The sequence below is a fragment of the Spirosoma gilvum genome (genome assembly GCF_054776815.1).
The window spans coordinates 173,014-230,684 of the sequence record NZ_BAAHBH010000010.1 but is presented as its reverse complement, the minus strand read 5'-3'; the positions used below and the strand labels follow the sequence as shown (position 1 = coordinate 230,684).

Sequence of the window (57,671 nt, the reverse complement as noted above, 5' to 3'; positions counted from 1 at the left end):
TTTCAGGCTAGTCAGCACCTCCGAAACGCCGTTGATAATCGTCCGTTGATAGGCATAATACGCTTCGCGGCTCTGGGCAGTTACCAAAGCCAGGTTGCCCTGTAACTGCCGACGATTCAAAACGGGTACAGCCAGTCCACCGAATATTCCCAGCGCCAATGATTGCGGATTCAACAGTACACCCGGCCGAAACGCATTGAATCCCAGATAAGGCGTCAGATTAAGCGATGGCAAAAACTCGGCCTGTGCTACGGCCACATCGACATTGGCCGCTTCGAGTTCGCGTTCGGCCTGTCGAATATCGGGACGACGACGGACCAACTGAGAAGGAATACCAGCGGAGATAGCTGTAGGGACCGACTGTTTCTCAATGGAAGCTCCTCGGGCTATCGGTTGAGGATACCGGCCTAGCAGTCTGTTCACTTGATTTTCAGTCTCGACAATATCTTGTAACACCCGACCTTCCAGTGCCCGCGTATTAAGCAATTGTGCTTTAAACTGTTGAACAGCCAACTCCGTCACCCGACCCGCGGCCTTCTGGACTTCGACTAATTCGACGGCTTTCTGCTGAAGTTCGACGTTATCGCCGATGATTTCCAGCTCAGCATCTAACGCTAAGAGGGTATAATACAGTCGGGCAACATCGGCAATCAGGCTGGTTACGATCAAGTTTCGCCCTTCCTGCGAGGCCAGTATGCGCGTATAGGCTGCCCGTCGTCGGTTACGAAGCTTCCCCCACAGATCAACCTCCCAAGAGCTCCGCAGCCCCAGAAAATAATCCGGCGTTGGGTTCGGAATCAGGCTTGTGCCCGACACATTGCCCGACAGGTTCGTATCGTAATTGCCAACCCCATTGAGCGTATAACGCCCATACCGATCGACGGAAGCTGTAGCTACGGCATCGACCCGTGGCATTAACGCTCCCTGACTGATCCGGTAGGTAGCCTGAACAGCTTCGATACGTTGACGAGCGATTTTCAGATCCAGGTTTCGGGACAGAGCCGTATCAATCAGGGCAACTAAGTTCGGATCGGTAAACAGTTCCTGAGGAGACCGCCCGGCAATATTGGTCGAATCGCTTCGATCGGCACCGGAGCGGTTGGTATAGGTTTGCGGCACCGTTACGCTTGGTATAGGCGCCGGGTTATGAACAATTTTACAACCACTCAGGTAACTGGCCAAAACAACACTTATAATAAAACAGGGGATATTACGACTCTTGAAGTAGGGCACCATTCGAATTCGTTTTAGTGGATTTGGCGGTAGGTTTGGGCTTATCGCTGGTCGATTTCGTAGCTCCAAATTTTTGAGCAAGTTTGGCAAACAACACGTATAGGCCCGGCACTAAGACCAGTCCAAACACCGTTCCGATTGCCATACCGCCAGCGGCTGCGGTACCAATAGAACGATTTCCTAATGCCCCAGCACCCGATGCGATACAAAGGGGAATAAGACCGGCAATAAATGCCAGAGAGGTCATCAGAATCGGGCGCAGACGAGTGACAGCCCCTTCGATGGCCGCTTTCAAAATGGGTAATCCTTCCTGCTGGCGTTGATTGGCAAATTCAACAATTAGAATGGCGTTTTTACCCATCAACCCAATCAGCATGACCAGCGACACCTGCGCGTAGATATTATTTTGCAAACCAGCCAGTTGCAGGCACAAAAACGACCCAAAAATCCCAGCCGGAAGTGATAGCAATACCGATAACGGCAGAAATAAGCTTTCGTACTGCGCGACCAGCAAGAGATACACAAAGACCAGACAGATCAGGAAGATAAAAATGGCCTGGTCGCCCGACAGTACCTCTTCGCGCGACATCCCCGACCAGGCGAATGAGTAACCGCGTGGCAGTTCCTTATCGGCCACTTCCTGCACCGCCCGCAAGGCATCACCACTACTGTACCCCGGTGCCGCATCACCATTGAGCAGCGCTGACATATACATGTTGTAGCGGGTAATCTGTTCGGGGCCATACACCCGTTCCAGCCGAACGAAATTGGAATAGGGCACCATTTCACCTACGTTGTTCTTTACCCGTAGGTTCAGCACATCTTCTGGTTTGGCGCGGTATTCGGGCGACGCCTGGACCATCACTTTGTACATCTGCCCAAACCGGATGAAATTGGATGCGTAGTAGCTTCCCAGCAGCGTTTGAAGCGTACTCATGGCATTATCGATCGACACTCCTTTTTGGGCCGCTTTGTCCTGATCGACCTGCAACAGGTATTGCGGGAAACTGGGATCAAAACTCGTGAAGGCGTTACCGATTTCGGGTCGCTTTTTTAAAGACTGCACAAATGCATCGGCAACTTTCTTAGTCTTCTGCAGATCACCCGTCCCCGTCCGATCCAGCATCCGAAGTTCAAAACCGCTCGAATTCCCAAAACCAGGCACGGTCGGTGGCGGGAAAAACTGAATGCTGGCATCCTGTACCCGTTTCGTTTTCTCTTCCAGCTCGGCAATCACCTCTTCCAGCGTTTGTGTTCGATTCCCCCAATCTTTGAGACTGATCATGCCCATACCATACGAAGCGCCTACGCCATCGGTCATCAGGCTATAGCCCGCCAGCGTCGATACATTGTCGACAGCCTGCATTTTCGACGCCACCTTCTGAATTCTATCCAGTACCTCTTCCGTACGCTTCAGGGTAGCCCCAACCGGTGTGGTTACGTTGATGTAGATCATTCCCTGGTCTTCGGTCGGGATAAAGCCTGCGGGTAGTATTGAGCTCACTCCCCAGGTACCACCGGCAAACAGGGCCAGCATCCCCAACGTAATAACCCCTCGGCTGGCTACTCGTTTCAATACCCGCTGGTAGCGTCCGGTAAGCGCTTCGAAACCCCGATTGAACCAGGCAAAAAAACGACCCAACACACCCGTAGGTGTATGATCGTGCGAGGACCGAAGCAACAACGCACACAAAGCAGGTGTTAACGTAACGGCATTGATCCCGGAAATCACGATGGCGATGGCCAGCGTCAACGAAAACTGACGGTAGAAAATGCCCACCGGACCCGACATAAACGCGACAGGAATAAAAACCGCCGACATAACCAGTGTAATCGCCACCAGCGCCCCACTGATTTCGTTCATGGCTGCAAACGTGGCTTCGCGAGGCTCCATATGGTCTTCGCTCATTTTGGCATGCACGGCTTCTACAACCACAATGGCATTATCGACCACAATCCCGATGGCCAATACTAAGGCAAAGAGCGTGAGCAGGTTAATGGAAAATCCGATGCTGCTCATGAACGCAAACGACCCGACCAACGCTACGGGTACCGCCAACGCACAGATCAGGGTTGACCGCCAGTCCTGCAAAAACAGAAAAACAACCAGAAACACCAGCACGAAAGCCTCTATCAAGGTCCGAATTACCTCATGAATGGAAGCATCCAGAAACCGCGATACATCGTAGGCAAAATTGTAGGTCATACCCGGCGAAAAGCTGGTTTCCTTCAACTCGGCCATGCGCGTTTTGATGTTGTTGATTACCTCCCGCGCATTCGAGCCCGGCCGCTGCTTGATCATGATCGAAGCCGATGGGCGTCCGTCTGTTTTAGACAACATATCATAATCGAGCGAACCAAATTCGATGTCGGCCACATCTTTCAGGCGCAGGATCTGCCCGTCATGTTCGGCCCGCAAAACGAGATTTTCGTATTGTTTCGGGTCAAAGAATTTACCGCTATATCGTAGGACATATTGCAGCATTTGCGGTGTACGGTCGGCACTCTCACCGGCTTTACCGGGAGCCGCTTCTACGTTTTGCTGCCGAATGGCCGTAATCACTTCATCGGGAGAAATGCTGTAGGCCGTCATCCGATCGGGTCGGAGCCATACGCGCATAGAGTACTCCCGAGAGCCCATAATATCGACGAACCCCACGCCATCAATCCGCTTTAGCTCGGCCAGTACATTGATGTCGGCAAAATTGTAGATGAATTTTTCATCCACTGTTGGGTCTTCGCTGAAGATATTGAGGTACAGCAGCATACTGTTCACCTCTTTTTCGGTCGACACCCCCGCTTTAATTACCTCTTCGGGGAGTTCGTCCAGTACCGTCGTAACCCGATTCTGAACGCCCATAGCCGCCAGATCGGGATCGGTGCCTACTTTAAAGAATACCTGAATGATGGTGCTCCCGTCGTTTCCCGATACGGAGTTCATGTACACCATACCCGGAACCCCATTGATGGCCCGCTCGAGGGGCATAGCTACGGCTTTGGTGGCTACTTCGGCATTGGCCCCGGTATATTTGGCGGTTACGGTAACGGATGGAGGCACAATATCAGGAAACTGCGTAACGGGCAGTTCCAGTAAGGCCAATACACCCAGCAGCGTAATCAATACCGATATAACGGCCGACAGCAGGGGGCGTTTTATAAATAAATCAAACATGAGAGATTCTGTTTCACTGTTGAGCAAGCGTATTCGGGGCAGATGAGCTATCGGCTTCTACGGCCTCCGGGATGATCTGATCGCCATCGCGAATATTCTGAATACCCTCATACACAACCCGTTCGCCGGGGGCAAGACCCGACCGGACAATGTAGTTGAGGCCAACGCGTGCCTGGGGAACGAAACTCCGCGATTTCACTTTGTTCGCTTTATCAACTACGTACACGAAGTTTTTATCCTGTACTTCAAATACGGCCTTTTGCGGTACCAGCAGCGCATCTCCAACGGTGCTCGGCAACCGAATTTTACCCGATGAGCCATGCTTCAGCAGCTTTTGCGGATTCGGGAATCGCGCCCGGAAGGCAATGGTCCCCGATTCTTCTTCAAAAACGCTTTCCATGGTTTCAATTCGCCCTTTGTGTGGGTAAGGCGATTCATCGGCCAGCATCATTTCGACTACCTGACCATTTTTCCCGATCAGTTCACGGTGCTTTTTCAGGAAACCCAAGTATTCTTTTTCTGATACATCGAAGTAGGCAAAGACCTCCCGAATGTCAGACACTTCGGTTAACAAGGCACCCTCTTCGATCAGGCTACCAATTTTGAACGGGATCCGGTTGATCACCCCGTCGAACGGGGCCCGTATATGGGCATGGGCCAGCCGCAAAGAAGCCGTCGACAAAGCCGACTGAGCTTCTTCAATTTGTGCCTTTGCAACATCGAGCTTTGCTTTTGCCAGATCTAATTCGGAAGGAGAAACGATTTTTTTCTCTACCAGTAGTTTAACCCGGGTAACTTCTACTTCAGCCGTTTTGGCAGTGGCTTCAGCACTTTTCAGTGTGGCCTTTGCCTTATCCAGCCCGACTTTGTATTCGGCCGCATTCAGGCTAAATAATAATTGTCCTTGCTGAACCGACTGCCCTTCATCCACATAGATTTTCTCCAGAAAGCCGGACACACGGGCACGAATTTCAACGTTACGAACGGCTTCGAGGGTAGTTACGTAATCGCGTTGGAGCGTGGTCGACTGCCGAGTCAGTTGCACGACAGGAAGGGTAAGCTTTTCGGGCTGTTCGGTTTGGGTTCCCTTTCCGGTACAACCAACCAGCCAGACGCACATCAGTACGGTGGGAAATTGGAGTCTGTTTTTCATGACTTCATAGAGCTATATAGTAATCACAACCAACGGCATACGCTGGTAGCCGGGATAACGAGTCCCTTGAAAATTGAGTTAAGAAACGGATATAAAGGCCCCAACCGACGAAAGATCAGTTAGGCTTCTTGTTGAATAAACCAGTCACGAACTGGATTATAGTTTAGGCTACAGGCTGTGGGGGCGGAGCCTGAATTTCCAGCACACAAGTGGAAACAAACTCAGACTGAAACGGTATATTGCCCGACATCAGACACTGAACGGGTAACAGTTTAGGAGCAAAAACAAAGAATGGTGTAAAGTCGTAGTCTGATTCGGGCTCGGTCAGTTCCGAATCGTCATCAGGATCGTCATGCTCAGGAATGGCATCCTGCAATCCCAGACACTCTTCCAGTATGAACTCACCGATACTCTCGATTTGATTAACCGACATGTCTTTATGGTCGACAGTTGTTTGCCCCGATTGTACAATCGTATCCTGAACGTCGATGCTTAAATTAAGTACATTCAACGCAATCAGGAGGCAAAGCAGCCGATATACCAAAAAGTTATAATATCGTTTCTTCATATCGTTTAGAAACCAAATGTAATTCGGCAGACTTAGAAACTCAACTAATTTCGTATCAGATACTTATAAAACTTGGATAAAGATAACTGATTCCAAGATAGATTAAATTTCGATTAAAAATCCATTTAACATTTATGAATTTTTTACGAATTACGGCCGACCATCCTTACTTAGTTCCTATTCAAACCTGGTATGAGGAGACCTTCCCCATCGATGAACGACGAACTTTTCCAGAATTGCTACGCCTTCTCTCCTACCCAGAGATGCATCTGTGCGCACTGGTCAACGACGACGATCTGGTAGGTTTTATAATTTACTGGCATTGGAATAAGGTTGTGTTTGTAGAGCACTTCGCCATTGACCCTGAGCAGCGAGGAAAACAGTTTGGCCAACAGGCGCTGGCACAGTTACTCCAATTATCTCCCGACTATTTTCTGCTGGAGGTAGAACGGCCCATCGACGAGACGGGTCATCGGCGCATCCGATTTTACGAACGACAAGGGTTCATTCTGAATCCGTTCGACTACATCCAGCCTCCTTATCAACCTGACAAAGCACCCGTTCCCATGCGACTGATGTCGATTCCAGCCATTCCGGATTTGCCCGTTTATGAGCGGCTTAGTAAGCTGATTAAAGAACAAGTTTACGAGCGATTCTATCTTTAATTTTTCATGAATCCTATAGTCGAACCATTGATCGCTTCAGTAGACATACAAAAAAGCGATCTGCTTTTAGTGCTATATACTCGTGCCTAAATAGCTATATTAGGCTGATAATCTTGCCAATACTAAATTTCACTCCCTACTCCATGCGCCTACTTTATTTCTTTTTAACCATTAGTTTGCTTGTTTCCTGCCAATCGAATAAGGAATCTACTTCCATTTCCGTTGCCGACTATTTTACATATGGTGATACGCCTGAATCAGGAGGGGTAAAACTCATTCCGATTAAAACACCCGTGGGTGAATTTAAGGTCTGGACAAAACGATTTGGCAACAATCCGAAAATAAAAGTCCTGTTGCTGCACGGTGGTCCAGCCATGACGCATGAGTACATGGAATGCTTTGAGACGTTTTTTGGTCGGGAAGGCTTTGAATTTTACGAATACGATCAATTAGGTTCCTACTACAGCGACCAGCCCAAAGACGATAAACTTTGGACCACCGAACGATTTGTAGAAGAAGTCGAGCAGGTGCGCCAGGCAATCGGTGCCGACAATACCAATTTCTACGTACTGGGCAATTCGTGGGGTGGTATTCTGGGCATGGAGTATGCACTGAAGTATCAAAAGAATCTAAAAGCATTGCTAGTAGCTAACATGGTAGCCAGTGCTCCTGAGTATGGTAAATACGCGGAGGAAGTACTCGCCAAACAAATGAAACCTGATGTATTGGCCGAGGTAAGAGCTATTGAAGCCAAAAAGGACTTTTCGAATCCGCGCTACATGGAGCTGCTCATTCCTAATTTTTACCATGAGCATATCTGCCGTCTAACTGACTGGCCGGATGCCCTCAACCGTTCCATCAAACACGCTAACAACGATGTTTACACATTGATGCAGGGACCTAGCGAGTTTGGTATTAGTGGTCGGCTGGCCAGGTGGGACATTAAAAGTCGATTGCACGAAATCACGATCCCAACCTTGATGATCGGTGCTAAACACGATACGATGGACCCTAAGGCCATGGAAGCGCAAAGCAAACTGGTCAAAAAAGGGCGTTATCTGTATTGCCCTAATGGTAGCCACTTATCCATGTGGGACGACCAGAAGGTCTTTATGGATGGCGTAATCCAGTTTATCCACGATGTTGATTCAGGACGATTTTAACTGGGTTTACGAGACTGCTCGCTGAACTGTGGCACGGCTGATACAAGCGCCTAATTATCAACTATAGAATCAGCCGTGTCACAGTTTACAATGCACTATCGGTTTTACATGGAGAAATCATACCGATACCTAACGGATAAAATCCTTTCAAACCCAAAGTACTGACCGATCAATTTGGGCAATAGAATCTCTCCCGGTCAAAATCATGGCCAGTTCAAGCTCTTCTTTAAGAATCGTCATCACTTTTGCCACCCCATCAGCTCCTCCACAGGCTAGCCCGTAGCAAACGGGTTTTCCTACCAGTACCGCACTGGCACCTAGTGCAATCGCTTTCAAGACATCGGTGCCTCTACGAATTCCTCCATCCAGTAAAATAGGAACCCGTCCGGCAACCCGCTCGGCAATGGAAGGCAGCACTTCAATAGTAGCGGGTACGGTATCCAGGTTTCGACCACCGTGATTCGACACCACAATCCCTGAAACACCAGCCTGAATGGCCCGTTCGGCATCTTCAGAATTTAAGATTCCCTTCACCAATACCGGAATGGTAACCACTGATGTCAACCAGGTAATATCATTCCAGGTCAGAGGTTTTTTTTGCGGGCCAGGAGCGAGCATATACGGTGCGTGAATACCGTCGGGCAATCCGAAATTAATCCGCTGTTCGCGGTTCCGAACCCCTCCTACCGGCGTATCGACCGTCACGCAGAGTGCCCGACAACCCAACGCTTCAGCTTTCTGAACAAGGCCTTTCGTAAATTCCCGATCGTCACGAACATAGAGTTGAAACCATAAAGGTCCGGTAGCAGTCTCAGCAATTTCTTCGAGTGGTGTTGTGGTGAACGAACTAACGACGTAGGTAGCCGAAGCCATACCTGCGCCACGCGCTGTTGCCAGTTCACCTTCAGGGTGCATGATCCGGTGGTAAGCTGTAGGGGCAATAAGAATCGGATACGGTATTTCGTCCCCAAACAACGTGACTCGGGTATCAGGCAGGGTCATATCGGCCAACACCGTCGGATTGAGTTTAATGGCATCAAAGGCCTGCCGATTCCAGCGCAGGGTTAGTTCGTCGGCCGCTCCACTGGCTACATATTCGTAGGCCAATCGGGTCATTTTATGCTCAGCTTCCCGCTCAAAGTCAAATACATTGACCACACCTGACAAATCAATGTTCTCACTGATTGGAAAATCGGCGGAAGTATTGGCTAATTGGTTTTGATAAGCTGAAGGCTGATTGAGGTCATTGGCCAAGGCACTCATTGCTTTACTATCGGTTATCGCTAATGGCGAAAATTAGGGTATATACTTCTCTATTAGCCAAAGTCTATACAGTTCTAATTCTAAGCTAAATTTACCAATTCTGCACATTGTAATGTAAGTTTTCTGTCATTCCGACGAAGGACCGGGCCGCCGAAGCGGGAATCTTCGGGTGAGGAAGAAATACGACACTTATCCGAAGGTTCCCGCTCCGGCGGCCCGGTCCTTCGTCGGAATGACAGAAAACAATCAAAGACTTAAATAACAGTGCATTCAGTTTTCAACGCATAAAAAACCGGCCAGCTACCTTTCGGAAGCTGGCCGGTTAGAAACCCGTGTTTTATTTACGCGTTCTGTTTCATCCGAATGATGTTCAGAGCAGCACCTGCCTTGAACCATTCGATCTGCCCTTCGTTATAGGTATGATTGACCAGGAACTCGTCGGTTGTACCATCCGAATGGTGCAATACGATTTCGAGGGGACGACCCGGTGCAAATTCGGTTAGACCTTCAATGTCAATCACATCATCCTCCTGAATCTTATCGTAGTCGGCTGGATTAGCGAAGGTCAACGCTAACATACCCTGCTTTTTCAGATTCGTTTCGTGGATACGAGCGAACGAACGAACCAGAATAGCTCGAACACCCAGGAAGCGAGGCTCCATGGCGGCATGCTCACGCGACGAACCTTCACCGTAGTTTTCATCACCCACCACAATCGACCCGATACCAGCGGCTTTGTAAGCGCGTTGTACCGCCGGTACTTCGCCATACTCACCTGTCAACTGATTCTTAACGGTGTTGGTCTTCTCATTGAAGTAGTTTACCGCCCCGATCAGCATGTTGTTCGAGATATTGTCGAGGTGACCACGGTATTTCAACCATGGACCAGCCATCGAAATGTGGTCAGTGGTACACTTACCTTTTGCCTTGATCAGCAGTTTCAGCCCGTTGATGTCGGTACCTTCCCAGGCTGGGAATGGAGCAAGCAGTTGCAGACGGTCGGAGGTTGGGCTAACGATAACCTGTACGCTCGATCCATCCTGGGCCGGAGCCTGATAGCCCGCGTCGTCTACAGCATAGCCTTTTACGGGTTGCTCGATACCGGCGGGCTCATCCAGTTTCACCTGTTCGCCAGCCTCGTTGGTCAGCGTGTCGGTCATCGGGTTGAACGTCAGGTCACCGGCAATAGCGAAAGCTGTAACGATTTCAGGCGATGCCACAAACGCGTGGGTACCCGCGTTACCGTCATTCCGCTTCGCGAAGTTCCGGTTAAACGAGGTGATGATCGAGTTTTTACGGGTGGGATCGTCCATATGCCGTGCCCACTGACCAATACAGGGACCACAGGCATTCGCCATGACAACACCCCCAATTTCTTCAAAGGTATTTAGCAGGCCATCGCGTTCGGCCGTAAAACGTACCAGTTCCGAACCGGGCGTAACCGTAAACTCAGCCTTGGTTTTCAGATTCTTAGCCGTTGCCTGTGCGGCTACCGAAGCCGACCGGGTCATATCTTCGTAGCTGGAGTTGGTGCACGAACCAATCAGACCGACTTCCAGTTTGGTAGGCCAGTTGTTTTCTTTCACCGCTTTGGCGAAGTTCGACAGCGGCCACGCCAGATCGGGTGTAAATGGACCGTTGATGTGCGGCTCCAGTTCCGACAGGTTGATTTCGATCAGTTGATCGTAGTATGATGCCGGATCAGCATAGACTTCATCATCCGAACGGAGGTGTTCTTTAACAGCATCCGCAGCTTCAGCGATTTCGGCCCGAGTCGTTGCTTTCAGGTAGTTCGCCATCTTCTCATCGTAGGCGAAGATCGACGTGGTAGCGCCAATTTCAGCACCCATGTTACAGATGGTCCCTTTACCCGTAGCCGACAGACTTTCAGCACCTTCACCAAAGTATTCAACGATGCATCCGGTACCACCTTTTACGGTCAGGATACCCGCTACACGCAGGATAACGTCTTTGGCTGATGCCCAACCGCTCAGTTTACCGGTCAGTTTAACTCCGATCAGCTTCGGCATTTTCAATTCCCATGCCAGGCCAGCCATTACGTCGCAGGCATCAGCCCCACCGACACCAATGGCGATCATACCCAGACCACCCGCATTTGGAGTGTGCGAGTCGGTACCGATCATCATTCCACCGGGGAACGCGTAATTCTCAATCACGACCTGGTGAATGATCCCCGCACCCGGCTTCCAGAAACCGATGCCATATTTGTTGGAGATGGACGACAGGAAGTCGTATACTTCTTTATTTTTACTTTTGGCAATATCCAGGTCCTTTTCAGCTCCTACTTCAGCCTGAATCAGGTGATCGCAGTGAACCGTTGAGGGTACTGCTACCTTCGGCCGACCTGCCTGCATAAACTGCAACAAGGCCATTTGGGCCGTTGCGTCCTGCATGGCTACGCGGTCGGGCGCAAAATCCACGTAGGCTTTACCCCGCTCATACGCCTGAGTTGGCGTACCGGCAAAGAGGTGACTGTATAAAATCTTTTCCGACAGAGTCAGCGGTTTGCCCACTGCCTGCCGGGCTGCTTCGACGCGTTCACCAAGGTTGGCATACACACGCTGAATCATGTCTAAATCAAAAGCCATAGCAAATGAGGATAACAGGTTACTGATAAAAGCTGTTCTATAAAGACAACCAATGAATTCACAAAATGGATTCCGGTTAGCGGGCCAAAATTAGAAGATTCTGTCACGTTTTGGAAATATTACTTTGTATTACCGCTTACAAGATGATTAGGAAGCAAGAAAAATCCGTCAATTGTAGCCTTTACCTCGTTTTTTCAACTGACTGGCACCGCCGAATAATCGTTTCCCCATATATTGGCGACAAATCCTTTATTGAGTTTATCTGGAATGACGCTTAAATCAATTACCCTTGCCACAGCAATCCTTTTGGGAGCAGGCTTTACTTTTTTTGCCTGTGATAACGAGAACCCAACGCTGCCCACAACCTTCACTGCGGTTTTGAATGGAGCTAACGAAAAACCCAGCTCAACAACATCAACCGCTACAGGGTCCTTTAAAGGGATACTAGATGAAACCTCGCGTGTATTGAGTTACACCGTTTCGTACGAAGGTCTGACACCTACTATGGGTCACCTCCACCGGATCGACACAACCCGAACGGATGGCACGGGATCAGTTGATATTCCATTTCCAAGTCTCACCTCACCTATTGTAGCCAGTACGTCGGCCTTAACGCCACTCCAGATTTATCGGTTAAAACACGGGCAGTATTATGCGAATCTCCACACAAGCAAGTATCCAGCCGGAGAAATCCGTGGAGAGATTCGAACCAAATAAGTATTTATCCCTACAAATGCAGTAGGGAAAACCATTAGCTCTAATTACGCAAATTTTGCTATGACGTATAGAGAATCCGCCTATATTGCGGATTGAAAGTGCATTCACTCACCAATCGTAAACTAAACGACAGACCATTTTTCTGTTGACGATTAGACACTGACTCCTATGAAACTTGTAAACCTCACCCTCGTATTCGCATCCGTTCTTGCCTTTGGTCTCATTGCCTGTGGTAACGACGAAAACCCGACGATTACATCGACCAAAACAACGTTGACCGCTACGTTGAACGGAGCCGGAGAGAAACCAAACTCAACCAGCTCAGCCGCCACTGGTACGTTTACCGGGGTTGTCGATGAAACCACTCGCGTCCTGAGTTATACCGTGACCTATACGGGCCCATTCACGTCATCCTTAACGGCTGGACACCTGCACCGTATCACAAACACCACGGCATTGACCGGAGGGGTCGAAATTCCGTTCACAAGCCTGGTTTCGCCCATTACAGGAACCTTCCAACTGGCGAATCAAAACCGGGTTGACAGCCTGAAAAATGGGTTTTATTACGCAAACCTGCACACTTCCCAATATCCGGGTGGTGAGATTCGGGGAGACATCAAGAAGAAATAATCTATTAACTTATCTTTATGGGCGTTACAAAAAAGGCCAGTCTGCGTTTGCAGAACTGGCCTTTTCAATTACACGATCATCGCTCAGTATTACGCTACTGAGATCGTTTGTGCAGGTTGATTGGTTTCGGGGTTCTTGGGCAGAACCACCTTCAGAACGCCATCCGTATACGTGGCAGAAATGCTCTCTGTAAGCACTTTGTTGTTCAGTTGGAACGACCGCTCAAATGAACGATTACCGAATTCCTGATAGGTATACTTGCTTTGGGCATCTGCTGATTCCGATGGCTCTGTACCTTGATACGAAATCGTCAGTAAATCGTTTTTAACCGCCAGCTTGATATTCTCCTTCACGAGTGCAGGCGCAAACAGCGAAATGGTATAGTCGGTATCGGTTTCTTCAATGTTGACAGGCACTTGCTGGAACCAGCCTCCTTGACGCCCTCCCCAGAAACCACCGGCTTTACCGCGTCCCCAGGGGCCACCAAATCGTCCGCGTCCAAATCCGCCCCAATGACCGCAATTCCCTTTATGACCTGCTTCGAATCCTTGTTTGTTATACATGGTTGTGTGTGTTTATTTGTGTTTACTGATTTTATGATTGTTTTTATGGCTATGACTTAGCCAATTGGAATAACCCGGCTATACGTAGGGTAGGCTACGTTCGACCGATAAGCCGGATCGTCGATGGAAATAATGTGTGCTGACTGCCAGTTTCCCCGACCCAGCGGCCCATACTGCCGACCTATTAGACGAGGACCGACGAAGCGAGCCAGTAAAAAGAAACCAGCCCCTACCAGCAGGACTTTCAAAATGAGGGTCAGCAGAAACAGCGCCAACCCGACAGCCAGTGCTACACCGGCTATTCTCCAGATAATGTTCATGTTGTTTATGATTTAAATTTCAAAAGTCCGGGTTAGAAGAAGATCAGGAAATTACCAATCTTGACGCGTCGTTTCAGTGATCTGCTTCCAATTCAGGTGCTTTGAATAGGTTGACGGACATCCTCTGCTTTTACTTTAAGGAATGGAAAAAATTTTCCAAAAAAAGGTCAGACTATAACCAGTCTGACCACAAAAAAGCGCATATTCCACTGTCTTATAGACTCTTATGCAATATGTAACTCAGTGAAAATGCATTAGATTATTTTTTGTCATGCTGACGAAGGAAGCATCTTCGGAGACAGGATAGAAGCTCATCTCCGAAGATGCTTCCTTCGTCAACATGACAAAAATGCCTTTAAGAATAATATGACCTATTTATTCTTAGGTGCTTATAAAAAAGAAGACGTTTTTTTATTGAACCTGTTTAAACTTTTTAACTTTCGGTATAACTAGATCGATTTTTTGTCATTCCGACCGGGACGCGTAGTCGCAGGAGGAATCTCAAAGTCGCCCATTAATCAATCTTAAGATTCCTCCTGCGACTACGCGTCCCGGTCGGAATGACAAAAAAGAGTCTTACATTTTCCACAAAAAGGAAAGTTTAAACAGGTTCATTATCAACCCGGAAGCTCAATAAATTATTTCGATTGTACGCTCTCCAATACAAGAAACATATATCATGGGTTATTGAGCAATATCGATGCACTGGTATTTAGATATTGCAGTTGCCCGGTTGGCTCAAAGCTTATGCTCCGGGCGGTTGCGCTATTGGCCGTAACGGTTACGGTATGCCCATCTTTAATCACTACAGCATCACATACCGTAGGCACTCGGCCACAGGTCCAGGTACTGGCGGTATGCCAGCTCCCCGACGCGGCACTCTGACACCCACCCCGGCGGATAATAATATCATCGATTCGCAGTTGGTCGCGGGCACCTGAGCTGCCTACTCCCGTATAATAGTATTGCCATAGTAGCTGGATGTAAGGCTTATTAAGCAGAGTAGCCGGTAGTGAAACAGGACCTATTACCTGGCTATGGCCCGCTGTTGTGTTCCGAACATATTCCACTGGATTATTGGATGCATCCAAAAGATCTGTAAACGGCCCCGAGCTTCCGATTCGATACCGAAGTCGTATGTTGTATTGGCGAGGATTGGGCGTAACCGTTCCGCCGGTCCATTGTACAGACGCTTCTGTCAGGTCAGTTGTACGAAGTGCTAGCACAACCCCGCCCAAAGCCGTAGAGATATAACCAGCCGGAGAACTACCCGTATTGATAAAAGCCAGCCCATCCGTACCCAACCCATTGATTCGAGTAGCACTAGTCAGATTGTAGGCTCCTTTCACCGTATCGGCCACAGCATACGTGGCCGATAGTGGAGGATCAGCCTGATTCATGCTTACGAAGTACATATTCGGTGGGTAGGTTCCTGCAGGCGTTGTCGACAGTAAACTGTCAAACCGATATTCACAACTACTGAGGGTAAATGCTGCGGGCTTTCCATTTACCGTATTGTCGATGTCGAATAGGGCAGTCAGTGTCCGATTGACAGTAGGATTGAATGCGTAAGCGGTATCAGTTGAAATGGTTGCCCCATTTTCCTGCCAGGCAATGAAACGATACCCGAAAAGTGGTTTGGCAACCACCCGAACCGAATTCCCCTGAAAATAAACACCTGTCCAGGGATAAGGATTAGTGGATACGCCGGGAGTAGTCGAAAGAATGTCGATTGAATTTATTTTTATATATCCCTGGCTAGCATCCGATACGGCAAGTGTAACGTTCCGATTTGCACTCAATCCAAATCGACCACGTATATGATCACGTACAGAGGCCGGGCGCTGTTGCAGGAAGGTACGAACTGTGTTCAGATTGGTGAGCCATTTCGTAACGGAATTACCCGTCTTCCAGCGATTGAAATGCTCAGCCATGTAAGGTTGATAAGCCTGCTGAAAGGTATCGAGCAGGGCAACAGCACGGGATGGGCTAAACGTGGTATTAAGCAAATCGGCAAACCGATTGATAAAGTACGATTTGTAGCTACTAACTTCCAGTAATCGACGTAAAAAACGTGTATACTCCGTCACCGACGCATCATAACCCGCCGTTGACGTAGCCCGATCCAATGAGTTTGACGTATAGGAATTTCCGGCACCCAGCGTCCAGTCCATATCGTTCATCATCCAGCGGAAACGGCCATCATGACCTTTGGCGGCATTAGCGATATATTGACTAGTACGTTTACGCCAAAGCTGTTGATTGTTGTAGGGCCAGTCGAAATTTCCTGAATAAATTTCAGTGATCTGGTAATCCGAAAAACTCTCTACATCCATCATGGTAGCTACCTGGGCATAGTCGATGGTTGGCGTTCCCACGAAATAATCTTTCATGGCATAAAACTTCACCAGATCTCCATCGTCGGCCACGTAAGCTCCATAATCGAATTTGATGACATCGACACTATCGGGGTCAACATTATAATTCCGGTTCACATAGTATCTGTCATACCGCTCCATCAGGTTATGAACACCCCAGTATTCACCATTCATCAATACTATACTCGGACGATTCGACTGGGTCTCAAATGGCAGATGCTGCACCATCGTTTGCATCAGACCATCAATAAGCGTGGTAAAGTCCCAGTCGTTTCCACCGTTTCGGAGCAATAGCCGGTTATAATACTGGTTGATTGGACGATTAGGGAAAAACGCGTAGTTGAAATCATCATCGCCATACAATCGTACAGCTTTTCGAGGTACCGATCGTGAACAGCCACCGTTAATTGATATATCTACTCGTTGATTTAGAATCGAACTCCCATTAACGAAGAACTGAGCATTGGCCGATCGTTCCCAGGCATCTCCTTTTAACGTAAAATTTCCAGGCGAGCAGAAGATCGTTTCAGCAGTAGGATTTCCTGTTCGCCACCCATCGAATGTTGCACCGGCCGTATAGATCCCGGAATTGTAATCGAATAGCGATTTCTCATTTGTCGCGATTGACACAACGGGCAAGTTTCCAAACCGGGTAGTAGGGGCAATTATATAGGTTTCTGTGACAATATCACTCATCAACGCATTGGGCTTATAAGCCACTGCCCGTACTACTGTCCCCTTGAAGATCGGCGAGGTGGGTGCATAATAGGGTGATGAATTGAAAGTAGATGATTTGAGTGATACTTTGTTAGAATCAGCACTTCGATCAACTATTGATAAGGGAGCGGAATAGGAGAATGACTGATAACGCCCGGTTAGCATGAGCCCAAAACCTTGTCCGATTAGCTCGGGGTAATTATTCTTGTATTGAAAGGTAGTTGGACCGGGGCTTGTAGGGTCAGGCTCTGAACCATCCAATGTATAATAAATAGTGGCTGTGGTATCCGGTGCCGTAATTGTCAGACTAAATCCACTTGTGTAGAACCCGCCCACCTGTGAGAAAACCGGAGGATTTATGATAGTAGCATAACCCGTTTTGGCATTGTTGCTAGCCCCAGGGCTCGTATTGTTGACCGAGTTGGTTCGCTGAAAATAGAGCCAGTTTGCCGAACCATTGGGTTGGCGCCCCCAGGAAACATCCGTGCGTTGCGGGCCAAATGTTACCTGGTCAATTAGCGTAATTCCATCAGGCTGTACCAGGCTAAGCATCTCTCCGTCGGCCGAAAGCTTAAAGCCGACGTGTAATATACCCCGGATTGGCATATTACTGGCCCATAACACGATAAACCCATTGGCGGGAATTATGGTCTGTGATGAACCCGTTGGCAAGCGGTATTTTGTCAGCGTGGTATTATCAGATACGTAATACCCGGCAATATCAACGGGTGTAGCATTCGGATTGTAGATTTCAAACCAGTCTTCGTAAGCGCCCGAACCATCGGCAATTGTCCGGCCGTTCGAAGCCATCAGTTCATTAATATATAGTTGCTGTGCCTGGCTAGTCAGACATAGTAAAATTCCGATAGTTAATAATAGAGCATTTAATGTTATAATTTTCATGGCGTGTCATATTTGCATTATTTTATGAATGTTTAGAACAATTCAGCAAATCAATATTACAAAAACGACGCCAATTTAGTGACTTAATTTAGTAAGCAGTAACTCTTATAAATAATTAAGAAAATAAAGTCACTTTTAAGTATATAAATAAAAATTATATTTATATTAAATAACTATTTTTAAAATAGTCGTATATAACACCTCACTCCCCAATGCCAAATCTTCATAGGATGCATACTCAAGGGGGTTATGACTGATTCCATCTTTACAACGGACAAAAATCATTCCATAGTCACAAGCCTCCGACATCACCAGTGCATCGTGAAACGGACCACTCACTAGTTCCGGCGCATCCAGCCCCAATTCTTCGCAACTGGCCCGAATGGTATCCTTGATCCAATCGGCACAATAACTTGATTTAATATCGGTATCGACCGTTAGTTCGTAAGTAAGTCCATGCTGTTGAGTAATGTCTTTAATAGCTGCTTTTAATTGCTTTTCGCAGGTATTCCGGCGCTCCATATCAATGTCGCGGAATTCCATAGTCATGCTCACAGCTTCGGGAATAATATTGCGGGACGATGGAAAAACGTTTAACGTACCAACTGTACCGACTGTAGGCGCGGGTGTAAACTGAGCGGCTATTTCGTTAACAGCTACCGTTACTTTGGCAGCTCCTAATAAGGCATCTTTCCGCAACGGCATCGGAACCGAACCGGCATGACCCGCCATGCCTTTCAACGTCAGGCTCAGTAACAGCGGCCCGGCTATTCCACTCACAATACCAATGGGTTTATTGGTTTTGTCTAAAACGGGGCCTTGCTCAATGTGTAGCTCAATAAAACACCGGATGCTGCCCGGTGCATACTCGTCGTCCTTAAACTTTGTAATGTCGCACCCGAAATCAATCAGCGCCTGTTCGCGGGTAACACCGTCTTTATCTTTACGCTGCAACTCGCCTTCTTCCAGCTTACCCAGAATCCCTCTTGATCCGAAAAGTCCTTTATTGAACCGCCAGCTCTCTTCATCGGCAAAGGCAATCACGTCGATGCTTGCTTCAGGAACGATGCCTTGTTCAGCAATCGTACAAACGGCTTCGATGGCGCACAAGACTCCTGCAATACCGTCGAAGCGCCCTCCATAGGGCTGCGTGTCGAGGTGAGAACCGGTCATTAAAATCGGCGCATCAGGATCTTTTCCCTGCAAGCGACCTATCAGGTTACCAAAGCTATCGATGCGTACCGTTAGGCCAGCCGATTCCATCCAGCCTTTAGCGTGCTCGAACATCTTTTTTTCCAAGGCAGAATGGGCTGGCCGACACATACCCGTTTCCCCTATTTTTCCAATCTCACTCGATACCTCAAAAAAATGCTGTAGCCGTGCAGGGTTGATATTCATAACTCAAGTCATTTATAGTCATTTAGTAGTCATTTGCGTCGCGTCATTGATGGTCATTAATAGTCATTCCCGTTAAATACCGTCAATAAATGACCATTGATGACGCGACGCAAATGACTACTAAATGACGCGAAATTATGACCCTCGGTAGGTCGAATAACCGAAAGGATTTAGTAGCAAGGGAACGTGATAATGCTCACCTGTTGTGATGGTGAAGGAAATGTCAACGAAGGGATAAAAGGAGGCAACGCTAAGGCTTTCAAAATAGGCTCCCGTTTCAAACCGTAGTTTATAAACACCAGAGGGCAACACGGTCTCTTTCGTGAGTAAATCACTAATACGACCGTCGGCATTGGTGATTCCCCGGCTTATTTCCAGCCATTCCCGGTGTTGCTGATACAGAACCACACTAACTCCTTCGGCAGGTTTTCCTCGGGTGGTATCCAGAATATGGGTGGTAATGGCACTCATACGACTAGTAGTTTTTCCAGGCGGATTTTCGTGATCTTATTCTGCTCCTGCATGGCTATCTGGATTTCTTCATCGGGCGAATTAGGTAACCGTGACTCCAGGATTTCCAGCATCTCCTCCGCCGATTTACCGGTGGCGCAGACGATAAAAATATAGCCAAATTTCTCTTCATACAATCGGTTTCCTTCGGCCAGTTGCTCCAGCACCTCCTGCGACGCGCCCGCTACACCCGACTGCTCCCCTGATGCCAACGTACGCGTATTGGCAAATTTCGCCCGCAACGAATTGATATCACCAATTTTTGGATGGTGCTCAAAGGCTTCTTTCCAATCTTTTTCGGAGCAGGCAAACCAGATAATTTCGGCTTGTTCGAACAATGCTTCGCGGCTCTCAACAGGAAATATATTCACCATTTCGTCCACCCAGACCGAAGAACCGCAACAGGTTGTCAGGATCACTTTTAACTCCGAAACGGGCAGTTCATTTAATTCGGGTAAGGTCATACGAAGATCTTGTAGCTGATAGAACGTAGATTGTTATGATCTGTGTGAATCATAAGGATCATAACAATCTGCGTTCTATGTCATATCACTGTCGGAAAACGATTAACATTTTTATAATAAATATACACCGCAGGCTCTTTACCCATGGCCGTAAACCACTGTTGGCAATAGGGAGCCATCCAGATGGAATCACCTTTTCTGATGGGATACCAATCCTGGTCAAGCATATATACCCCCTGTCCTTGCAGATAAATCAGCCCGTGTTCCATGATGTGCGTTTCTACAAAAGGCAGATGTCCACCGGGGTCATAGGTAAAAATATTGACCGCCATATCGAACGAAAGCGTGTCGGGTAGCAGGACTTGTAAGCGCAGGGACGGATCGCCCAGGTACGTAGGTCCTGCCACATCAGCCGCATCACCAAAAATAACCGGTGGTATCTCGTACCCTTCCAGCGTTTCATACACTTTATGAAAGGTCAGCAGTTGCGTGCCCGGCTCCGGCTGCTCGAACCGATACGACTTTCCAATGGGAATGTACACGAACTGGCCTGTTTTCAGGGGTTTTGTTTCTCCATCGGCCGATGCTATACAATGCCCCTGTATGACATAAAAAAACAGTTGCGACGCCTGTGTAACACCCGTTAGCTGGCCATTTTCGGCCAATGTAATGAGTGTCTGACACAAACGGGCACCCATCTGCTCGTTGATAATAACATTAACGGTACAATTGTCCCATCCCGGCACCCGGCTATTGATGTATCCATCGGGGCTTATTACAGCGTGATTGCGTTTAACAACTGACCGCGTTAGTGCTGATATTTCCATGCGTGTAAACTAGTAACTTTTTTCTTCAACCTCCCGAAATACCTTGCCAATGGGTCAAACTGTTCAGGAAATTTCTACCGTAACCAGGTGTTCTAAAAATCGGTCGGCCACTTGCAAGGTAGCGGCTATATCGGTTAATTCAACGTTTTCGAGCGGGTTATGACTAATACCTTCGAAACACCTGACGAAAAGCATCGCAATGGGCGATACCTGTGAAATCGGAACGCCATCATGCCCGGCCCCACTAACCAGTTGAATGACGTCATAACCGCTTTCCTTAATCGCTGCTGCCAACAGATTTGTCAACTGAGAATCACAGGCTACGGGTGCCGTTTCCTGAACCAGTTTCCAATCGATAGCGACTGATCGCATCTGTCCAATTTGCTGGCAACCCTCATGCAGAGTCTTATACGCGCTAGCCAGCGCTGCCTTATCGTTGCTTCGGATATCCAGACTACAAACTACTTCGCCGGGGATAACATTACTGGCCGCATTGGCAACGGTTAATTTACCGACTGTAGCCACCAGATTCGATTGATTGGCTGCTAATTGCTCAACACTCAGAACAAACTCAGCAGCCGCGCAAAGCGCATCCTGACGCATAGGCATCGGAACCGTACCGGCATGACCCGCCATTCCCTTGAACGTAACTTCAACCCGCTTTTGTCCGGCAATAGCTGTTACGACAGCTACTGGAATAGCTTTTTCATACAAAACCGGCCCTTGTTCAATATGAATTTCGAAATATCCCAGCCAATCCTTTGGCGCAATAGCATCCGCTGCCAGTTGGGTAGAATCTCCTCCTATCGTCTCAAGCACATCAGCCAACGATAGACCCGACGCATCTTTTTTAGTCAGTAATGTTTCATCAAACGATCCGGCGACAGCCTTACTCCCTAAGTAGGTCGTATGAAACCGTACACCTTCTTCATCGCTGAAAGCAATCAGTTCAAGATGAAACGGAAGCGGTCGCCCCGATTGAATAAGCTGCTCAATCAGATCTAGCCCCATGATCATACCCAGTGGACCATCGAACTTTCCAGCGTTGACAACCGTATCCATGTGCGACGCAATGACAAACGTTTTAGCCGCTTTGCTTGGACTCTCCCATCGTCCCCGAACGTTCCCAATGCTGTCAACACGAGTATCCAGACCAATCGCCTGCATCCAGTGCTGAATCAGTCGGCTCCCCTCCTGAAACGCACGGGTACCAAACGTACGGGTAATGCCAGTAGAGGTTTCGCTAATCGACGCCAGTTGTTCTATTTTATTCAATATGGCTTCGGCACGCTGTGTATAGTTATTCATACTCCATTAACCGGCCAGTTCCCCATTTTATTCATCACCGTGATAGATAGCTTTTTCGTGACGTTTTAACACATACCCTTTCCAGGTGATGATTTCCAGGCTATCGTTTTGCCAACTAAAATCCCCTTCCTCTCCCCGACGGTCCAACGTAATCGGCTTCTGCTAACCAGGCAGATATATTTCAGCTTTGGTCCGATCACCACTGAAAAGCATAAACGCTACGGCGGTTGAGTCTAAGCCGCTGCCGTCGATGGGGCTTAATTTTATCTGTTCAAAAATCCGGATACAATCGTCCTTTACCGGCGACCATACATACCCAGCCGAGCCAATACACCCATGGCTATCTTTATCACTCCCGACTGTTGGAGCTGTTTGTTGCCGAACGGAATCGGTAGTTGTCTGTTCATCATGATGGTCTGAAGTCGCGTTGTTGCATGATAGGGCCACTGATACTAAAGTCAATAGAAAAAGAGCTGTTGTTTTCATTAAGCAAATTGATAATGGTTCGGAGGATTTGACGAGCCAACTCGTTTACGGCCACTATCTGGCGAACTATTTATCAGCTTAACAACACGTCCCCTTTGTTCATCAACTGTAAATTTCCGCGATTAAATACTAGATTTCCAGATAGGTATGTTTGTTCAATAACCCCGTATAATTCTTCATGCAGATACGGGGTTATTTTATGTTTATGCAGAAGACTGGCTTCCGAAACGTTAAAAGCCTGATCAGGGCGCCAAACCACCAGATCAGCATCGTGCCCTTTCGCGATCTGCCCTTTTCGGCCAGCAAAGCCAGCCAGTTCAGCCGGTTTTTCACAAAGCCACCGGGCGATATCGATAACGGTACAATCGCGTTGTCGGGCAGCGGTCCACAACACGGGTAAAGCCAGTTGCAATGACGCAATGCCTCCCCATGCTTTCATAAAATTGCCGCTTTCAAGTAGTTTCAGATCTGGTGTAGCTGGCGAGTGGTCGGTGGCGACAAAATCAATTATTCCAGCTTTCAGGGCTTCCCACAGTCGATCATTGTTTGCCCGCTCCCGTATAGGTGGAGCACATTTAAACTGTGTCTGTCCGTCCGGTATCATTTCGGCATTAAAAAACAGGTAATGCTGCGCTGTTTCGACAGTGAGTGGTAATCCTTTTTGTTTTGCCTGAGCAATAGGTTCGATCGAGTTGGCAGACGATAAATGGACGATATGCGTTCGGCAGTTAAATTCTTCGCATAACCGAATCATCATGGCGATAGCTTTATCTTCCCATTCCTTTGGTCGCGAAGACAGGTAGTTTTGATATGATCGCACATCGCCCGTTGCCAGCGTTTCATCCGTAGATAATTCGCAGTGCATCAGCAACGGGAGGCCGTGCCGGGCAATGATGGGCATGGCTTTTCGCAGATCAGCCTCTGTCACATTCGGAAAATCGTCAATACCGGAATGCGTCAGAAAGGCTTTAAAACCCAGGATTCCTTTTTCTATAAGCGGTTCAACATCAGCAGTATTTCCGGGCACTAATCCGCCCCAGAATCCGCAGTTGGTGTGCAGTTTTCCAGACAACGCAGCTAATTTCTGTTCGAAAGCCTCAACCGATGTCGTCACCGGTGACGAATTAAGTGGCATATCGACCAGCGACGTTAGTCCCCCGGCAATAGCAGCCCGTGTGGCGGTATCGAATCCCTCCCAGTCCGTTCGACCCGGTTCATTGATGTGCACATGCGGATCGATAACACCAGGCATCAATACGCCATTCCCCACGTCCTGTACAGTTCCTGGAAAATCAGGAGGGAGTTCCGCTACGACTTCGGCAATCCGGCCATTTTCCACCAAAACCACTCCCTGCCGAACTCCTGTTGGGGTAATGATCTGTGCACTTTTTATTGCGTAATCGATCATCCTTCGTATTGCTATATCTGGTGTCGCCTGCCTTAGCTTGTTAAGCTATTCCTCCAACTATTTGCTTGGGAACGTTTGGTCAACGCATTCGTCAGACCAAACGTGTCGACTTATTGAGTGAGTGAGAAAGGCTAAAAATAGAAAAATAATGGCTATACTAGTGGTCAATACTTCTGAAATAAGCCGAAACGACCATGAATATCACCCTGAAAGAAAATGCGTACGGCAAAAATGCCGTTAACCTATCCAAGATTATTCGGCACCCTGACTACCATGAATTCCGGCAGATTTCTGTCAATATTTCGCTCAAAGGTGACTTTGACACAGCACACACGCTGGGCGACAACTCGAAAATACTCCCAACTGATACGCAGAAGAATACGGTGTATGCCCTTGCCAAAGAGCATTTTATTGATTCCATCGAAAATTTTGCCCGCTACTTAGCTAACTATTTTCTGACCAATAATCCGCAGGTATCACAGGCCAACGTTGCTATCACCGAATATCCGTGGACTCGAATGACATTCGATGGCGACACCCATCCGCATGCATATGTGGGTGGCAGCTCCGAAAAACATACCACTACCGTTGTTCAAACCCGAAACGAAATGGCTATTACATCGGGATTGACCGATCTATTGATCTTAAAGACCACTGATTCGGGCTTTGAAGGGTATATCAAAGATCAGTACACTACCTTGAAAGAAACCGCCGACCGTATTTTTGCCACGCAGTGTGAAGCAACCTGGACATATACCCACCCTGACCTCGATTTTACGGCACTCTTCGCCAAAGTCCGTGAAATCCTGTTGAAAACATTTGCCCATCACAAAAGTCTATCGGTTCAGCAAACCTTACTGGCCATGGGTGAAGCCGTGCTTACCGAAATTCCGGAAATCCGTGAGATTAGCCTTAAACTGCCCAATAAACATCACATTTTGTTTAATCTGGAGCAATTTGGCATGGAGAACAAGAACGAAATCTTCATCGCCACCGACGAACCCTACGGCTACATTACAGGGACAATTACAAGGGAGTGAGAGGTATGTGGTTTACGGTAAACTGGCGCAAGAGTGAGCTTACGCGTCTGCCTGCCAAATTAATACAACCTTTCGTACGTAATACGGATTGAACGTTCTGATTTTAATGCATCCTCATCCAGTATCCGCATCTTGTTGGTATCTGGTATAAACACGTAATCCTCCCAGAGCTTTAATGTTTTATCGCCGGATCGTACGACAACTGTACGTTCATCAATACCAACCGGTAATGTCACTTCATTGCCAAGCCTGAGACTCTTTGGAGAAACAAAGACCGTAACCAATCGTTTATTCGCCGTTTGATTGCCAAAACTACCCAATCGATAGCGATAACGTTCCTGCGTTAGCACTGCCGTTTGTTGAGAGGGTAACGAATCGCTTTTGACGATTGCTTCTGGCCGCTCAGTCGCGTAGGCCTGTTTCTGAATTAAAAGAAGGCAGAGAATGGGTAACAAACCGACTTTCATAACATGGTCAGGGAATACGATTTTAAAGCATTAACGAACGCATATAAATTTACATGCCTGTAAAATACAATATTCTTTTCATCCAGCCATGAGATCTCTCATACTATCTGCGTCTCGAAAATCAAGCCCCTAATTAGTTAGTTCCAACGAGGATTTGTCACCAGAATAATCAACATAAATAAGGCGTATACTAAGCATGGAACGGCCAGAATTGCCAGTAGTATTTTTGCCCAACCGGCATATTGGTGATTCTGTAACCAATAACTCCCGACCATAATGACTCCCAATCCAGCCAGTATAAATAGCCATAAGCCCATATTGAAGGATGAAACGGAACCATCGGCCAATCCAATAAAAAAGAAATAAAGAATAATCAATGAGGCAATGGCATCGATACCCCATAAAATCCAGAAGAAGATCATACGGTTTGTGTCTACAATCTGTGAGTTCCAGATTTACCGTAAAGTTGACCACATAGACAATACAGGGCCATCATGAATTGGTAGTTGGGTCATTTTAGTTGTTAACCCGTCGACTTTTCACCGTAATAAGTACCCTACACACAAAAAGCAGCCCTTTCAGACTGCTTTTTTTTCCTGCGAGTACGTTGATATGCTTATCGTCCGCCAAATAGACCACCCAGCATACCACCCAGACCGCCACCTTGTTGGGTAGCCACCCGCATCAAATCATTCATATCCAGTTTACCATCGGCCATAGCTGAGCTTGCCATACCCATCCAGTCAACGCCCTGCTGACCCGTAGCGGCTCCCAGAATCGAGTTTCCATCGACACTCGAATCATTTGGATCGGAAGCTTTATGCATGAGCTTACTCAACACAACCGGCACCAATGTAGCGGCCACCGACATGGCAACCTGGGGCGAAATACCCATTTTCTCCATCAGGCTCTGTTCTACATGCTGTTGTACTCCCTGCGTAACGGCGCTTTGCTGAACATTACCACCATTTACGACCATACCCAGTAAGTTACCGAGCCCACCGCCTTGTGCCTGCTGACCCAGACCGCTTAAAATGCTGCTGGCAACAGTCTGCATGACGTTATCGTTTTGGCTGTTAGGAATAGCTGGGTTGTTAATTACAGACTGACCAGCATTCTGCTGTACCAGATTCATCAGTGTTTCAAACATGATTTCTTGTTTTTGTGGTTAAGCGGGAAAAGGGTTCCTTGACACCGCGTTAAAAATAAACAGACATCAACGGTTACTTCAACCAGAATCGATTAATTTGTCGTGAATCTGTTTTCACGCTTATGACGAACGAAGAGTCTAAAAGTAGCAACCCAATTTCAGAAAAAAAGTTGTTTACCGAAAAAGCCAACCAGCTACTTCCTGATTTACTTTACCCAAGCGAATCTGACGAACCCATCGAAACAGTAACCTGCTACCTCAAACAGGACGCACCACTTACTGTTAGTCAGATCAAAGATTGGCAAATGCTCCCCCCTTCCGTTTATGTGGAAGAAATCCCGGAAGCCGACTTTTGGGACCCTGTGGTTACGGACCAGGATTGGTATGGCAACGAAGAAAAAGCACGTACCGCTAAATTCCAGGAATTAAAAAAACTGGTTGAGGAAGAACTAACGGTTCGGCAGGTATTCCGGGTAGGTGATTCGGAAATGGATGTTTATCTACTGGGCCTCCAGCCTGGCGATGAACGGGCGGGGCTGAAGACGAAAGTCGTGCAGACGTAGGTGTATTAAATAAAGGAGCGAGGAGTTAGGAGCGAGAATTTATACGGCGGCAATTTTTGCGTCAGCCATTCTTACTCCTATCTCCTCGCTCCTATCTACTTCTTCTGTTTACTTCACTTGTTCCACAACGGCGGCAAATGCTTCCGGGTGGTTCATGGCCAGGTCGGCCAGGACTTTGCGGTTGAGTTCGATGCCCGATTTGTTCAGTGCACCCATCAGAGCTGAATACGACATACCATTGATGCGAGCCCCAGCGTTGATCCGCTGAATCCAGAGAGCCCGGAAATCGCGTTTTTTAGCACGACGGTCGCGATAGGCGTATCCTAAACCTTTTTCGACAGCATTCTTAGCTACTGTCCAAACATTTTTGCGCCGACCAAAATAGCCTTTGGCCAGCTTCATTACTTTTTTCCGACGCGCCCGTGAGGCAACGTGATTGACGGAACGTGGCATTGTATTATTAGTTGTTTTTTGACGACAAGCGGACGAATAATGATTAATGGATAATGTATAAGAACTGAGAACAGTCAACATTATTCATTTTACATTAAACATTCTTCATTCACTTTGGGCTTGGCATCGGGTGAAACTTAAAACCAGGAACGGATTCGTTCCTTTCCGCATAACAAACCGGATATATCATTATCCAATGTTCATTATACATTATTCATTCGTTTTTAGACGTTCAGCAACGCTTTGATGCGACGCTCGTCTGTGCTATCCACAACAGCAGCGTGAACCAGGTTACGCTTTTGTTTGGTGGATTTTTTCGTCAGGATATGACTGTGGAAGGCGTGCTTCCGCTTGATTTTACCGGTACCGGTCAGCTTGAAACGCTTCTTGGCAGCCGAGTTGGTTTTTACTTTTGGCATTGGAGTAAACCGCTTGTATGGAACAATTTTCGTAAACAGGCCGCAAAGTTAAGAAAAAAGGAGGAAAGGAAGAAAGGAGAAGGCGGAAAAGAAACAGAATGTGTTCCTTACGTCCGTTCTCCTTTCTTCCCTTCCTCCTTTTCTCCGTTTTTTAGCTTATTTCTTCCCGACTGCTTTGGGCGACAGGAAAACGGTCATGCGTTTTCCTTCAAGCTTTGGCTCGGATTCGACTTTACCATATTCTTCCAGACCTTTAGTAAACCGCTCCAGTAATTGAGTGCCTCGGTCTTTGAAAACAATAGCGCGACCTACGAATTGGACATAGGCTTTTACTTTAGCGCCTTCTTTCAGGAAGTTGATGGCGTGTTTCAGTTTGAAATCAAAATCGTGATCGTCGGTATTAGGGCCAAACCGAATTTCTTTGATGACGACTTTGGTGGCGTTTGCCTTGATTTCTTTCTGTTTCTTCTTCTGCTCGTACTTGAATTTAGAGTAATCCACAATACGGCAAACAGGCGGAACGGCATTCGGAGACACTTCTACGAGATCGAGTCCCTGTGCCTTTGCCATCGCTTGTGCTTTATTTATGTCGTAGATTCCCTGCTCTACATTTTCACCGACCACCCGAACTTCGCGGGCCAGGATGCGCTCATTGACTTTGTACGGTTCTTCAACCACACGACGAGGTGGTCTGCGCTGGGGTAATGCCATAGATTGTGTTTAGGGTAACAAATTGTTTAAAGCTGACTTTTACATGAATTAATGAAAAGTCGCTTGGATAACGTAACGGTTTTTAAAAAGTTCGGTAAACTATTGAAAATACAACTACCAAGCAAGTTTATGGTTCACGGTTTACAGTTTTCGGTTAGCAGACGCACAAATATTTTTGCGCCAGCCAATCGAAAACTGCAAACTATGAACTTATACTTTGACTTCTGATTGGAATGCCTTCACAAACTCTTCCACGCTCATGCTGCCAAGGTCGCCCTGACCTTTCCGGCGGACCGACACCTTGCCATCAGCGGCTTCTTTCTCGCCTACTATAAGCATGTAAGGCACTTTAGCTACTTCTGCATCCCGGATTTTACGACCAATCTTTTCGTCACGCAGATCGACAAAACCGCGAATGTCGTGCTCCTGCAAACTGAAGAACAGATCGTTGGAGTAATCTTCGTATTTCTCCGAAATCGGTAGAATCGCGATCTGATCCGGTGAAAGCCAAAGTGGGAAATTCCCGCCCGAGTTTTCGATCAGAATGGCAATGAACCGCTCCATCGACCCAAACGGTGCCCGGTGAATCATGACGGGGCGATGCTTCTGGTTATCGGCTCCAATATATTCCAGTTCAAAGCGATTCGGCAGGTTATAATCCACCTGAATCGTTCCAAGCTGCCACTTCCGGCCCAGTGCATCACGAACCATGAAGTCAAGTTTCGGACCGTAGAAAGCGGCTTCCCCTAACTCCATTACGGTTGGCAATCCTTTTTCGGCTGCCGATTCGATAATGGCCGCTTCGGCTTTCTCCCATAGGTCGTCGGAGCCGATGTATTTCGTTTTGTTCTCTGGATCACGTAACGATACCTGAGCGCTATAATCCTCAAAACCAAGCGATTTGAAAACATACAGCACCAGATCGATCACCTTCATGAACTCGTCTTTCACCTGATCGGGCCGGCAGAAGATGTGCGCATCATCTTGTGTGAATCCGCGTACACGGGTCAGTCCGTGCAACTCACCCGACTGCTCATAGCGATACACTGTACCAAACTCGGCCAGTCGCAGGGGCAAATCCCGATACGACCGAGGGCGCGTTTTGTAGATCTCACAGTGGTGCGGACAGTTCATCGGTTTGAGCAAAAACTCCTCGTTCGGATCGGGCGTTTTTATGGGCTGAAATGAATCTTCCCCGTATTTCTCCCAGTGCCCGGAAGTAACGTACAGTTGTTTGCTACCGATATGGGGCGTTACAACCGGCGAATACCCTGCCCGTAATTGAGCTTTGCGCAGGAAATTTTCCAGCCGTTCGCGCAGCATCGTTCCTTTCGGCAACCAGAGCGGCAACCCGGCTCCTACTTTTTCCGAGAAAGCGAACAACTCAAGTTCCTTTCCTAACTTCCGATGGTCACGTTTTTTGGCTTCTTCGAGCAGGAACAGGTACTCATCAAGCTCTTTCTGCTTCGGATACGTGACGGCGTAAATCCGGGTAAGCTGTTTATTCTTTTCGTTGCCCCGCCAGTAGGCACCGGCAACGTTCATAATTTTAGCGGCTTTGATAAAACCCGTATTGGGGATATGCGGTCCCCGGCACAGGTCGGTAAAGTTACCCTGAGTATAGAACGTAATGGTGCCGTCGTCAAGGCCTTCGAGCAGGTCAAGTTTGTACGGATCACCCTTTTCTTCAAAATAGGCAATCGCATCGGCTTTGCTCATTGGTTTACGGACATACTGCTCTTTCTGACGAGCCAGTTCGAGCATTTTATCCTCAACCTTTTTGAAGTCTTCCTGCGAAAAGGGCTGTCCACCCAGATCAACATCGTAGTAAAAGCCGGTTTCGATGGGCGGACCAATACCGAATTTTACACCAGGATACAGAGCTTCGAGCGCTTCGGCCAGCAAGTGAGCCGATGAATGCCAGAAGGTTGACTTACCTTCGGTATCGTTCCAGGTCAAAAGCTGCACATTGGCATCTTCTTCGATGGGGCGCGTGGCATCCTGTACGACACCGTTTACTTTGGCGGCCAATACGTTACGAGCCAGCCCTTCACTAATTTGAGCGGCAATATCCAGCCCAGAGCTTCCTTTGGGATATTGTCGAACGCTACCATCAGGCAGCGTTACACGGATTTGTTCGTCCTGCGCAATCATTTGCGACTATTATTTATTGGTGGTACCCGCAGCTTACCTACAACTGTAAGCCACTTCTATAAATGTATAATGAACAATGCATAATGACAGTTCCTGAACTGACAAATTCATTATACATTACTCATTATCAATTATTCATTCAGTTAATTCTGTCCAATGGGTTTCACGGTTCGCTGGAGCGAATCGCTGGCATGGCTCATTACCGGCGACTTTGGCTGAATCGTCGATATTCGAACCCGGGTGGTATCGAATTCAGGACGCGTTCGGGCCGATGGTAGTGGTCGGGCAGTGCTATCCGGCAAAAATAAGGAGTTATATGGGTTTTGCTGTACATATTGACGCCGTTGCGAACGCCATAGTCCGGCAGCAGCCTGGTGGTCGTTGATATTCAACCTGGTGGCTTTGGTATAAGCCTCTATCGCCAACTCAAATTGCCCCATTTGTTCATGACAATACCCAATGTATGTATCGATTCGTGGAAACTGTGGTCGAAGTTGCTGCACACGCTGAAAATTCGTCAGTGCCGTGTAATAATTCCGGTATTTCTGATTAATCAACCCCATCTGGAAATGCGCCTGATAATAGCCAGGCTGCACGTTAACCGTGCGTTGATAATCAATCATGGCACTATCCAGTTTGCCTTCGGTATGGTAAATAAGACCTCGCCCATAATACAGTTTGGCATTGTTCGGAAAGTAGGCCAATGCCTGTTCATTGTAAACAAGGGCGGAGTTCAGATCACCGAGGGAGCGATAAATAGACGAGAGCTGATTATAGGTTTCCAGGTATCTCGGTTTAAGCCGTAACGATTGTTGATATAACGTCAATGCCTGGGTCGTATCGCTTTGTCGGGCAGCCATTAACCCCTTAAAAAAATAGGCTTCTCCGTCATAGGGAGCCATTTGCAGGGCTTTGGCAATGTAGAGCTTTGCTTTATCAAATTGATTCTGCTGCTGAAGCAGATCGCCCTGTAGGGTATATAATTCTGGCGTATCGATTCCAAGAATCTCGGCCCGCTGAGCGTTTTGAAGGGCCTTTTCCGGCTGCTGCAACACTCGCAGAATCTGTGCTTTAATCAAATAATACGATCCTGTATTATCATTTCGACTAATGGCTTCGTCGATGTCAGATAGAGCCTCATTGATTCGGCCCATTGCCAGCAATATAGCAGCCCGTTTAGCATAGGCAGAAGCCGACGAAGACTGATTGATAGCGGCTGTCAACGCCCGTAAAGCGCCTTCGGTCCGACTACTATCACCTGGCTTGGGAAAATCTGGAATACGCGCCGACTGGCGCTCATCACTTCCGCAGGATGCCAAAGCAAGAAGAATAAAGAGCGAAAGAACTTTAAAAAGAGTGAAAGAGCGAAAGAGTGAATGAGTGAATATCCAATGCCCGCTTTTGAAGGGTGCGTCAGATCTTTCACTCTTTTTAAAGTTCTTTCGCTCTTTATTCATACCCCAAACCGATAAAACACCCCCAAAGGTAATCGTTTCTGGAACTGGTCGGTAATGGCGAGTTCTCCCCATTCAGGGTTGGGTACTTTCCCGAATATCTGCTGCATCAGGTTGTCTAATATGAGCGACGAAAACCCTAATGAATACAGATTAATGATAAAGAAAAAATCGGTACCGTCGAGCAGATCGGCACAAGATTTGAGAAGGGCGTTCAGTTGTTCTTCAAGCACCCATTTTTCACCATCGGGCCCTCGACCATACGCTGGCGGATCCAGAATAATGCCATTGTAGGAATTTCCCCGACGAACTTCCCTCCGAACAAACTTCACGGCATCCTCAACCACCCAACGAATGTTATCCAGCTCACTATGGTCCATGTTTTCCCGCGCCCAACTGATGACCGGCTTTACAGCATCGACATGGGTCACATCGGCACCTGCCTGACGAGCGGCCAGTGAAGCGCCACCCGTATAGGCAAACAAATTCAGGACTTTCGGCCTAGTTACATGAGCCGAAATGGCTTTAATCTTATCATGAATATAGAGCCAGTTATCAGCCTGTTCGGGAAATAAACCCACATGCTTAAAGGTGGTGAGTGCCAGTTTAAACTTCAGATTTAGCCCTTCCTGCCGAAACGATACATACCAGGGATCGCGCATATCGGGGGAAGTTTGCCAGTCACCTCGTTCGGGCGATTGGCGATCCCGTCGAAAAATGGCATGCGAACGCTCTTCCCATTCCGCATCCAGGAGGGATTTATCCCAGATAGCCTGGGGTTCCGGCCGTGACAGGATAAAGTTGCCAAAGCGTTCGAGCTTCTGAAAATTCCCCGAATCAATCAGTTCATATTCAGGCCAGACAGCAGGCGTAACCAGTTGAATAGTAGCCATATTAAACTCAATTTTGAATGAGTGAATGATAGAATGAGTGAATAGCGTTGGCGAACTTATTCACTCATTCTATCATTCACTCATTCAAAATTCATTTCTGTCCCATTTTTAGGATCAATTCAAATTCATCGGGCCGGACGGGCATAACCGATAGCCGGGATTGGCGGATGAGGCTCAGATTGGCCAATAAGGGCTCCGTTTTGATCTGAGCCAACGAAACTGGCGTTTCTAACATCATAACCGGCTCTAATTCAACAACAACCCATCGCGGATCGTCGGGCACGGTGGGGTCCTGATAGGCTTCCTGTACCACTTTAGCCAAACCAACTACGCCCGGATTTGTGACACTATGATAAAACAGAACCTGATCACCCAGCTGCATGGATTTCAGATTGTTACGTGCCTGATAGTTGCGAACACCATCCCATATGGCGCGACCTTGTGCAGTAAAATGATGCCACCCGTACGCGTCGGGCTCAGACTTGACAAGCCAGAAGTTCAATGATAGAATGAGTGAATGATAGAATGAGTGAATAGTGTTGGCGAATCTATTCGCTCATTCTATCATTCACTCATTCAAAATTAGTATCAATAGTAATCGTCGTGTTCGTGGCTGCTGCCGAACGGGGAACCGTATTCGTCGACATCGTCGTCGAACTGCGAGCCTGCTCCCTTAAAAGCCAGTGCCTTCCGCAAAATCATAATCTGACCTGTATGATACAGATCATGATTGATAATGCCATGCAGCATATCGTAATACGTATAGTCACGACCGGGCACTATGTCTTCCAGAAACTCATCATCGTCGCGTTTATCGAGTTCGTTAATGAGTTCTTCCTGACTAAGGCTCAGCTCCATTTCGAGCGCTTCCCACTCGAAATCATCAATTTTATCCGGTAATGCCCCGAAATTCTTATCTGGAGTTGTAATATCGAACGTCGCATCACCCTGCATCTTTTTGACACAAAATATCCGCCAGCTAGTCATATGAAAAACGAGTTCGGCTATACTGTGTGTGTTGGGAGCGATTCGTTGCCCAGCCATTTCGGGTGTAACACCCCGCAACACATCAACAACGGATGGGCCATGCCAGGCCTCTTCACCTTCGTAGGTTGTGTTTAGCAGGTCGATGATGCGAATCAGTTCGTCGTTTGGAACCATAATGTACTAATCGTTATCAACTGCAAAGGTACGGCTTTATTCATGTTGTTCCGAAAAAAACCATTGAAATGGACGATATTGTCCAGCTACAACTTTCATTTGGGCTTAAATGAAGCCTAACGTTTCATATGGCATATTTTATGTAGACTCTTTTTTATTCCTCTGCCGGCCAAAAAGTGACTAATTAAAAATGCTGTAACTCAGGCAATAGAAACGTACTGTTACTAATTTTTTCGGGTATGATCCGTTGGCTTTCTTTCTGGCTGCTGGGAGTGTCGCTCTGTTGCGGACAGACGATCAAACCACTACACTTCCGTTCGGAGGTAGGCAGTTATTTTTCTACATCAGGACAAACCCCCTTTTGGCTCAGAGCGAATCAATACGGCATCGTCCCGAGTGAACATGCTATTATGACCTTTCGGCAAAGCTTACGGGTCGACTACCACGATACCCCTAAAAGTCGGCTGGATAGTCTTAGGGCCAGCAACCGTCGGGTCGATTGGGGCTGGGGAGCAGAAGCCGTACTTAATGCCGGTTATAACTATAAAGTATTGATACCAGAAGCCTACTTAAAACTCAAATTCGGACGTAGCATGGAATTCTGGGCGGGTCGCCGACGGGAAATTGTTGGGCTCGTCGATTCGACGTTAAGTTCGGGTTCCTATGCCTGGTCGGGTAATACGTTACCGATGTTAAAAATACAGTTCGCACTTCCTGACTATATTCCGCGAAAAGGCTTGATCAGTTTTAAGGGATTTTATGCGCATGGTTGGTTTGAGCAGGACCGATTCATTAACAATTCCATGCTCCATCAAAAGGCCTTGTATATGCGGTTTGGAAAACCTAACTGGCGATTAAAACTGTATGCCGGCATCAACCACGAGGTTATGTGGGGAGGTAATTCAGAACGCTTACCGACCAACTCAGTCATCAAAAACAACCAGCTCCCCAACCAGCTAAGCGATTATGTCGATGTGGTATTAGCTCGTTCTCTAAACACCCGGAATAATATCGACACAAACCGAATCAGCCATTTTGACCAGGAAAACCGGATTGGTAATCACCTGGGTACTGTGGATTTAGGGTTTGAATACATAGGCAGTTCATTCTCAGTATTTGCCTATCGGCAGAATATATATGAAGATGGATCGCTCTTTTACCTGATCAATATTCAGGACGGATTGAATGGCCTACGTATCCGAAACCGCCGTCCCCACAATCCAAACGGATTTCAGATTCAGGACATTTTAGTCGAATACCTGTTCACCCAAAGCCAGGGTGGCTCCTTATTCATAGATACCAACCCTGCTCAACGTGGACGAGACAACTACTTCAACCATTCCCAGTATCAGGATGGCTGGTCGCGATATGGCCTAACCATGGGGACACCCTTCATTACGCCAACCTCTGATAGCCGCAGCGATTTACCTCGTTATGGTTTTACGAATAACAACCGGGTAGCCGCCATGCACCTGGGTCTGTCAGGGCAGGTACTTGATTTTTTCAAGTTCCAATTTAAAGCTTCTTACAGCGAAAACCTGGGAACTTATGAAACCCCTTTTAAAGTGCCAGTGAGGCAGTTTTCGTCGGTATTTTCGGTATCTTCACCACTCTACATTCTGAACGGCGTTACGGCCAATGCTTCCGTTGCTACCGATATTGGGGACTTATATTATAATAGTGTCGGCTTTTATGTCGGCATCCGAAAAGAAGGCAAGAGTCGGTAATTGGTTGAGTGGTTAATTGGTTTATGAGAAGAACTGAGTTTAACTTCCTCAACCAATTAACCACTCAACTAATCAACTTACTATTTCCTGGTTCCAAAATCAGTTACCCAATAATATCTGTACGTACTGTTTACATTGTAAGCATAGCCAACACCTACGTTTTGAAAGTACGGGTTCATGATATTCTGACAATGGCCTGGTGAACTCAGCCATGCATCCACCACCGACCGGGCACTTGGATAGCCTGCTGCAATATTTTCGCCCACCGAACTCCATTGATACCCCTCCCGAGAGATACGATCCCAGGGTTGTGAACCATCACGACCTGTATGACTGAAATAATTGTACGTAGCCATATCGACCGCAAACTTATCGGCCGCTCCATTAAGCCGGGCATTCAGTGTGAGCGGAGCAACTGCCGGGTAAACGGTTGTACCACAAAGGCAGGTTTGCGAACGAGCTTCATTAATATACGCTAGCACTTCCTGTTGCAAGGGAAGTGTTGCATCTCGCGCGCCCGAATGTTCAGGCGATTCGCTCTCTGGCTGACCCATGCCTCCTTCTTTATGCACCGACGACGTTACAGGGCTGGGTGTCCCCGTCTTTTCCTGTTCCGATTGACAAGCAAGCACACATCCCATCAAAGCAACCATTAAAAAAACATAGACGGTTTTCATACTATCACCAATTTAAGGTTAGTTAGTTATACTTTAACGAAACATAAATCATTATAAACGAAATAAAAACTACATAATAATACTAATTGTTTTTCTATATGCAATTTTTGGTAACAATAAATTATTCAAAATAAACCCCGAATAATCTAGTTATTCTAGATAGGTTTACTAGGAATACTTGGTGAGATTGTAGAGAAGAGGCTGATCACGCTAGATACAGTGTATCTAACGTGATCATTCGTGGATCAGCAAAGGCTACTAAATTGGCCAACGAAAAGCTAGAGGGGACTAATTAGGACAAGCGTGCGTTGATCCGTTAGCGTTCTCTCGGGATCAATTCAATAAAAGCAATTATCCTTAAGGGAGTCGATGGTCAGAGTGAGTCTACCGGCGGGTATTGATCCAGGCAGCGGCCAAGGATGATGTATAGTAGCTATTCAGGTTTGATCAACTTAAGGAAGCACATCTACAAGTCGAAACCGGAAATACAAATACTCAGGGCAAGCCTGCCTTTCAACTGTAAGTCTTTACGTAGCGGGCAAGTTTATTTTATGCGTTGAATAATAAATTTGGCTTTTCCAGCTAACCGAAAACCTGTTCACACGATTCAGGTCGGCGTTGGGGAATGGCTCGTGGAAACAAAATTATAAATGTGGTTCCGACTCCTTCTTCGCTTTCGAAGCGTATTTGTCCACGATTCGCCTGTATCAATTCGTTGACGATAGTCAATCCTATCCCTGTGCCCTTCTCACCCATTGTTCCCGGTTGGCTGGTTGATGTTCCCTTTCGAAATAGCTGGTCCTGTATGCTTTGGGGCATACCAATGCCACTATCCGTTACGCGTATAGTACACCAATCGCTATCAAGCGAACCATTCACGTCTATCTGTCCACCAGGATGGGTAAACTTAAGGGCGTTTTGCAGCAGGTTACGAAAAACAACTCCCAACTGATTAGCATCAGCTAATAAGGGTATCTCAGCGGGTAAATTATTGAGTAAAGTAACCCCTTTTGTCTCCGCAATTGGCCGCAAAAGGGCAAGTTGTTCGTCAATAATCAGATATAAGTTGATGGGGTTTAATCGCTGCTGAATACCTCCCATCTGCGACATCGACCAGTTTAGCAGATTATCAAGCATAGTTAATAGACCACTCACCTGTCTGTTCAGTATCTGGATCGATTCCGCAAATTCGAGCTGGCTTAATGCCCCCCAGGTAGTGAGACTCAGCAGGTTTTTCAGGCTGGCAACCGGCGAATGTAAATCATGCGACAAAATGGCAAACAGCTTATCTTTCATGCTGTTGAGTTCTCGGAGTTCGGTACTCTGATGCTCAATCCGGCGTTTCGCTCGCTGCAATATCAAAACGAAACTTACCAGCATTACAGCAATAACTATTGCTCCTACCAGATAAGACCGATTTCGTTGTTCCTGTGCTGTTAACTGAGCAATTTCCCGTTCTTTCTTCTCCAAGTCCAGAGCCGCCCGTAATTGGGTCATTTTGAGACGACTATCAATAGTTTGTTCCTTGTTGCTTTTCCATACACGCAAATCAGCCAGTTTATCAGCCGCCAGAAACGCTTTTTTGTAATCCTGCTGTTCTATATATAGCTGGCGCAAGGAGCGCTGCATGATAAAGAGGTGAAATGAATCAGGTTTGGCCCGTTCTTTCTCCATAGCTACCATTCGCAGTAGTAATTGCTCAGCCTGTTTATAGTTTTTTAATCCTATTTCGAGCCTGGCCAGGTCATTATAATGCACAAAATCACTTTGCGCAAACCCCAATTGATTCTTTACTGTCGATAGCTCCCGATAAACTGCCTTTGCCTCATTCCTGCGGCCTATCTCCGCCAACATTTCAGCATAATCCAGCGAATACGAAAACCAATGATCAAAACTGGGACGACTAATCAGCATAGCCTTGTAGATTGTCTTGATCGCTTTCTGAGGTTGCCCTTCATAGGAATAGATATTGGAGGTCATAGCATAGACCTCCGACAACACCTGCCAGTCATTCGTTGCCCCGGCAAACCCTTTGGCTTTATCCAGCAGTTCGTTCCAGTTACCTGTTCGCTGATGATAAGCTACCATAGCCAGATAGGTGTAGCAACGGGCAAGATTAATTTTGTCCTTGTGGATTTTGGCAATAGCTATGCTCTGCGAAAACAGGTTAATGGCTCTATCATCGTCTTTGGGATAGTACATGTAGATAAAGCCTAATTTCCAAAGGGCTTGTGCAATCAGAAATGAACTATGGGCTTCCTTCGCTAAGTGTAACGACTGATTCAGAAAAAACAGGCTGGAATCGACAGCCACATCAGGATATTGACTGCCCAATTCAAAATAGATCCGACTACGGGCCGTGTCAGTTGTAGCGGTTGTCAGTTGATTTTTTAATTGTTGAATTTGAGACTGTCCATGTGCCAACCCGACAACTACCAGATACAGGCAACAAACTCTGACAACTAACCCCATAACAGGTTCAATTTTTCCAGTACAGCTTAGGTTGTCCGACTTCTTTACCATGATCTGGTACGCCTTTACCCTCGGCTTATTAGCCGTCCCTCGATATGCTTCCGATTCAATTGCGCCCGGTATTGCTCCCCGATAGGGATTATCTGCCCATCGCGTAGTGTTAACTCATTTTTTCCGATCGTTGCGATAGCTCCCCGATGAACCAGATAGGATCGATGGACCCGCAAAAACACATCCCCTTTAAGCTGTTCTTCCATTTTCGAGATTGATAAAATGGGGAGATAGGTTTGGGTAGGTGTCACTATCTGCAAAAAATTCTCCTGAGCTTTCATGTATAACACATCATGGTAGGCAATCTGGATATAGTTCAACGCTTCACGCACAAAAAAATACGGAGCCATTGTAGTGGCTTCAGGAGCAGTCAGCAGCCGTTGTCTTACCTTTTCAACACCTTGAATAAAACGATCCAGTTCGAGCGGTTTGAGCATAAAATCAACTGGCGATACCTCATAGCAGTCCAGGGCATAATGTCGATATGAGGTAACAAAAATTACTAACGGCGGACGTGGCAAACTCCGGATCAATGCCAGGCCAGACATATCGGGTAGTTCGATATCACTAATCAGCATATCGACTTCCAACTGAGTTAACTTTGCGTAGGCTTCCATAGCTGATCCGCACACTCCCACCAGTTCCAGCAATGGATTCATCTGCACAAATTTCGTGATCACTTTCTGCCATATGACATCATCATCGATCACTAGCGTGTTAATTTTCATTCGTCATTACGGTGGTTACACTTTAAAAAAGTACCTTACCTTTAAATAATGTATAGATTACCTGTGTCAATGAACTATACTGAACTCACGCTTTTTTACTTTAAATGATACATAATTTCCCTTACGAAAATCTTATGTACATTCAGATGCTATTTTCATGGACTATTTGAGGGTGTTCATCTACAGATTAGCCACGTTCATAAATTCTCTTTTTTTCGCTTTTGGCCAAACTTTTTTCCTGGCTATTTTTGATAAGATTAGCCTTTTTGTGATACCTACTCAAAGGTAACAATTAACGTTTATGGATTATTGATCTTTTCTGGATTACCATACTAACTTGAACCGGACTCCTCTTTTCCATGAACTGTAACGTTAATTTTCTGCTTCTTACTCATTTCGCCAACAGGCCGCTTCTGCTCCTGGCAAACAACTCAGGCGATACAGTCAGTAGATGACCCCATGCACAATCATGTGCTATATACAACAGGGGTAAAACCAATTGTTATTGTATAGGAGACCTTTTTAGGTAATCTGCTTCTCAGGCTTTACCCCTGCTCCATATGCTAGTGGGCAAACGCATTCTTTCTTCAGCCGAAACCGGAGTTGGTTATTGGCACCTGGTTACTGCATTACTAAATCAACCCCATAAATGAAACGCTTATCCGACCAAACACTCGTCATGCTGTATGTATGCCATAAAGACAATCAATACCTCACCCACCTCTACAACCGACACCGGAAATGGGTTTATCAAATTTGTTTATCCTACTGCAAAGACCCTGAATATGCAAAAGATTTAACGCAGGAAATTTTCATCCGGTTAATAAACAATTTAGATCGTTTCAGTGGTAAGGCAACGTTTACAACCTGGTTGTGGTCTATTACAACGAACTATTGCAATCGTGAACTTCAAAAAGTGAAAAGGAGCCGGGTAATACATGAGCGCTACCAAGTTGAAAATGAGGATCTGATAACTAACGAATCAGATACATTCCTCCTAATACCACAACAAATGGAGCAGGTAATCAGCCTATTACCTGCTTATCAACAAAATTTACTTCGTATAAAATATTGCGATGGTCTTTCGGTTGAATCGATTGCCAATAGCCAGCAATTAACTGTAGGCACGGTGAAAATGCGACTCCAACGCGCCAGAGATCGCGCCAGAACGTTGTACAAAAAGCTGCATCAACCTGGCGAAACTAACGTAACTTCTTTTAGAGAAGATGTAGGAATTGTTTAAATTCATGCGCTGTATCCACCTTCCAATGCAAAATAGACATGATTGACCAACTACAAAATCTGATCAACGAGCAAGGGATTAAGCAAATTCAGGTTTATCGCTATGATAATTCGAAACTTCATGATCAAAGCACCCAATGGGTACTTGGCCATGAATACATCCAGATAGGCGACTCTCCCTACAACCTGAACCGGCTGATGAACTTTCTGGTTACCGACCAAACGCTTCGGCTTTACTTTGCCAACGGACGTTAGGAATAGGTACACCTTTCCGTTTCGTTACTGTTTTCTAATTGCCGAATGAAAACGAAATTCAGGCTCAGCGCTAAGAAGTTCGTTTTCGTTCGGCATTGCCTTTTTCGGGCTGCGGCCGAAACACGTATATGTCGAGTAATGCATATGGCCGCGCGAGATATTCGCGGATAAGCGTGCGCATAGAGTAGCCATCCGGTACGTCCTGGGCCGCAAAAGCAATGGCTTCCATGCCTTCGTGGTTACCAATGTATAAGGCCCGGGCATTGTGGAAATTCTGAGAGATAATGGTGATTTTGTGTTGCTTAAAGAAGTCTTTGCAACGCACCACCGAATCAAAGGTACGATAGCCTGCATAATCAGGAAGCATGGCAGATGGCGGAACGCCCAACCGGACAAGCGCCCGCTTCATGTCGGCCGGCTCATTATAATATTCGGAATCATTATTGCCGCTCAGGATCAGGTATTTTACTTTCCCCTCTTTCCAAAGCCGGGCAGTGGCTTCCATTCGATATCGAAAAAACAGATTTTCCTTTCCTGTTCGCACAAACTTGCTGGTACCCAGTACAAGCCCGTAGTCGTTGGCGGGCAATTCGTGGATATTAAAATACACCTGATTCCGGGTGTTATAAACGACCCACCAGTTGCAGACCAGAACTGCCGTAGCTCCTACAAACGCAAACGCAATAATTACTTTTACGACCCGCTTAGCTACACGGACGCCTACCGCTTCGTGCGGAGATTCATCGCTGTAGTTGGTAGCCAAGGTCGTATTCATTTAAGGTAGTTTAAAATGTGGATTTTCAATTAATCCAACCACATTACCAAACGGATCGCCAACAGTTGCAACTTTAATACCATCTCCAACATCCTGAATGTCAGACTTTATGGTGGCACCTAACGCAATCCATTGTTGTATACTATCGTCGATTGACGAAACGCCCCAATACGTCTGTGTACTCCCTTCTGCCGGTTCCAGATTAGGGTCAAGGCCGAGTTCGTACCCTCCTACATTAAATCCTACATAGAATGGCTCATCGAAGTAAGGTTCTATTCCGAATGCCTTCGTATACCACTCTTTTGTTTCAGTAAGATTCGGAGCTGCATAAATTACCGTCCGTAATCCCAAAATCTTTGCGTCTGCCATTCTTTGTTTCGGATTGCAGGTTTAACGTTTCAAACGGTTCGTCGTAACGATCAATCCCGGCGGGGAAATGTTTAGTTTAAAACGTTAAACCTGGACCATTAATTACGAAAACAACCCTAACTGAATAGGCTCCTTCTCTTCAGTAGCTGTGGGTTCGACTGTTGTCTCAATAAGGACTGGGACTTTTACAGTTTCTTTAACCACTTTGGGAGGCAGTAGCTTTACCTCTTTTACTTTCGCAAACGGCAACTTATTTCCTAATGCCTTCCAACCTCGTACGTCGATGAAGCCTTCTGGTTCTAATACCATTTTTTCCTGTGGCCCACGATCTTTTACCTGATGTACAATTTCGATGCGAGGATATCGATCGACACTCACAGCCAACAACTTCGATCCTTTGGAGTCACCTATAAAACTAAATTTCTTGTCCAGCGAGGTAGTTTCCACCTTAAAACGCTTAACATACCAAGCTTTCTGATTGACTTCAAAATACACGGCTGAGAGGACGACTTCCGCTTCAAATTTCATCAGTATGGCAATATCAGCAGGTTCGTACCGGTTGGTCAAATCGAATGACGTTAATTCGTACTGCCCATCCTTATAGACCACCAGAATACTGTCTTTCGCATCAAAATTCCCCAGCAATCGCCCCCGCTCATCACGGTTGAGCCGTCCGAGGTGGTCGTCATACCAGATATCAACGCCCCCAAGGGTCGAAACTCCACCCGTTTTCTGGGTAATTTTCCGAACCGGATATTTCGTCAGAATATTTCCCTGTGCAGATCGGTTCTTGATCGAAAGTGAGGCAAAGTCGAAATCGAACTGCTTCACCTTGGCCGAACTTTGCGCCGTCAGGTTTACCGTAATCACTTCCGCTTCGCCATTATCATTGGCACTGAAGTACGTTAGTTTCGATTTTGGATTTCCCATTGTCAGGTCGTATTCCCGATCTCGGGTAACGCCCGTCACCGGGAAGCGTTTTACCATCGTAATGCCTGACTTCCCATCCAGATACGCGATGTTGTAAATCTTCCGTTCGTCAGCTTTTTTGAAAACAGATACATACAGAATATCCTTTCCGACAAACACCTTATCCTGAACCTTCGTCACCAGGCATTTGCCATCTCGACGGAAGACGATAATATCATCGATATCAGAGCAATCGCTGACGTATTCGTCTTTTTTCAGCCCATACCCAATAAATCCGCCCTCGCGATCGACGTACAGCTTCTGGTTGGCCGCAGCCACGACACTCGCAGCGATGGTGTTGAAGCTTCGAATTTCCGTCCGACGCTCCCGGCCTTTCCCGTACTTTTTCTGCAGCTCTTTATAATACGCAATGGCGTACCGGGTAATGTTTGCCAGATTATCTTCGGTTTCGCCTAGTTCCTGTTCTAACCGGCGCATTAACTCATCAGCTTTGAAACCATCGTATTTGGAAATACGCTTGATCTTAATTTCGGTAAGCCGGATGAGGTCATCTTCTTTGATTTCCCGGTAAAACTGTTTTTTAAACGGCTTAAGCGCTTTATCTATCGTTTGCAGAACGGCCTCGAAGGTTTCGCACTCCTCAATTTTCCGATAAATCCGGTTTTCAATAAATATTTTTTCGAGCGAGCTATATAGCAACCGCTCCATCAGTTCACTACGCCGAATTTCCAGCTCCCGTTGCAGTAGATGTACAGTCTGCTGCGTGTTGACCCGCAGAATGTCGGTTACATTGACAAAATGCGGTTTATCGCCAATGATTACACAGGCATTCGGAGAAATCGACACCTCGCAATCGGTAAAGGCATAAAGCGCATCAACGGTGACGTCGGGCGAAACGCCGGGTTGCAGGTGAACCAGAATCTCAACGTCTCTGGCTGTATTATCGACTACTGCCGCTACATTCCGGCTCGGGGCTTTAATCCGAATCTTACCCAGTTCGGCCGCTTTGACAATCGAGTCAATCAGTTGCGACGTAGTTACGCCAAACGGAACATCCCGAATAGCGAGCGTCTTCTTATCGATTTCTTCAATCCGGGCTCGAACCCGCACCTTTCCTCCGCGCTGCCCGTCGTTATAGTTGCTCACATCGATCAATCCTCCTGTCTGAAAGTCAGGAAAGAGCGACACGGGCTTATCTTTCAGAATCTGAATGGAAGCCTCAACCAGTTCGTTGAAGTTGTGGGGTAGGATTTTGGTCGAAAGTCCGACGGCAATACCCTCAACCCCCTGTGCCAGTAGTAGTGGAAACTTAACCGGTAGGGTCACCGGCTCCCGCTTGCGACCATCATACGACAACTGCCACTCGGTCGTTTTGTCGTTGTAGATGGTGTCGATCGCAAATTTTGAAAGACGTACTTCAATGTATCGGGGGGCAGCCGCACCATCGCCCGTTCGGACGTCGCCCCAGCTTCCCTGCGTATCGAACAGAAGCTCTTTTTGTCCAATGTTGACAAGCGCTTCCCCAATGGACGCATCACCATGTGGGTGATACTGCATGGTTTGCCCAATCACATTGGCCACTTTATTAAAGCGCCCATCGTCCATCTCTTTCAGGGCATGGAGAATCCGGCGCTGAACAGGCTTTAACCCATCTTCAACGGCTGGAACAGCCCGTTCGAGAATAACGTAGGATGCGTAATCTAGGAAATAAGTTTCATAGAGCCCCGACACAACGGTTTGGTCATGCAGAACTTCATCGGAGGGATTAGTGGGTTGGTTTTCTGGACCAATGGAGTCAGTCACTTCAATGCCGTCGGCCGTCGTTTCCGCGTCGGGTCCCGGCAATTCGTCGTCCATTAATCCTTCATTTTCTTCATTTATCATTGACATGATGGAGAATTATTCCAGCCAATAAACAGGTGGATATTGGGTGCAATTGGTGTTGTATTCGACTCCTTAAATATACGAAAAATATTTCAAAAAAGGGCTTCTGAATACGTAAAACGGTAAGTTTCTGACAGGATTTATACGTTTATCAGGATTTCTATCCCGTATCGACTGAGGTACTATCCATAGGTTCTGAACAGCCGCTTCCTAACTTGCCCATCCATCGAATCCTGTCATAAGCTAAACAATCCTTCGTAATGCGCCGAGGGTAAAAATATGCCTCCGCTTTGGGCATAAAAAGAGGAATCGGTTGGGTAAACCCCTCGTTGGGTCCGGATCCAGGAAGCGCCCACACGGGGATGGTATCCCATCAGTTTCTCCCAATTTTTGAAGTACTGATGACCGTTCGTTTCCTGTAGTCCAATGGTCATTCCCGGAAACGGCGGTAGCCGAGCCGCTACGTTCTTGTTCCAGTCGACCAGAATAGGATTTACGGTCAGATCAGCACAAAAACAGGGTATCTTTTTCTCGTAGGCTAACTGAGCGATTTTCATGGTCATGCTCAGCGTTTTGGCAATGGCCTTGACGGCTATGGCTCCGTAGCCCTGCTGAATGCGAATGGCGGCATCGTCGACCGTATGAGCACTTTCATCAGCCGCAATTCGAACACCCAGATCACCCACAAACGTTTCGTTTCGCTCATCAAAGGGTTCTTCAATCACCGCGATCTGGTCAAATGCCTTAATCTTTTGGGCATGATCGAGAAAGCGCAAAAGTGTCTCCTTCTTTTCGTAGCGGCCGTTGGCGTCGAAGTAGTAGGGTATTTTGCCGCTTTTTGTGTAGGGCGTTTCGTAGTGCCCAATGGCGTTATGAACAGCCGTCAGGAATGCCAGGTCTTTCTCCAGCATGTCGGCCTGCGTACCAGCCGCTCCAGTTTTCAGTTTCAGGATAAAATATCCTTCATCGGCAGCCTTTTTAATGGTGTCGGTCGTCGTTCCTACGCTGAAGGATGGAATACTGGCCACTTTCTCATGGCGATACGATAACCCTTTTTTGTATGCCAGCGGGATTATGTCATCGAAGTTACTCAGCCCATTTTCTTTCGCATACAGGAGCCAGGCGGCATTATCGACGCTCACGAGCGCATTTAAGGCAAAGGTCTTACGTAAATCTGGATTCCGTGTAATCGTTTTCGCATAGGCATAAACTTCGGGAAACAGTCTATCCAGCAACGTAACGGGGTCCGTAAACGTATCACCTTTCAGGATTTGCAAGGCGCGGTCGCTAATAGCGTACATCAGAGCATTGCCAACTCGTTCGGAATGGGCTGCAAATACCGTTGCATCGGACCAGAGTACGCCCTGGGTACATAAGCCGATGGTACGGATGCCCGACTCACTTTCGAGCATCGAAGCTACCTGCCAGCTTTCGGTAATAGCGCTCCCTTTGAATCGATACGGATTCAGCGGCTCCCGTTCAAAATTTGAATCGACCTGCCGGATTCGAATGCTTTTCATAGGCTTAGAAACACATTTTTCCTTACCAACTGTAGTCGCCCCACTAACGCCCAACGCCACTACAGCCCCTGCAGATTGGATAAACTCCCGGCGAGTCAGGTTTTCGATCTGATTGTGTTTCTGCTGCATTACCCCCTATGTTAGTCATGGGTTGCCTTCTTAATAGCCACGCGCTAATTCTACTGCATTTTCCAGCGCTTCGCCCGCTCGAAAACGGGTAAAGTTTTTCAGAAACTGAGCGACCTTACCGGCATCTTCATCGGGCTGTCCACCGCCGGTATGCTGCGTCAGCAACACGTTTGGCATGGTCCAGAGCGGGCTATCTCCGGGCAAGGGTTCTTTTGCTGTCACATCCAGTACAGCGCTACCCAGGTGCCCCGATTTCAATGCATCGATCAGGGCCGGTTCATCGGTTGTACTGCCCCGTCCTACATTGGCGTACATACTTCCCGGTTTCATCGCAGCGATCAGCTCTGCCGAGAAAAATCCGGTTGCAGTGCCCGGCAAGCAATTGATCACAATGTCGGTTTGGGGTAAGACGGCTTTGAGTTCGTCGGCTGAGTGCAAATCGGCGTGGGGGTCTGTCCGGGCCAGCATTTTTATGGAACAGGCGAACCCCGACAGCATTTGTCGCATGGCCTGACCGATGGTACCTGTTCCGAGAATGACGATCTGCTTATGTCGTAACAAGTTGGTTCGCTCCCGAATAGGTGCGCCGACCCATTCGGAGCAACTTTGCAGGACAGACAACTCGGGAATACATCGGTAAACAGCCAGAATGCCTGCCAGCATGGTTTCGGCACAGGGCCAGGCAAAATAATCGCCCATATTGGCAACAGCGGCAGTCAGTTGAACAGTTTTATAGCCATCAAACCCAGCCGAATCCAGTTGCCAGAACTTCAATTGGGGAAGTGGTTCGGAGAACCAGGAAGCCGGAGGATTGCCCAGGATAAAATCGGCGGCTTGAAAAGCAGCTTGCTGTTCTTCTTTCGGTAAATCCTGTCGAAAAACAGGCGTTACATCCGATGGAAGTTGTTGCTGAAGTGCCGCTCTAAGAGACGTATCGAGGTTAGTATTGACGAATAGTTGCATATATGATTTACGCAAATCCAGGTTGTTTAGTTGCTTTTCTGGCTACAGTCGACCAGAAAATGTATGAGATAATCAATGAAGCCGTCTACCCTTCCTAAATGAGCTTTTTAGAAAAGATAGACGGCATACATGTGGTTTATAGAGCCTTCCTGATGTCTACTTCCAGCCTTTTAACTGAGCCATCAACCAGTTGGTCATCTTTTCAGTTTCTTCCGGGAAAGTCCAGTGGCCGGTTTCGAGGTAGTCCGTATCGAGCGTTTTGGGACCAGGAATCACGTTGTAGGCAGCATACATCGACGTTGGCGGACAGGTTTCATCGTTAAATCCCCAGGCATACCGACCGGGTACATTCACCAGTCGGGCGAAATTGACCACGTCGTAATACCCCGTTGTTTTGATCCGATCCGGTTTGTTGTTGTAGGCCAATTCGTTGCCCGCAAACAAGTGTGGCCAGCCGCCAGCCCGGCCATGCAGATAACCCGTAACGTCGCACAGAGCTGGGTAATAAGCCCCTAACCACTTCACACGGGAGTCGAGTCCGGCCGTTACAATCGACAAGGCTCCTCCTTGACTACCACCCGTAACGCCCAGATTCTGCCCATCATATTGAGGTAAACTCGTCAGGAAATCCACGGATCGCACACAACCCAGATAAACCCGTTTGTAATAATACCGATCGCGGTCGTCGAGGTTAGCTGCCTGATAGCCATTTAATGGCCCACGAGCCAGGTCTACGTACACACCGGGGTCCATCGTGACGGGAATTCCATGAATACCTACTTCGAGCGTGATAAATCCCTTATCGGCTTCGGCAATCATACCGTTGTAGGGCCGCACTCCCGCCCCTGGTACACGAAGGATAGCCGGGTATTTGCCTTCTTTTTTAGGGACACACAGGATGCCATAGAAACGCGAACTATTAATATTCTGAAGGCTAACGTGATATACATTCGTCAGTTCGGTACACCGTTCGGGCAATAAGGTCATGCGGGCATCCATCGGAATTTTGGCCAGATCGGATTTGGCGTTATCCCAGAATGCTTTAAAATCAGCCGGATTATCGACCGTAGGTTTAATGGTCTGCGGCTCAACCCCTGCCGTTGTCAGGCCTTTATATTCTTTGCCGTCTACCTCAGCCGTGGCAATGCAACGCAGAAACCCGCCCGTTTTCATGGAGCCGCCATCCAAAGCCAGCGTACCGTCCTTTAACGTAAGCGTTTCTTTTTTGGTCGGTTCCATTTTCTCAGGCCCAATCTCATACCGAAGTTTGACGCCTTTGAGGAGTACATTATTCCGATAAACCGAAACGTTAAATTTGACCGGTTCACCTATTTTATATAGCCAATTCGGGTGATCGGGGGTAATAATAATCTTAACAAGGCGCTCAGACGGTTGCGCCAATACATTGGTAAACCAAAGCAGCAATAAGCCAGGAAACAGCAGTTTTTTCATATCAGAAAGAAGGTATACAGTAACCCGTAAAGCAGTCTTTGCTGAAATTATAACCAATGATTCGTCAATCAATCCGGGCAGGTGTACGGTAAGCCTGCCGAACAGGCTGCATATTCACCACACAACGAATGAGCAACGTAAGTGGAAAAACGACATCGAAACTTCCCGGAATCTTCGACAGAAATATCCCCAATACAATCAGCAGGGCTGTACTTCCGAAATAGATGGTTCGACGACGGGCAGTCGAGTTTGCTCCTGTTGCCCAGTAGATGAGGGGTAAATGAAGCGGCATGAAATACAACAGTGTGGGATTCCAGCCCGTCACGCCATCATCGCGAATCATCCACAGTATCAATAAAAACCAGCCCAGAAACCCGGAGAGACCAAACACCAACCGATCGAGCCAGCGATCTACCTTACCGGCTACCATATACCGGCGGATGGTAAACCCTGCCACCAACACACCCAGAATCGTAAACACAACGTCTGGATCGAAGAAGATAGGCACTTGCTGACGAAAAACGTTCTGTGCGGCAAACAGCGTTTGATCACTCTGCACTAGGGGTACAACCTGTCCATTCGCCAATTTTAGGGTAGAATGGGCAAACTGATCGTGAACCTGATCGGGCAGGTACATCGCCTTCCATCCGTCAGTCTGTTCATTGGCCGGCCAGCCAATAGCCAGATTCATGCCCAGTTGATACCAGGGCTTGTCATTCAAATAGTCATTCATCCAATCCCGATACGACTTACCGGTCATGCGTGAACGCGACGGAATAAACAGACTATCGCCACAGGCTTCAACAATCATATCGCGTGGGCGAGTCGCGCAGTTATCGTAATAAAACTTGTATCGGTATTCCCGATTTTCAGGCAGGAAGTTTTTTTCCAACGCCATAAATAGCCGTTGGCGTTGCGTAAGCGACAAGTTTAGTTGCTGTTCGCGTATGCTCCGGTTTGTCTGCTGATAATAATACATAACCTGATAGAGATTATGTACCGACAGGAAGTAGGGTAGCGTACCCCGCAAAAATTTCAGGATAAAATAATCGGCTCTGTAATCAAACCCGCCATAACTATAGTCACGATCCATACCGGTCACAGGATCAATGATCCGGATTTCGGTATGGCCAAACGACGAGGATATATCGTCATCACCTGGACCATAGGTAATTAAGCTTACCCGCGAGGAAGGAGATAGTTGTTGCGCGAATGATGAATGATGAATGATGAATGATGATAGAAGGGCTACCAGCAGACTCATTAACCACGTTGCCCGCTTATTCGTCGTCTTCATCATCCACGTTACTACTCCCCTTTCGTCCTTTCTCCTTTCCTCCCTTTTTCCCCTGAATACAGATAACAATCTCACCTTTTACCGTTTTTTGGGCAAAATACGTAATAAGTTCGGACAATGTGCCACGCTGATTCTCTTCGAATAGTTTCGTGAGTTCACGCGAAACACTGGCAGGGCGATCGGGGCCTAACAGATCAGCAAATTGCTGCAACGTTTTGAGCAATCGATGGGGCGATTCATAAAAGACCATCGTTCGTTCCTCTTCGGTCAACTCCATCAGGCGGGTCTGGCGACCCTTTTTATGCGGCAAAAACCCTTCAAACGTAAAACGATCATTGGGTAAACCCGAATTTACCAATGCCGGAACAAAGGCTGTTGCTCCCGGCAGGCACTCAACCGGAATTTCATTTTTAATACATTCCCGAACCAGCAAAAAACCAGGGTCGGAAATACCGGGCGTTCCGGCGTCAGAAACCAGGGCAAGCGTTTTTCCTTCTTTCAACTGGTTAACCAAACGTTGAACGGTCTGATGTTCATTGAATATATGATAGCTGTGAAGCGGTTTACTAATGGCCAAATGCTTCAGCAATACACCCGACGTGCGGGTATCCTCAGCCAGAATTGCATCAACCGTCTGGAGAACCTTAATAGCTCGAAGCGTAATATCGTCAAGATTACCGATGGGAGTCGGTACGAGGTATAATTTCATAAAGATTGAACGTACGAAAGTGCGAAAGTGCGAATTTCTTGCGCTTTACTCACTCTTTCACCCGTTCATTCTTCCGCTCTTTATAATTTCATCAATGGCAGCTGCCAGTTTATGGTCTTTTTCGGTCACTATATTACCCGCATCGTGAGTAGACAACTTAATAGTAACCTGGTTATATACATTTGACCACCAGGGATGATGGTTCATTTTTTCGGCTATTAAGGCTACGCGAGTCATGAAAGCGAAGGCTTCGCTAAAATCTGTAAATTCAAAATCGCGGGTGAGTTGATTATCCTGTTCGTGCCACATGATGGTACTGGTTTGGTTTTTATTTTTAACCGAATCGACCCGTATAGTGTTGGCAATAGCCGAAATAGAAGCTTATAAATACGCTCTTAAATACAGTTCTTTCTGGCGATTATCGGAAAAGCTGGCACGTTAATTGCCTACAATTAGGTATGAACAATCGTACGCTGATAAGCGCTGGCATTAGCCTTGCTGTATTAACTTTCTCTGCTGCGTGCTGGGCATTGGTATTCATGCTGGTGTTCTAATAGCACTACCTTCGTGAGCCCAATTGGCCATCTATAGCGTCTCCTTATTTTCTGGTATTGTGCAACTACTGCACTCGATTATACGCCCTTATAGAATAAGTCAGGATAATAGTGCATAAAGGATTGCAAACAAAAATGTGAGGCCAATTGCAAATACAACTAGCCAGGTAATCATCCGAACAGGATCAAAAGAATATCGGCGTTTACGGCCCATAAGTACAAGACAACTGCATATACGTCGACTGAATACGGGGCAAAGTAAGTAATACCAAAGTCAAAACCGCACTTATTTTTTAGACAAGCTTCACAAAGGAAGCCACCTACTATACACCGTACACATTGGTTCGGGACCTCAACGATTCCTGTTGGATTCCAGTAATTCTGATTTATTGGTTAGTGTAGCTATCCCCTCCCAAATGCAATTGATGGCGTAGAGTGAATACGTTGTGATAAATAATCATCACCCGGCCGAATAAACTGGCAGGCCCGACGCAGTATGTGTTTATGCTTATCTGGATTCTGTACCAGCAAAAACGTGCACACCCGATGATGCCAGCCACCATAGCCTGTCCACATCGACCCCGTCGAGCTTACAGGTCGGGTAAAGCAGAAACGTGTCGAACGAATGAACATCTGGAAATTCATAAGGAGTGCATCAACAAAATCAGCCCAGCCAAACATGTAAGGCACACACTAACTATAACAGATCATGCTGACACCTGAATCCATTCGAGTGAGTAAACTGGTAACCGATTGATCGAAAAAGGTGCGTGAGACAAATTCGATCGACCACACGTATAAGCTAGAGTTTAATGATTAGACGTGAGAATTTCAAAAAGTAACCTCTACACCATTCAACTCAAGTTGAGGTGTTAACATGCTGGTATTTAGGCAGAAATCAATACGATCTGGGAATTCTGGGCTCGATTGTAGTGATAAACAATGAGCAGGATTGATCAGGATTGAAATTGTGCAGAAATCCAAATGCCCAATATTGTAGCTATAAATGAACTGCCTAATGTAAGGAGCGCCTGTTGTGATTGATTGGTAAATAGGAAGAAGACACCGCAGCCAAACAAGCCAATAGCCGCCAGTAACAAAACAAGACTTACAACGCGCAAAATACGAGAGCTCATAGGTAAAAAATGTCCAATGGCTATGATGTGCAAGTTAAATAGTGTATCGCAAGGAAGGCGAATTAAATTTTTGAATTAATTATTCGGCGAATACAGTTCAATAATTTGCCGGTTTACTGGCTATCCTGTGCTCTCCACAGGATTTAAGCTTACAAGCTCCCATACCCATACCAGGTCCGCCAGAAATAAGCAATAGAATCAATTTAGTGCTCGGTTAATAAAAAAGCCACTGGAAACAATAGTCTCCAATGGCTTTTTATCCCATTTTGATCTTGTGAATTTAACGAGCAAAACTTTTCTCAATTGCCTTTATCCCATCAACTTATTACTTATTTATCAACTTCGATCAATCCGTTTCCTCTTTGATACCAATGGCCATTTTTGAAAAAGCATATAATACTACCCTAAAGGTTGAGGCTGGATATGTTAACGACCCCGATGATGTAGGTGGTGAAACCTTTGGAGGAATCTCACGTAAAGCGAATATAGACTGGGCAGGCTGGGCAATCATTGATGAGATCAAAAAGAAGACAGCCAATAAAAACTTCGATAAAGTAATGTTCGCCAACTCAGATTTGATGAAACTGGTAAGATCACAGTATAAAACAAAGTACTGGGATATCATCAGACTGGATGCAATCACCAATCAGGCCCTGGCCAATGAATTATTCGATACGAGTGTAAATATGGGCATCATCGTAGCAGCTACGTTTCTTCAACGGGCTCTAAACGTGCTGAATCAGAACCAGCAGTTGTATACGGATATTGTTGTCGATGGTATCGTTGGGCCACAAACGGTTATGCTCACTAATTCGCACCCTTACCCAACTCTGTTACTTAAAGTACTCAACATCTTACAAGGCTATAGATATATAGAACTAGCCGAAAAAGCACCCGTTCAGGAAAAGTTTATGCGGGGCTGGCTTAACCGCGTGACAACCTAGCCTACTTCTGCAGAAATGCATTAAAAAAGGTCATATAACCGCTGATGCATAGCGCATTATATGACCTTTAATGCAGAGAGGAAGGGATTCGAACCCTCGATACGGTTGCCCGTATACACACTTTCCAGGCGTGCTCCTTCAACCACTCGGACACCTCTCTAAAGAAAGTCGTCAGTCGATAGTAGCCGGTCGTCAGTAAGTTGGCTAACGACTATTGACTAATGACTGACGACTTATAAAGCAGAGAGCGAGGGATTCGAACCCCCGGTACCCTTGCGAGTACTTCTGATTTCGAATCAGACCCGTTCGACCACTCCGGCAGCTCTCTTTGTGGTTTGGGTGGTACGGCATTCCGGGTGCAAAGGTGCATGTTTACGCTCAATAACGCAAGACTTCTTCCGAAAAAACCTTAACCATTTATCGGCCTTCACTCATTTCACCACTAATAGGCTGGGCCAGCAACGTTCGTAGCCGATTGGTAGCTGCCAGTTCGTGTCCACGCTCGCGGCCCAGCAAAACCATCAGTTTGGTAATGGCAGCTTCTGTCGTAATATCGGCGCCACTAACCACGCCAATTTGTAACAAATGTTTACTGGTTTGATAGTGGCCCTGGGTAACTCGCCCGCCTTCGCATTGCGATACATTGAAAATCAGTATGCCACGGTCAATTGCGCCTTTGAGTGCGTTAAGGAACCAGGCATCAGTTGGGGCATTACCAGCGCCGAACGTTTCCAGAACAATACCCCGGAGGTTTGGGATGTTTACAATCGATTCAACAACGGCTTGGGTAATCCCCGGAAAGAGTTTCAGGATGGTCACGTTCGGGTCTAGTACCGTCTGGATGGTCAATGCCTGACCGGGTTGATAAGGGCGAATAAACGGACGATTGTAGTCGATGCTCACTCCCGCATTAGCCAGATGTGGATAATTCTCCGATGTAAAGGCGTTAAATTGCACGCTTTCCCGTTTAGTTGAGCGATTCCCCCGCAGTAGCAATGAGTTGAAGTAGACGCATACTTCAGGTACGATCGGCCGACCATCTTCAGTATCCGCAGCAATTTCCAGAGCGGTGATAAAGTTCTCACGGGCATCACTACGGGCTACACCAATGGGCAGTTGCGCTCCTGTCAGGATCACTGGCTTGGCCAGCCCCACCAGCATAAAACTCAAAGCCGATGCCGTAAACGCCATGGTATCGGTTCCGTGTAAAATCACGAAACTATCGTACTTCGAATAATTGTCCTGAATAATTTGGGCCAGCTCGACCCAAACGGCAGGCGTCATGTTCGACGAATCAATAATATCATTTAACGTCAGCAGGCTTATGGCAAAATTCAGGCGGTTCAATTCGGGCAGCCGATCCAGCACTCGCTCGAAATCGAAAGGAACGAGTTGACCTGCCTGTGGGTCATAAATCATCCCAAACGTCCCCCCTGTATAAATCACCAGCACCGACGCTTTTGGGCTATCTGAAACCGTCGGATTGATTTGAATGGTTCGGTAAGGCATTTGATTAAATGTAAAATGGATAATGGATAATGGATAATGGATAATGTAGAAAGTAGGGGGATTATTCATTATTCATTATTCATTACCCATCAGCTATTGTGGTAGCAGATTTGCATAAAGAGCAGGCAGTAACGAAAGTGCATTCGCTGTTGTATGCCGTGCCACATCATCTAGCTGGATTTGTTTAAGATCGGCAATGCGCTGAGCGATAAGGCGAATATACGCCGGTTCGTTACGTTTACCCCGGTATGGAACAGGCGCCAGATAGGGAGCGTCGGTTTCCAGAACCAGATGCTCTAGCCCAACATGGGGTAACACTTTATCGATTCCACCATTTTTAAAAGTAGCCACACCACCAATGCCTAATTTAAACCCTAAGTCAATGGCGCGTCGGGCCTCATCCAGCGTTCCGACGAAACAGTGAAAAATGCCTGTCAATCCGGGTAAAGCCAGTTTTTCGATCAAATCAGCCGCTTCAGCAAAAGCGTTCCGATCATGTCCGGAGCGGGTGTGCATCGAAACGGGGAGCTTTTGAACAGACGCCCAACGCAACTGCGTCTCAAACGCCATAAATTGCTGATCAACGAACGTCATATCCCAATAAAAATCAAGGCCTATTTCACCAATGGCCATAAACGCATTCCGGTTCAGTTGGTCTTCTACAGCCGCCAATTCAACTTCTACAGTCTCATTTACATAGGCCGGATGCAGCCCCATCATCGGCAGACAACGATCAGGGTACTGTTCTGCCAGAGCCATCATACTGGGTACTGTTTCACGGGCACAATTCGGCATCCAAATCTGACTGATCTGTTGAGTCTCAGCGTGCCGAAGCATCGCTTCCTGATCATCAGCAAACTGCTGATCATAAATATGTGCGTGGGTGTCGATAAGAATCATGCTTCACTTAATATTTCCTTCCTTTCCAGTCTATTTTAGTTGGGAGCCAATAATAGATCACAGCAAGAGGCCCCATTATGAGCTGGTATATTTCAAAAAGCAACGCATAGGGCCACAACTTAGTTTGCCTGAGTCGGCTTAATCCGTACGAAAGCACCATCGTTTGGATTAATAAACGGCAGCTATACAGAGCCACTGCCGATACAGGAGTCACCCAGGCCAATAAAACCAAAAGTGGGCCGATAAGGTATTGACCATACAGGAATAGTACCATCCAGCGGGGTAAACGCATTGCGCCATGCATCCAGCGTTTTCGTTGTTGCAGCCATCCCTGCAAGGTATCGACGGGTAAGGTTCGGGCCAGCACCTGCTCATTTACCAGATTATGAAAACCATAACCCCTGTTCACAACAGCTTGGAATAGTGCAAAATCTTCAGTTACTGAGAAAGGCAGGGATTCATAACCGCCGACAGCCTCGTAAGCCTGCCGACTGACCGCCATATTGTTGCCCAACGCTGTCACGGGTA

At 47.0% G+C, this 57,671-nt stretch carries 53 protein-coding genes and 2 tRNA genes (2 of these 55 only partly in view); 10 read left to right on the top strand and 45 right to left on the bottom strand.

All coding sequences use genetic code 11. The features are described 5' to 3' along the window. The 4 genes from ACYVFD_RS25225 to ACYVFD_RS25210 all read right to left on the bottom strand — a co-directional run. Window positions 1–1,236 carry the 5' portion of a TolC family protein gene (locus ACYVFD_RS25225; RefSeq protein WP_461093279.1) on the bottom strand. The gene continues 234 nt to the left of window position 1, outside the view, so only the first 1,236 of its 1,470 coding nucleotides appear in the window; the start codon lies at window positions 1,234–1,236; its stop codon lies beyond the left edge, outside the window. Further along, a complete protein-coding gene (locus tag ACYVFD_RS25220) occupies window positions 1,211–4,405 on the bottom strand; it encodes an efflux RND transporter permease subunit (protein WP_461093278.1) in 3,195 nt (1,064 codons plus the stop codon). Before ACYVFD_RS25220 ends, ACYVFD_RS25225 begins: the two co-directional genes overlap by 26 nt. A 13-nt stretch (window positions 4,406–4,418) precedes the next feature. Beyond that, window positions 4,419–5,558, bottom strand: coding sequence for an efflux RND transporter periplasmic adaptor subunit (locus ACYVFD_RS25215; protein WP_461093277.1), 1,140 nt, complete (start codon window positions 5,556–5,558; stop codon window positions 4,419–4,421). A gap of 163 nt (window positions 5,559–5,721) precedes the next feature. Further along, window positions 5,722–6,126: a hypothetical protein gene (locus ACYVFD_RS25210; RefSeq protein WP_461093276.1), complete on the bottom strand. Its 405-nt coding sequence runs from the start codon at window positions 6,124–6,126 to the stop codon at window positions 5,722–5,724. Window positions 6,127–6,260: 134 nt separating this feature from the next. Between ACYVFD_RS25210 and ACYVFD_RS25205 the strand changes: the two genes are divergently transcribed. Then, on the top strand, window positions 6,261–6,791 hold the full coding sequence (locus tag ACYVFD_RS25205; protein ID WP_461093275.1) for a GNAT family N-acetyltransferase: 531 nt from the start codon (window positions 6,261–6,263) through the stop codon (window positions 6,789–6,791). 143 nt (window positions 6,792–6,934) lie between these two features. Continuing rightward, the gene (locus ACYVFD_RS25200; protein WP_461093274.1) at window positions 6,935–7,954 is read left to right on the top strand and encodes a proline iminopeptidase-family hydrolase; all 1,020 of its coding nucleotides are present in this window, start codon (window positions 6,935–6,937) and stop codon (window positions 7,952–7,954) included. Window positions 7,955–8,101: 147 nt separating this feature from the next. On the opposite strand, the gene ACYVFD_RS25195 is transcribed toward ACYVFD_RS25200, so the two are convergent. Both ACYVFD_RS25195 and ACYVFD_RS25190 read right to left on the bottom strand, forming a co-directional pair. Continuing rightward, window positions 8,102–9,217, bottom strand: coding sequence for an alpha-hydroxy acid oxidase (locus ACYVFD_RS25195; protein ID WP_461093273.1), 1,116 nt, complete (start codon window positions 9,215–9,217; stop codon window positions 8,102–8,104). Window positions 9,218–9,558: 341 nt separating this feature from the next. Continuing rightward, window positions 9,559–11,826: an aconitate hydratase gene (locus ACYVFD_RS25190; protein ID WP_461093272.1), complete on the bottom strand. Its 2,268-nt coding sequence runs from the start codon at window positions 11,824–11,826 to the stop codon at window positions 9,559–9,561. Between the two features lie 267 nt (window positions 11,827–12,093). Here ACYVFD_RS25190 and ACYVFD_RS25185 point away from each other — a divergent pair, with 267 nt between their 5' ends. Then, window positions 12,094–12,543, top strand: a complete 450-nt coding sequence (locus ACYVFD_RS25185) for a CHRD domain-containing protein (protein WP_461093271.1) — start codon at window positions 12,094–12,096, stop codon at window positions 12,541–12,543. Window positions 12,544–12,711: 168 nt separating this feature from the next. Continuing rightward, window positions 12,712–13,173, top strand: a complete 462-nt coding sequence (locus tag ACYVFD_RS25180) for a CHRD domain-containing protein (RefSeq protein WP_461093270.1) — start codon at window positions 12,712–12,714, stop codon at window positions 13,171–13,173. Window positions 13,174–13,262: 89 nt separating this feature from the next. On the opposite strand, the gene ACYVFD_RS25175 is transcribed toward ACYVFD_RS25180, so the two are convergent. The 10 genes from ACYVFD_RS25175 to allB all read right to left on the bottom strand — a co-directional run bounded on the left by ACYVFD_RS25175 (window position 13,263) and on the right by allB (window position 24,455). Next, window positions 13,263–13,736, bottom strand: a complete 474-nt coding sequence (locus tag ACYVFD_RS25175) for an Hsp20/alpha crystallin family protein (protein ID WP_461093269.1) — start codon at window positions 13,734–13,736, stop codon at window positions 13,263–13,265. Between the two features lie 56 nt (window positions 13,737–13,792). Next, window positions 13,793–14,056: a hypothetical protein gene (locus tag ACYVFD_RS25170; protein ID WP_461093268.1), complete on the bottom strand. Its 264-nt coding sequence runs from the start codon at window positions 14,054–14,056 to the stop codon at window positions 13,793–13,795. Window positions 14,057–14,733: 677 nt separating this feature from the next. After that, a complete protein-coding gene (locus ACYVFD_RS25165) occupies window positions 14,734–18,054 on the bottom strand; it encodes a CotH kinase family protein (RefSeq protein WP_461093267.1) in 3,321 nt (1,106 codons plus the stop codon). Between the two features lie 165 nt (window positions 18,055–18,219). Further along, window positions 18,220–19,452, bottom strand: a complete 1,233-nt coding sequence (locus tag ACYVFD_RS25160; protein WP_461093266.1) for a M20 family metallo-hydrolase — start codon at window positions 19,450–19,452, stop codon at window positions 18,220–18,222. A 135-nt stretch (window positions 19,453–19,587) separates the two neighbouring features. Then, a complete protein-coding gene (gene uraH, locus ACYVFD_RS25155; protein WP_461093265.1) occupies window positions 19,588–19,923 on the bottom strand; it encodes a hydroxyisourate hydrolase in 336 nt (111 codons plus the stop codon). Then, complete coding sequence (gene uraD / locus ACYVFD_RS25150; protein WP_461093264.1) at window positions 19,920–20,426, bottom strand: 2-oxo-4-hydroxy-4-carboxy-5-ureidoimidazoline decarboxylase; 507 nt, start codon at window positions 20,424–20,426, stop codon at window positions 19,920–19,922. Before uraD ends, uraH begins: the two co-directional genes overlap by 4 nt. 80 nt (window positions 20,427–20,506) lie before the next feature. After that, complete coding sequence (allE, locus tag ACYVFD_RS25145) at window positions 20,507–21,253, bottom strand: (S)-ureidoglycine aminohydrolase (RefSeq protein ID WP_461093263.1); 747 nt, start codon at window positions 21,251–21,253, stop codon at window positions 20,507–20,509. A 63-nt stretch (window positions 21,254–21,316) separates the two neighbouring features. Continuing rightward, on the bottom strand, window positions 21,317–22,561 hold the full coding sequence (locus ACYVFD_RS25140; RefSeq protein ID WP_461093262.1) for an allantoate amidohydrolase: 1,245 nt from the start codon (window positions 22,559–22,561) through the stop codon (window positions 21,317–21,319). Between the two features lie 162 nt (window positions 22,562–22,723). Then, entirely contained in the window at window positions 22,724–23,047 is a 324-nt protein-coding gene (locus ACYVFD_RS25135) for a hypothetical protein (RefSeq protein ID WP_461093261.1), read from the bottom strand. Between the two features lie 73 nt (window positions 23,048–23,120). After that, window positions 23,121–24,455, bottom strand: coding sequence for an allantoinase AllB (gene allB / locus ACYVFD_RS25130; RefSeq protein ID WP_461093260.1), 1,335 nt, complete (start codon window positions 24,453–24,455; stop codon window positions 23,121–23,123). 194 nt (window positions 24,456–24,649) lie between these two features. On the opposite strand from allB, the gene pucL reads away from it, so the two are divergent. Next, on the top strand, window positions 24,650–25,495 hold the full coding sequence (gene pucL / locus ACYVFD_RS25125; protein ID WP_461093259.1) for a factor-independent urate hydroxylase: 846 nt from the start codon (window positions 24,650–24,652) through the stop codon (window positions 25,493–25,495). A 59-nt stretch (window positions 25,496–25,554) separates the two neighbouring features. Here pucL and ACYVFD_RS25120 read toward each other — a convergent pair whose 3' ends face one another. From ACYVFD_RS25120 to ACYVFD_RS25110, 3 genes are all read right to left on the bottom strand, one after another. After that, the gene (locus ACYVFD_RS25120) at window positions 25,555–25,962 is read right to left on the bottom strand and encodes a hypothetical protein (protein ID WP_461093258.1); all 408 of its coding nucleotides are present in this window, start codon (window positions 25,960–25,962) and stop codon (window positions 25,555–25,557) included. Between the two features lie 137 nt (window positions 25,963–26,099). Beyond that, window positions 26,100–26,384 (bottom strand): osmoprotectant transporter permease, encoded by a 285-nt coding sequence (locus ACYVFD_RS25115; protein ID WP_461093256.1) that lies wholly within the window; start codon window positions 26,382–26,384, stop codon window positions 26,100–26,102. A 194-nt stretch (window positions 26,385–26,578) separates the two neighbouring features. Further along, entirely contained in the window at window positions 26,579–27,112 is a 534-nt protein-coding gene (locus ACYVFD_RS25110; RefSeq protein WP_461093255.1) for a hypothetical protein, read from the bottom strand. Window positions 27,113–27,234: 122 nt separating this feature from the next. On the opposite strand from ACYVFD_RS25110, the gene ACYVFD_RS25105 reads away from it, so the two are divergent. After that, on the top strand, window positions 27,235–27,675 hold the full coding sequence (locus tag ACYVFD_RS25105) for a nuclease A inhibitor family protein (protein WP_461093254.1): 441 nt from the start codon (window positions 27,235–27,237) through the stop codon (window positions 27,673–27,675). Window positions 27,676–27,783: 108 nt separating this feature from the next. On the opposite strand, the gene rplT is transcribed toward ACYVFD_RS25105, so the two are convergent. From rplT to ACYVFD_RS25065, 8 genes are all read right to left on the bottom strand, one after another. After that, the gene (gene rplT / locus ACYVFD_RS25100) at window positions 27,784–28,128 is read right to left on the bottom strand and encodes a 50S ribosomal protein L20 (RefSeq protein ID WP_020598260.1); all 345 of its coding nucleotides are present in this window, start codon (window positions 28,126–28,128) and stop codon (window positions 27,784–27,786) included. 224 nt (window positions 28,129–28,352) lie between these two features. After that, window positions 28,353–28,547: a 50S ribosomal protein L35 gene (gene rpmI, locus ACYVFD_RS25095; RefSeq protein ID WP_461093253.1), complete on the bottom strand. Its 195-nt coding sequence runs from the start codon at window positions 28,545–28,547 to the stop codon at window positions 28,353–28,355. A gap of 156 nt (window positions 28,548–28,703) precedes the next feature. Next, window positions 28,704–29,258, bottom strand: a complete 555-nt coding sequence (gene infC, locus ACYVFD_RS25090; RefSeq protein ID WP_461093252.1) for a translation initiation factor IF-3 — start codon at window positions 29,256–29,258, stop codon at window positions 28,704–28,706. A gap of 210 nt (window positions 29,259–29,468) precedes the next feature. Next, entirely contained in the window at window positions 29,469–31,412 is a 1,944-nt protein-coding gene (thrS, locus tag ACYVFD_RS25085) for a threonine--tRNA ligase (RefSeq protein ID WP_461093251.1), read from the bottom strand. Between the two features lie 143 nt (window positions 31,413–31,555). Further along, window positions 31,556–32,731, bottom strand: coding sequence for a tetratricopeptide repeat protein (locus ACYVFD_RS25080; protein WP_461093250.1), 1,176 nt, complete (start codon window positions 32,729–32,731; stop codon window positions 31,556–31,558). 134 nt (window positions 32,732–32,865) lie between these two features. Then, window positions 32,866–33,759, bottom strand: a complete 894-nt coding sequence (locus ACYVFD_RS25075; RefSeq protein WP_461093249.1) for a class I SAM-dependent methyltransferase — start codon at window positions 33,757–33,759, stop codon at window positions 32,866–32,868. Window positions 33,760–33,850: 91 nt separating this feature from the next. Next, window positions 33,851–34,261, bottom strand: coding sequence for an EVE domain-containing protein (locus ACYVFD_RS25070; RefSeq protein WP_461093248.1), 411 nt, complete (start codon window positions 34,259–34,261; stop codon window positions 33,851–33,853). An 86-nt stretch (window positions 34,262–34,347) separates the two neighbouring features. Continuing rightward, a complete protein-coding gene (locus ACYVFD_RS25065; protein WP_461093247.1) occupies window positions 34,348–34,920 on the bottom strand; it encodes a DinB family protein in 573 nt (190 codons plus the stop codon). A 239-nt stretch (window positions 34,921–35,159) separates the two neighbouring features. Between ACYVFD_RS25065 and ACYVFD_RS25060 the strand changes: the two genes are divergently transcribed. Then, the gene (locus tag ACYVFD_RS25060; protein WP_461093246.1) at window positions 35,160–36,647 is read left to right on the top strand and encodes a capsule assembly Wzi family protein; all 1,488 of its coding nucleotides are present in this window, start codon (window positions 35,160–35,162) and stop codon (window positions 36,645–36,647) included. A gap of 80 nt (window positions 36,648–36,727) precedes the next feature. On the opposite strand, the gene ACYVFD_RS25055 is transcribed toward ACYVFD_RS25060, so the two are convergent. The 3 genes from ACYVFD_RS25055 to ACYVFD_RS25045 all read right to left on the bottom strand — a co-directional run bounded on the left by ACYVFD_RS25055 (window position 36,728) and on the right by ACYVFD_RS25045 (window position 40,575). Continuing rightward, a complete protein-coding gene (locus ACYVFD_RS25055) occupies window positions 36,728–37,324 on the bottom strand; it encodes a CAP domain-containing protein (RefSeq protein WP_461093245.1) in 597 nt (198 codons plus the stop codon). Between the two features lie 582 nt (window positions 37,325–37,906). After that, on the bottom strand, window positions 37,907–39,847 hold the full coding sequence (locus tag ACYVFD_RS25050) for an ATP-binding protein (RefSeq protein WP_461093244.1): 1,941 nt from the start codon (window positions 39,845–39,847) through the stop codon (window positions 37,907–37,909). A 14-nt stretch (window positions 39,848–39,861) separates the two neighbouring features. Then, entirely contained in the window at window positions 39,862–40,575 is a 714-nt protein-coding gene (locus tag ACYVFD_RS25045; RefSeq protein ID WP_461093243.1) for a LytR/AlgR family response regulator transcription factor, read from the bottom strand. A 649-nt stretch (window positions 40,576–41,224) separates the two neighbouring features. Here ACYVFD_RS25045 and ACYVFD_RS25040 point away from each other — a divergent pair. Together ACYVFD_RS25040 and ACYVFD_RS25035 are read left to right on the top strand one after the other, a co-directional pair. Next, complete coding sequence (locus ACYVFD_RS25040; protein ID WP_461093242.1) at window positions 41,225–41,818, top strand: RNA polymerase sigma factor; 594 nt, start codon at window positions 41,225–41,227, stop codon at window positions 41,816–41,818. A gap of 38 nt (window positions 41,819–41,856) precedes the next feature. Then, window positions 41,857–42,072 (top strand): hypothetical protein, encoded by a 216-nt coding sequence (locus ACYVFD_RS25035; protein ID WP_461093241.1) that lies wholly within the window; start codon window positions 41,857–41,859, stop codon window positions 42,070–42,072. A gap of 70 nt (window positions 42,073–42,142) precedes the next feature. On the opposite strand, the gene ACYVFD_RS25030 is transcribed toward ACYVFD_RS25035, so the two are convergent. The 10 genes from ACYVFD_RS25030 to ACYVFD_RS24985 form a co-directional block, all read right to left on the bottom strand. Next, window positions 42,143–42,847 (bottom strand): SanA/YdcF family protein, encoded by a 705-nt coding sequence (locus ACYVFD_RS25030; RefSeq protein WP_461093240.1) that lies wholly within the window; start codon window positions 42,845–42,847, stop codon window positions 42,143–42,145. Next, window positions 42,848–43,216, bottom strand: a complete 369-nt coding sequence (locus tag ACYVFD_RS25025) for a VOC family protein (RefSeq protein WP_461093239.1) — start codon at window positions 43,214–43,216, stop codon at window positions 42,848–42,850. Window positions 43,217–43,318: 102 nt separating this feature from the next. Further along, the gene (locus ACYVFD_RS25020) at window positions 43,319–46,030 is read right to left on the bottom strand and encodes a DNA gyrase/topoisomerase IV subunit A (protein WP_461093238.1); all 2,712 of its coding nucleotides are present in this window, start codon (window positions 46,028–46,030) and stop codon (window positions 43,319–43,321) included. A gap of 236 nt (window positions 46,031–46,266) precedes the next feature. Then, on the bottom strand, window positions 46,267–47,679 hold the full coding sequence (locus ACYVFD_RS25015) for an enolase C-terminal domain-like protein (protein ID WP_461093237.1): 1,413 nt from the start codon (window positions 47,677–47,679) through the stop codon (window positions 46,267–46,269). A gap of 30 nt (window positions 47,680–47,709) precedes the next feature. After that, window positions 47,710–48,642 carry a D-2-hydroxyacid dehydrogenase gene (locus tag ACYVFD_RS25010; protein WP_461093236.1) on the bottom strand — a complete coding sequence of 311 codons (933 nt, stop codon included), beginning with the start codon at window positions 48,640–48,642 and terminating at the stop codon, window positions 47,710–47,712. A gap of 156 nt (window positions 48,643–48,798) precedes the next feature. Beyond that, a complete protein-coding gene (locus ACYVFD_RS25005) occupies window positions 48,799–50,094 on the bottom strand; it encodes an acetylxylan esterase (RefSeq protein WP_461093235.1) in 1,296 nt (431 codons plus the stop codon). A 64-nt stretch (window positions 50,095–50,158) separates the two neighbouring features. Then, window positions 50,159–51,391: an Lnb N-terminal periplasmic domain-containing protein gene (locus ACYVFD_RS25000; RefSeq protein ID WP_461093390.1), complete on the bottom strand. Its 1,233-nt coding sequence runs from the start codon at window positions 51,389–51,391 to the stop codon at window positions 50,159–50,161. Next, complete coding sequence (gene rsmI, locus ACYVFD_RS24995; RefSeq protein WP_461093234.1) at window positions 51,375–52,100, bottom strand: 16S rRNA (cytidine(1402)-2'-O)-methyltransferase; 726 nt, start codon at window positions 52,098–52,100, stop codon at window positions 51,375–51,377. The genes ACYVFD_RS25000 and rsmI overlap by 17 nt, the downstream gene beginning before the upstream one ends. A gap of 57 nt (window positions 52,101–52,157) precedes the next feature. Continuing rightward, window positions 52,158–52,454: a 4a-hydroxytetrahydrobiopterin dehydratase gene (locus ACYVFD_RS24990; protein ID WP_461093389.1), complete on the bottom strand. Its 297-nt coding sequence runs from the start codon at window positions 52,452–52,454 to the stop codon at window positions 52,158–52,160. 602 nt (window positions 52,455–53,056) lie between these two features. Then, on the bottom strand, window positions 53,057–53,335 hold the full coding sequence (locus ACYVFD_RS24985; protein WP_461093233.1) for a hypothetical protein: 279 nt from the start codon (window positions 53,333–53,335) through the stop codon (window positions 53,057–53,059). A gap of 826 nt (window positions 53,336–54,161) precedes the next feature. Between ACYVFD_RS24985 and ACYVFD_RS24980 the strand changes: the two genes are divergently transcribed. Further along, complete coding sequence (locus ACYVFD_RS24980) at window positions 54,162–54,734, top strand: glycoside hydrolase family 108 protein (RefSeq protein ID WP_461093232.1); 573 nt, start codon at window positions 54,162–54,164, stop codon at window positions 54,732–54,734. 73 nt (window positions 54,735–54,807) lie between these two features. Here the strand turns inward: ACYVFD_RS24980 and ACYVFD_RS24975 are convergent. The 5 genes from ACYVFD_RS24975 to ACYVFD_RS24955 all read right to left on the bottom strand — a co-directional run. Beyond that, window positions 54,808–54,894 (bottom strand) — tRNA-Ser (locus ACYVFD_RS24975). An 81-nt stretch (window positions 54,895–54,975) separates the two neighbouring features. Next, window positions 54,976–55,062: transfer RNA gene (locus ACYVFD_RS24970), tRNA-Ser, on the bottom strand. Between the two features lie 89 nt (window positions 55,063–55,151). Continuing rightward, window positions 55,152–56,243 carry an asparaginase gene (locus tag ACYVFD_RS24965; RefSeq protein WP_461093231.1) on the bottom strand — a complete coding sequence of 364 codons (1,092 nt, stop codon included), beginning with the start codon at window positions 56,241–56,243 and terminating at the stop codon, window positions 55,152–55,154. A gap of 93 nt (window positions 56,244–56,336) precedes the next feature. Further along, window positions 56,337–57,143, bottom strand: a complete 807-nt coding sequence (locus tag ACYVFD_RS24960) for a TatD family hydrolase (protein ID WP_461093230.1) — start codon at window positions 57,141–57,143, stop codon at window positions 56,337–56,339. Between the two features lie 7 nt (window positions 57,144–57,150). Then, on the bottom strand, window positions 57,151–57,671 hold the 3' portion of the coding sequence (locus ACYVFD_RS24955) for a glycosyltransferase (protein WP_461093229.1). The gene runs 493 nt beyond the window's last position; 521 of the gene's 1,014 nt are visible here — the last part of the coding sequence; its start codon lies beyond the right edge, outside the window — the gene reads right to left on this strand; its stop codon occupies window positions 57,151–57,153.

Bases quoted from the DNA above. Each gene is read 5' to 3' on its own strand.
- ACYVFD_RS25220 (WP_461093278.1), bottom strand. From the start codon at position 4,405: ATGTTTGATTTATTTATAAAACGCCCCCTGCTGTCGGCCGTTATATCG.
- ACYVFD_RS25215 (WP_461093277.1), bottom strand. From the start codon at position 5,558: ATGAAAAACAGACTCCAATTTCCCACCGTACTGATGTGCGTCTGGCTG.
- ACYVFD_RS25210 (WP_461093276.1), bottom strand. From the start codon at position 6,126: ATGAAGAAACGATATTATAACTTTTTGGTATATCGGCTGCTTTGCCTC.
- ACYVFD_RS25205 (WP_461093275.1), top strand. From the start codon at position 6,261: ATGAATTTTTTACGAATTACGGCCGACCATCCTTACTTAGTTCCTATT.
- ACYVFD_RS25200 (WP_461093274.1), top strand. From the start codon at position 6,935: ATGCGCCTACTTTATTTCTTTTTAACCATTAGTTTGCTTGTTTCCTGC.
- ACYVFD_RS25195 (WP_461093273.1), bottom strand. From the start codon at position 9,217: ATGAGTGCCTTGGCCAATGACCTCAATCAGCCTTCAGCTTATCAAAAC.
- ACYVFD_RS25190 (WP_461093272.1), bottom strand. From the start codon at position 11,826: ATGGCTTTTGATTTAGACATGATTCAGCGTGTGTATGCCAACCTTGGT.
- ACYVFD_RS25185 (WP_461093271.1), top strand. From the start codon at position 12,094: ATGACGCTTAAATCAATTACCCTTGCCACAGCAATCCTTTTGGGAGCA.
- ACYVFD_RS25180 (WP_461093270.1), top strand. From the start codon at position 12,712: ATGAAACTTGTAAACCTCACCCTCGTATTCGCATCCGTTCTTGCCTTT.
- ACYVFD_RS25175 (WP_461093269.1), bottom strand. From the start codon at position 13,736: ATGTATAACAAACAAGGATTCGAAGCAGGTCATAAAGGGAATTGCGGT.
- ACYVFD_RS25170 (WP_461093268.1), bottom strand. From the start codon at position 14,056: ATGAACATTATCTGGAGAATAGCCGGTGTAGCACTGGCTGTCGGGTTG.
- ACYVFD_RS25165 (WP_461093267.1), bottom strand. From the start codon at position 18,054: ATGAAAATTATAACATTAAATGCTCTATTATTAACTATCGGAATTTTA.
- ACYVFD_RS25160 (WP_461093266.1), bottom strand. From the start codon at position 19,452: ATGAATATCAACCCTGCACGGCTACAGCATTTTTTTGAGGTATCGAGT.
- uraH (WP_461093265.1), bottom strand. From the start codon at position 19,923: ATGAGTGCCATTACCACCCATATTCTGGATACCACCCGAGGAAAACCT.
- uraD (WP_461093264.1), bottom strand. From the start codon at position 20,426: ATGACCTTACCCGAATTAAATGAACTGCCCGTTTCGGAGTTAAAAGTG.
- allE (WP_461093263.1), bottom strand. From the start codon at position 21,253: ATGGAAATATCAGCACTAACGCGGTCAGTTGTTAAACGCAATCACGCT.
- ACYVFD_RS25140 (WP_461093262.1), bottom strand. From the start codon at position 22,561: ATGAATAACTATACACAGCGTGCCGAAGCCATATTGAATAAAATAGAA.
- ACYVFD_RS25135 (WP_461093261.1), bottom strand. From the start codon at position 23,047: ATGAAAACAACAGCTCTTTTTCTATTGACTTTAGTATCAGTGGCCCTA.
- allB (WP_461093260.1), bottom strand. From the start codon at position 24,455: ATGATCGATTACGCAATAAAAAGTGCACAGATCATTACCCCAACAGGA.
- pucL (WP_461093259.1), top strand. From the start codon at position 24,650: ATGAATATCACCCTGAAAGAAAATGCGTACGGCAAAAATGCCGTTAAC.
- ACYVFD_RS25120 (WP_461093258.1), bottom strand. From the start codon at position 25,962: ATGAAAGTCGGTTTGTTACCCATTCTCTGCCTTCTTTTAATTCAGAAA.
- ACYVFD_RS25115 (WP_461093256.1), bottom strand. From the start codon at position 26,384: ATGATCTTCTTCTGGATTTTATGGGGTATCGATGCCATTGCCTCATTG.
- ACYVFD_RS25110 (WP_461093255.1), bottom strand. From the start codon at position 27,112: ATGTTTGAAACACTGATGAATCTGGTACAGCAGAATGCTGGTCAGTCT.
- ACYVFD_RS25105 (WP_461093254.1), top strand. From the start codon at position 27,235: ATGACGAACGAAGAGTCTAAAAGTAGCAACCCAATTTCAGAAAAAAAG.
- rplT (WP_020598260.1), bottom strand. From the start codon at position 28,128: ATGCCACGTTCCGTCAATCACGTTGCCTCACGGGCGCGTCGGAAAAAA.
- rpmI (WP_461093253.1), bottom strand. From the start codon at position 28,547: ATGCCAAAAGTAAAAACCAACTCGGCTGCCAAGAAGCGTTTCAAGCTG.
- infC (WP_461093252.1), bottom strand. From the start codon at position 29,258: ATGGCATTACCCCAGCGCAGACCACCTCGTCGTGTGGTTGAAGAACCG.
- thrS (WP_461093251.1), bottom strand. From the start codon at position 31,412: ATGATTGCGCAGGACGAACAAATCCGTGTAACGCTGCCTGATGGTAGC.
- ACYVFD_RS25075 (WP_461093249.1), bottom strand. From the start codon at position 33,759: ATGGCTACTATTCAACTGGTTACGCCTGCTGTCTGGCCTGAATATGAA.
- ACYVFD_RS25065 (WP_461093247.1), bottom strand. From the start codon at position 34,920: ATGGTTCCAAACGACGAACTGATTCGCATCATCGACCTGCTAAACACA.
- ACYVFD_RS25060 (WP_461093246.1), top strand. From the start codon at position 35,160: ATGATCCGTTGGCTTTCTTTCTGGCTGCTGGGAGTGTCGCTCTGTTGC.
- ACYVFD_RS25055 (WP_461093245.1), bottom strand. From the start codon at position 37,324: ATGAAAACCGTCTATGTTTTTTTAATGGTTGCTTTGATGGGATGTGTG.
- ACYVFD_RS25050 (WP_461093244.1), bottom strand. From the start codon at position 39,847: ATGGTAAAGAAGTCGGACAACCTAAGCTGTACTGGAAAAATTGAACCT.
- ACYVFD_RS25045 (WP_461093243.1), bottom strand. From the start codon at position 40,575: ATGAAAATTAACACGCTAGTGATCGATGATGATGTCATATGGCAGAAA.
- ACYVFD_RS25040 (WP_461093242.1), top strand. From the start codon at position 41,225: ATGAAACGCTTATCCGACCAAACACTCGTCATGCTGTATGTATGCCAT.
- ACYVFD_RS25035 (WP_461093241.1), top strand. From the start codon at position 41,857: ATGATTGACCAACTACAAAATCTGATCAACGAGCAAGGGATTAAGCAA.
- ACYVFD_RS25030 (WP_461093240.1), bottom strand. From the start codon at position 42,847: ATGAATACGACCTTGGCTACCAACTACAGCGATGAATCTCCGCACGAA.
- ACYVFD_RS25025 (WP_461093239.1), bottom strand. From the start codon at position 43,216: ATGGCAGACGCAAAGATTTTGGGATTACGGACGGTAATTTATGCAGCT.
- ACYVFD_RS25020 (WP_461093238.1), bottom strand. From the start codon at position 46,030: ATGATAAATGAAGAAAATGAAGGATTAATGGACGACGAATTGCCGGGA.
- ACYVFD_RS25015 (WP_461093237.1), bottom strand. From the start codon at position 47,679: ATGCAGCAGAAACACAATCAGATCGAAAACCTGACTCGCCGGGAGTTT.
- ACYVFD_RS25010 (WP_461093236.1), bottom strand. From the start codon at position 48,642: ATGCAACTATTCGTCAATACTAACCTCGATACGTCTCTTAGAGCGGCA.
- ACYVFD_RS25005 (WP_461093235.1), bottom strand. From the start codon at position 50,094: ATGAAAAAACTGCTGTTTCCTGGCTTATTGCTGCTTTGGTTTACCAAT.
- ACYVFD_RS25000 (WP_461093390.1), bottom strand. From the start codon at position 51,391: ATGAAGACGACGAATAAGCGGGCAACGTGGTTAATGAGTCTGCTGGTA.
- rsmI (WP_461093234.1), bottom strand. From the start codon at position 52,100: ATGAAATTATACCTCGTACCGACTCCCATCGGTAATCTTGACGATATT.
- ACYVFD_RS24985 (WP_461093233.1), bottom strand. From the start codon at position 53,335: ATGTTTGGCTGGGCTGATTTTGTTGATGCACTCCTTATGAATTTCCAG.
- ACYVFD_RS24980 (WP_461093232.1), top strand. From the start codon at position 54,162: ATGGCCATTTTTGAAAAAGCATATAATACTACCCTAAAGGTTGAGGCT.
- ACYVFD_RS24965 (WP_461093231.1), bottom strand. From the start codon at position 56,243: ATGCCTTACCGAACCATTCAAATCAATCCGACGGTTTCAGATAGCCCA.
- ACYVFD_RS24960 (WP_461093230.1), bottom strand. From the start codon at position 57,143: ATGATTCTTATCGACACCCACGCACATATTTATGATCAGCAGTTTGCT.